Source organism: Microbacterium sp. (genome assembly GCF_017305435.1).
In the GTDB taxonomy this organism is placed as follows: Bacteria; Actinomycetota; Actinomycetes; order Actinomycetales; family Microbacteriaceae; genus Microbacterium.
Genome location: NZ_JAFKIP010000006.1, coordinates 284601 through 340551, shown reverse-complemented (window position 1 = coordinate 340551; position 55951 = coordinate 284601). Strand labels below are relative to the sequence as shown.

The following is a 55951-nucleotide window of genomic DNA, read 5'->3' as shown; positions in this document are numbered from 1 at the left end:
GTCCGCGAAGGGGTGGTAGCCATCATCGCTGAGGGTTCGCTCGACGGCCGTGACAAGTACGCCATCCTGTCGATAGATCGTGCCCCAACCCGCAAGAAGGAACGACTTCTCTTTGACCACATACCCGGTTTCGCAGCCGTTGGCGACGAGCGGAACAACCGTCGAGGACGAGGTGAGGAAACACACGATCCCTGCCAGTGCGGTGGCCGCGATGGCTACCGCGCGCGCCGGGATCATCAGGATGAGCCAAAGCCTGGGCACGGGGATGACGCACAGTCCCGTCGCCAGGGCTGCCAGGGCCGCGATGAGCGCGAGACCAGAGAGCAACTCCGAGTCAACCGTGCCGATCAACACGGAGGTCGCACCGTCCGATGCTGTGGAGACAATGAGCAGTGTCACAAGAACGGTTGTCGAGCAGAACAGGATGGCGCCAGCGAGAAGCAGGGCAATCCGACGCCAGCTCCGTGAAGGAGTGGGCGATTCATCATCGCTCTCGGTCGACACGGGTGCAGTAGACACGTGGCAAGCCTAAGAGGAGCAACCTGGGGCTCCGCCGCACCATCGTCCACGTCCGTCGCGCGCATAAGTGACAAGTGATCGCGACGGCATCCGCCGACTACGGTGGATGCATGCGGCACCGCTCGGCTTTCATACTCAGTTCCGTGCTCGCGCTCGCTCTGACCGGGTGCGCGACGCCCGCGATGGTGGCAGGCGGCGCCGATCCTGCGGGTGAGCCACTGCCTGCGCAGTCCTCCGAGGCGAGCGACTCGTCGGCGATCGCTACGCCGGGGAGCACAGACCCGGAGGCGCAGGCACAAGCGCACGCATGGCTCGATGCCGCAGCACTCCCGCCGGGCGCGATTCCCGCCGACGCGAGTGTCGCAACGTTCAGCTCGTATACGGGGTGGCCCTGTGGTCCCGTAGCGAAGTTGGAGGGGTTCTGGTCGATCCCTGACGCAACCGTGAGCGCGACCGCGAACTGGCTTAGGGATAATCCGACCGCCGATCTCATCTCGACTTCAGTGGGGGCGGTCCCCGATGATCCCGCCATTCAATCGGCCATCGTGGGGTACATTCCGGCAGAGGGCGCGCAGGAGGGAGTCGTTTACACCGTGGAGAAGACGACAGACGGCGTCGCGGTGCGCGCCGAGGTCGCAGCGCAGACCGCCGAGGCATCGTGCCCCGTGTTGCCGGACGGCGGGGGGTACGGTGCACCGGGTCAGGGATGACGTCAGGGCACGATCAGCGACCGGGACTCACGCACCGGACGCGCAAAGCTCCGAGGGTCGCGCGTCCGCGGCAGCTCGACTTCTGACAGCGGGTGCCCCAGATTGAGTTCGACGGTGAACAGGAGAGGATTGCTCGGCGTCACCGTAGGTCTCGCTGTCCTGCTCGCAGGGTGCACCGCAGCGCCGGCGCTCCCGGACGCTCAGCCGACGCGCAGTAGCCCACCTGTTTCATCAGTGCCGACGCCGACTGCGACGGTCACGCCAGAAGCTGAACCGGTGAGCGATCCTGGTCCCTGTGAGGCGGCCACGCCCGCCTATCCCATCGCCGACGACACCGAGGTGGAACAGCTCGGCGGAGTGACGTTAGCGGTTCCCTTTGATCGGGGTTCCATGCCGCACGCGACGGGACAACCCGTTCTCGATGTAAATGGCGTTCCGGTCGCCTACAAGGTGGCCGACAATGATGTCATCTCAACAATCGGCGCGCGATTCTGCGTCGGGGAGCAGTGGCTCTACTGGGTGAATTACGTCCGCCGTGATGGCGACACACTGTACTCCGGTGACACCCTCAACCTCGACGCGCACACCATCTTCAGCGTGGGCGACCAGAACGGCATCGTTCACAATAATGCTCTACCCGAGGGCTTCGTGATCCCGCCTCAGCGGTGACGGGGCGGTCAGTTCGCGTCCACTGTCACTTCTGACTGCAGACCGGTCTCGGTGTCGTAGGTCGTTATCCGCCACGCCGGCCGCCCGTCCTGCATGATCAGCGCCAACTCGATGAGGCGCGGACTGGGGTAGACCTCGCCGGACAGTTGGGCGGCGGCGTACGCACTGACCCCGAGGTCAGCCAGTTCGGCCTCCGTGAGCGTCACGTGGCGTTTCTGCTTCACGGCGAGGGTGCTGGCATCGTAGAGCGCCTCCTGGCCTCGGTCGGGTTCGGTGACGGACTCGCCCCACTCGTCACGACCGGGATCGAGACTCCGTACCCGCCAGACCCACTGGTCGTCGACATACTCCAGCCGCAGCCCGACAAGAGGGCCAGGAGGAGAGTTCGCCTCCCCGAAGAATCCCTCCAACCAATCTGACGGCCACGCCACGCTGACAGGGACACCGCTGGTGGGGTACTCCTCGCCGACAGAATCCGGAGCGTCCGGGAACGACGCGTCGGCAGAATCCGGAGCGTCCGGGAACGACGCGCCGCACCCGGACAGGACAAGCGTTCCGGCGATCACGATCGCCCCGACGAACATCGTCATCATCCGCTTCATCGGATCACTCCATTCCCGAGGACCAGCCTAGACAAGGCCGTCGCGCATGAGTTGGCTCAGTTCCGCCTCAGGTGGGCGATGATGGGCCGGTGGTCGCTGCCTCTGTCATCGAACGAGCTGTCCACGGTGACCTCGTGCACAGCCCACGCAGACCCGACCAGTACATGGTCGATCGGCGACGCGAGCCACACCGGCAGTGACGTCGGCCAACTGCCTGCTGCCGCAGAACCCGACTCGCTCGCCGCGTCTCGGCAATCCCCCATCAGCGACTCTCCGCGACCGAATGCCGACAGGTGATCGATCGTCGCGTTCAAGTCCCCGGCCACGATCACGTCGGGCTCGCCGCATTGGGTGGCGACCCACTCCAACCCCGCCCGCCAGCCAGCCATGTCTTCCAACAACGGCGGCAGCGGGTGTGCGGCGACAATCGTCGGCCTGATCCCATTGACGGGGCGCCAGACCCCACTCGGCAACCCGGGCGTCGAACCGGCTGCCTCGTCAACGCGGTACTCGCCGAGATCGGCTGCGATGAGCACGGACGTCGGGATCCACGAGTCACCCGCTTCGCCGTACGCGGTATCGGCCCACATTTCACGGCCCGACAGCGAAACGATCCGCGCAGTCTCTGCCGCGGCAACGGCGTCCGTCTCCGGCAGCGTGACGATGTCGGCATCGGTCTCGACAATGAGCTCCGCGATGCTCTCAGGCGATACCGCACCGCCGAGAGTGTTCCACGAAACAACCACAAGATCACCGTCAGGCACGGCCTCACCGGCACCGCGCGAGGAGAGAATGGCGCCGCTTGTGAGGGATGTAGCACCGAGGATGATGGCGACTCCGGCGGCAACACCCCAGCGCCGCCGGAGCACGGCGACAACTGCGGCGCCGCCGGCGAGAACAAGGAGGACGATTGCGACCAGTCCGCGGAACGCAAGAAGCTGAGCGATGATCGGAGTCAATTCTGCGCCGAATGCTTGCGGCCACGCGATAAGTACCCCGACAGGCGCACCCGCGAGTAGCGTCGCGAAGAGCGGGATTCTGCGGGAACGTCGAGTCGGCATCAACCTCAGTCAACCGTTCCTGAAGCTAGAGTCAAACCCGTGGTGACGGACGAGCTCGCGAACCTTCTGCAACGCGCATACGGCCCCGATCAGGAACCGCTGACGCAAGTCGAGTTGTATCAGCTGCGAGGACTCCAGACCTTCCCGCAAGACGGGCGCGGAATCGACCAGATTGAAGACGTGCCGCGAACGCGTGCCTCACGGCGCTGGGGCTGGCCGGTCGCGGTGGTCGTCATCGGAGTCGTGGCCGGGTTCACCGGGCACGCGTACGGCGAGGGAGGGTTCGACCCGGCAGCGCCCGCACAAACGGATAACGAGCAGGTGTCGGGGATCCCGCTCCCCGATGGACGGTGGGGCTCGCTCTCAGACGCTGACTGTGCGGTGAATCTGAGCGCGACCAGCGGCGCACGCGAGTCAGTTACATGCACGTGGAGCGAACACGGTGGTGACACGCGTCGCTGACGAGCTTCCTGGAGAGAATGTGCGCGGAGTGATCCAGGTCAACCGCTCGGGCGACGGGATAGGGCTACGAGCGGCGCAGGGCATCGATCAAGTGATCGCGATTCATTCTTGCTGGCAACGGATCGCCCGGGGCGATGGGGGCCCATCCCCATGTAGTCCGTTCGATTTGGATTCGAGACATCTGTCGTGAGACCGATCGGATTGCCGGTGCGATAGTTCGGTCGAGAAAAGCCCTGGTCGGACAGCCGCGACCGAACAACTCTCGTGAGATCCGACAGCATCCATAGGTTTGCTGTCGCCACCCGGACATGCGAATGCCCCCGTCCTGAGGAAACGGGGGCATTCGCGAGGGAAGCGGGTGGCTTACTTGAAGGCATCCTTCACGTCTTCGCCCGCCTTCTTGACGTGGGCCTTCGCCTGGTCGGCCTTGCCCTCGGCTTCGAGCTTGTCGTTGTGGGTGACCTTGCCGACACCCTCCTTGACCTTGCCGCCGAGGTCTTCCGCGGCGTTCTTGATCTTGTCGTCGAGTCCCATGGGGTCCCCTTTCTCTGACGGATGCCTCGAACCTACGAAGCCCGACGTGCCGTGCACAGGGGGTTGACGTGACGTCGTTGCCGCTCTAGTCCCGATCGAGCTCGTCTGGGGTGGAGGTGTCGCGCTCGAGGATCGCGGTGGGTGCGGGGAACCACGTGGGCAGCGGATCGGCCCACGATGCCCACACCTCCGGGCCGGCGGCGAGCTCTGTCGCCGTCAGGAGGGCGTCGTCGAGCACGCGAGAGACCGCTCCGGGCATCAGATCGATGCCCGTGAAGACGAGTTCCTGCGCGGTGAGACTGCTCTCCATCGTGGAGTCGAGGGGGTCGATCCAGATCGCCGACCCGACCTGATCCCATCGCGCGAGGGTCTGCGCCCGCGACGCGACTCGGCAGAACCCCGCCGAACGGACGACGCGACCGGCGCGTCCCGCGTCGAGCATGTCGAGAGCGGTCACGAGTCGCTCCGGGTGGAAGGGCAGCAGGCGCTCGTAACGCTCCGTCGTGACGCGCGGGTCCGTGAGGTACGGATCGTGCTCGTCATTCAGCATCCGAACCCAGCCCGCTCGTTCGAGCACGTTGTCGACGATGGCCGGGCCGCCGCCCGCCCGGAGCGCGCGCAGGTCGTCCGCCGCCCCTCGGGAGAGCCGAGCCCGTGCGGTCGGTCCGAGATGCGCCACGAGTGACATGAGGACGGAGAGGCTCGCGGTGTCCATTCGCTCCCAGTTGACGATGCATACGTGGGATGCCGACTCGAGCTGCGACACTGCGCGACGGGCGCGAGCGCCGACATCCCCCCGATCGTCGTCCGCTGCGGTGGGTTCGGCGAGGGGAGCATCGTCGAAGAGGTCGTCGAGGAGGTCGACCGCATCGACGACGCAGATGATCTCGGCGGCGGGGGAGCGAAGACACGGCTCCAGGTGCAGAGCGTCGACGGTGGCATCCACATCGAGGATGACCCGCTCGCTCTCGTCGCGCGAGCGGGCGAGCGGCACCCGGGTGGACGGGGACGAAGAGACGCGGACGACGGGCCTTCCGGTCGCTGCGCCCAGAGCGTGAGCGTAGCGCCGGCGTTCCGGCGAGCAGATGCCGACGACGACGAGGGGAGAGGAGGACACGGTCATTCCGCTTTCGCTTTGACGACGAGACCTCTCCACCCTAACCTGTTACTGAGAAGAATTATCAACAAGGAGTCATCATGAAAGTGCGCGCTTCGCTGAAGTCGCTCAAAGCGCAGCCCGGGGCGCAGGTCGTTCGTCGGCGCGGCCGGGTCTTCGTCATCAACAAGCAGAACCCGCGATTCAAGGGGCGCCAGGGCTGACGTGACGAACGGCTCCGATCGGTCGCTGCCATGCGACGGATCGGAGCCGTTCGTCATCGTCCCCGCGGGGACGGCGGATCAATACCAGCCGCTGGACTCCGAGTGGTCCCACGCGCCGCACGGCGAGCCGTAGCGACCCGCGATGTAGCCGAGACCCCAGGCGATCTGCGTCGCGGGGTTCGTCTGCCAGTCGGCGCCGGCCGAGGCCATCTTGCTGCCGGGCAGAGCCTGGGGGATACCGTAGGCGCCGCTCGAGTTGGCGGCGTTGACGCGCCAGCCCGACTCGCGGTTCCACAGCGACAGGAGGCACGCGAACTGGTCGTCGCCCCAGCCGTAGTTGGCGGCGGCCATGGAGCGGCCGATGCCCTGAGCGGACGCGGGATCGACGTTCACGTCGACGGACGGCACGGAGGAGCCTCCGGTCGACGACGAGGACGCGGCGGCCTCGGCGGCAGCAGCGGCTTCGGCGGCGGCCTGCGCGGCGGCGGCTTCCGCGGCGGCCTGAGCGGCCGCGGCGGCTTCGGCAGCGGCCTTCGCCGCGGCTTCTTCCTCCGCCTTCTTCGCGACGGCGGCGTCGAGGCGTCCGCGCAGCATCGCGGCCTGCTCGCGCACCGACTGGGTCGCGGTCGCCGCCTCAGCGGTGAGCGAGGGGATCAGCAGCGCGGGCGTCACGTCGAGGTCCTCGAGCTTGTCGATCACCATTCCGAGCGGCGCGGTGTTCACGACGGTCGATGTCGTGCCGACGTCGAGGCCCGACGTGCGGATGTCGACGGTCACCTGGCGCGCCTCGTCGATCGCGGCGCGGGCGTCGAGGAGCGCTGCCTGGCCCTGCGAGGTGATCTGGGCCAGCGGCGCCGAGACGGCCTCGGAACGTGCCGTGGCGGTCGACTCCGACGCGGATGCCGCGTGCGGGAGCGCCGCTCCGGTCGTGGCGATCATGCCGGCGACGAGGCCCGCGCAGACGAGGACGGGCGTAGCGGAGCGGAGAGAGAAACGGGGCATAGAGGTACTTCCGGTGGATCTGAACCGCACGATGTCGGGGCATCGATCGCGGTCTGCGTCCTCGGGTGGGCGCGAAGGTCACAGGTTGGCAACGCTTTCTGGGCAGAACCGGCACGCTTCCTGAGTGAAAGCTGGGAGCGAAGGTGCGCGATGGCCTCGGCCGCGAGCGATATTTCGCACGGTCGAAGGCCCCTACCGGCCCGCCAGCGCCCGGTATAGAGTCGCGATCAGAGGCCAGAACTCAGGTGTCACATACGGCGATTTCACACGCTATTTCGGGGAGCGAAAGAACATGGCATCCAATTCCGCAGCAGAGATCATCGACGCGGTCGGGGGTCCGGGCAACGTCGCCAGCCTGACGCACTGCGCGACGCGCCTGCGTTTCCAACTTCACGACGGAACCAAGGCGAACAAGGATGCCGCGGAGAAGATCCCCGGCGTCATGGGAGCCGTTCCGCAGGCCGGCGACCGCTTCCAGGTCGTGATCGGCGGGGGCGTGCAGAACGTCTACAACGACATCATGGCGCTGCCGGTGATGGCCGGCGTCGGCGCGGGCGACGGTGCTGCGGCCGGCGGAGGCGGTGACAGCGACGCCGACGTCAAGGCGCGCGAACGCGCGAAGGGCCCCCGTGGCACCAATGCGTGGCTCGACACCCTGTTCGAGTTCCTGTCCGATTCGTTCCGGCCGATCCTCGGTGCGCTTCTCGGGGCATCCCTGTTCATCACGTTCATGGCGCTCATGGCGACCCTCGGGGTCATCCCCGCGTGGAACTCGCCGGGTGTCACCCTCGAGCCGTCGTGGGCGTTCGTCAACCTGATGTGGCAGTGCGTGTTCGTCTTCCTGCCGCTCATGGTCGCCTACAACGCGTCTGCGAAGATCGGTGCCGACCCCTGGGTCGGCTTCGCGATCATGGCGGTGCTGATGCTGCCCGGCTTCTCGGGGCTCGCCGCCGGGGTGGACAAGACGCCCCTGTTCGGGTTCGAGCAGGCGCAGGTCGCAATCGTCCAGATCTGGGGCCTGCCCATGCCGATCGCCGACTATTCGTCTCAGGTGTTCCCGCCGCTCCTCATGGCGGCCGTCCTCGGCCCGCTCTACAAGGGCCTCAAGAAGATCATCCCGGCGAACCTGCAGCTGATCTTCGTGCCGTTCCTCGCGATGCTCATCATGATCCCGCTGACGGCCTTCCTCATCGGCCCGATCGGCGTCTACGTCGGTGCCGGCCTCGCGAGCCTGCTGGCGGCGATCAACACGTTCTCACCGTTCATCTTCGCGATCGTCATCCCTCTCGCGTACCCGTTCATGGTGCCGCTGGGCCTGCACTGGCCGATCAACGCGATCATGCTGCTGAATATCCAGACGCTCGGCTACGACTTCATCCAGGGCCCCATGGGCGCGTGGAACTTCGCGTGCTTCGGAGCGACGGCCGGTGTCCTCTTCCTCGCCTGGCGCGAGAAGGACAAGGACATGCGCCAGACCGCGACGGGTGCGCTGGCCGCGGGTCTGCTCGGCGGCATCTCGGAGCCCTCGCTCTACGGCATCCATCTCCGGTACAAGCGCATCTATCCACGGATGCTGGTCGGATGCCTCACCGGCGGCCTCATCATCGGCATCGGCTCTCTCATCCTGGGCCTGAAGAACGGCATCACCACGCAGGCGTTCGTCTTCACGTCGCTGCTCACGATCCCGGCCTTCGATCCGATCGGGCTGTACCTGATCGCCGTGCTGGGTGCGTTCGCCGTCGCGATGATCCTCGTGATCGTGTCGGGCTACAAGAACCCCGATCAGGCCGGTACGGTCGCCGTCGCCGCAGCGACCGCGGGCGCGGGCACGGCCATCCGGGACGCCGACGAGGCGGCATCCGTGTCGAACGTCGCCGGCGGAGGCGAGTTGCTCTCGGGCGGCGTCGCCGCGGGTGCGGCGGGAGCGGCGACCGCGCTCGCGACCAAGGCGGAAGGCGAGACGACCGAGGTCGGGGCGCTCCTCCAGCTGGCCGCTCCGATCGACGGCACCGCCGTCGCCCTCGACCAGGTGCCCGACCCCGTCTTCGCGGGCGGAGTCATGGGCCCGGGTGTCGCCATCGAGCCGACCGGCGACACGGTCTACGCGCCCGGTGCGGGCGTCGTCGCGGCGGCGCAGCCGACCGGCCACGCGTTCGGCCTGCAGCTGGACAACGGCATCGAGGTGCTCATCCACGTCGGCATCGACACGGTGAACCTCAAGGGCGAAGGTTTCGACGTCAAGGTCAAGAACGGCGACCGCATCGAGGAGGGGACGCCGCTCGTCACGTTCGACCGCGCCGTGATCGAGAAGGCCGGCTACCCGCTCGTCACCCCGGTGATCGTGTTGAACGCGGATGCCTTCGACACGGTCGACCCCGTGAAGCTCGGACCCGTGTCGCACGGCGACCCGCTCCTCGACGTGCAGAAGAAGGCCTGACCGGGCGGCGGGACCGGGGTCAGGGGCGCCGCGCGATCACGGCGTCCCAGACGGCGTCGGCGACGGTGCGCTTGGAACCGGATGCTTCGGCGAGGATCTCGCCGTCGGCATCCATGATGAGGATGTCGTTGTCCACGCCCTCGAACCCGCGATCCCAGTCGACGCGGTTGACGACGAGGAGGTCGGCGCCCTTACGCGCCGCCTTCCGTCGGCCGCGTTCGACGAGCTCCGCATCCGTGGAGGCGGTCTCAGCGGCGAAGCCGACGACGATCTGCCCAGGGCGCCGGGAGGCGACGAGCCCGGCGAGGATGTCGGGGTTGGGGACGAGGTCGAGCGACGGCACCCCGTCCTCCTTGCGCAGCTTCGTCGGAGCGACGGCGGAGACGCGGTAGTCCGCGACGGCTGCAACCATCACGACGACGTCAGCGCGCGCCGCGGCATCCGTCATCCCTTCCTGCAGCTCGGCGGCGGTCGAGACGCGCGCGACCGTGATGCGTGGATGCCGTAGCGCCGCGTCGAGCACGCCGTCATCGACGTGTGCGGCGACGAGCGTGACCTCCGCCCCGCGATCGGCGGCGGCGAGGGCGAGGGCGGTGCCCTGACGCCCGCTCGACCGGTTGCCGAGGTACCGCACGGGATCGATGGGCTCGCGCGTTCCACCGGTCGAGACCGCGACCGTGAGCCCGGAGAGATCGCCGGATGCCGTGGCATCCACGATTCCCCGCACCGCGACGTCTGAAATGCGAAGCGCCGCCGAGAGGATCTCGTCGGGCTCGGTCATGCGGCCGGGTCCGGCGTCGCCGCCCGTGAGCGGGCCGTCGACGGGACCGACGACGTGCACGCCGCGCGCTCGGAGGGCCGCGATGTTCGCCTGCGTCGCCGCGTGCTCCCACATCGCGGTGTGCATCGCGGGTGCGACGACGACGGGCGCGGCCGTCGCGAGAAGCGTCACGCCCAGGAGGTCGTCGGCGATGCCGGCGGCCATCTTCGCGAGCGTGTTCGCCGTCGCGGGGGCGATGATGACGAGGTCGGCTGACGTGCCGAGCGCGACGTGCCGCACCTCGGAGACGTCGTCGTGCACGCTCGTCGTGACAGGATGGCGCGAGACGGCCTCCCACGTGGTCGCGCCGACGAAGCGCAACGCGTTCTCGGTGGGAACAACGTGCACCTCGTGCCCGTTGGTGACGAGTGCGCGCACGAGGTGCACCGTCTTGTACGCGGCGATGCCGCCCGTCACGCCCACGACAACGAACATGGTCCGATCCTGCCACGCGGGGTCGGCGGAGAGGTCACGAGCACTGTGTGCACCGTCATCGTCCACGTTCCCGAGCCGGCCCCGGGAGGCGCGGCCGGAGAGCCCGGCACGCCCGCACCGCCCGTGCGCCTGCTCGCCGTGCGCGACGAGGACCCATCGCGCGCCTGGGACCCGCTCGGCGCGTGGTGGCCCGATCGGCCGAACGTCGTCGGGGTGCGCGACCGGCGGGCCGGGGGCGCGTGGCTCGCAGCCGATCCAGACGCAGGACGGCTCGCGGTGATCCTGAACCGCGCTGACGTCGTCGTCGAGGACGCCGTGCCGCTGGAATCGCGCGGGCGCATCGTGCTGGATGCCGTGGACGGACGCACGCCCGCGACGCCGCCGCACACGCACGGGTTCAACCTCGTCGAGGTGACCGCCGGCGGCGCCGCCGTCACGATGTGGGACGGCGGGTCGCTCCGGCGCGTGGATCTCGACCCGGGCATCCACATGATCGCGCATGACGACGTCGACGATCCCGCCACGGCGCGCATCGCCGCGTGGCGGGGCGCGTTCGACGAGCCGGCCGCGAGCGACGACGGCTGGCGGGAGCGGTGGCTCGACACCCTCGAGCGCACGAGCGCGCTCGGACCCGTCGACGACCGCGCCATCGTGCGCGACAATCGCCCCTTCGGCTACCCGACGCTGTCGTTGCTCGTGTGCACGGCATCCGTCGGCGCGTCCGGGGTCGATGTGCGCTACGGCGAGTTCGCCGAACCCGGTTCCTGGAACCGCCCCGCGCTGCGCTGACGCCGCACCGCAGGTGGCGCGACGCTAGGCGGAGCGGCGGATCGCGGCGACGATCGGGGTGGTCGCCCGCACCGACAGCCACACGATGAGGATGCCGACCGCGAACGTCCCCGCGATGATGACGAGCGACACCGGCGCGAAGAGCACCGCCGCACCGACGAACGGGAACGCCAGCACGCCGCCGACCGCGGCGCCACCGAGCGCTGCCCACCGCAGCGGGACCATGACCGTGAGCGACCGCGCCTTCTGCAGCTGATCGGCGGGCATGCCGAGACGGTCGAGCCCGATGATGAGCTCGCGGTCCTCCAGGACGGATGCCGCCTGCGTGAGGCCCACCGAGCACGCCAGCAGCACGAACCCGGCGCCGAGGGTCACGAGGACGCCGGTGCGCATATCGGCGAACAGCGTCGCGTCCGCGGCCGCGCCGGCGCCCGCGTCGTCGCCGAGGATCGTCGCGAGGCTCGCGCCCGCCCCGCCGACGACGGCGATGAAGGAGATCATCGCGATGCCGGAGACGCGCCGCCAGGCCACCGCGGCATGGGCGGCGAGCTCGCGCCCCGCGATGAGTCGTGACGCCGACGATGCGGACCTCGCCATCGCACGGCCGCGCGCCGCGACGAGCGGGGCGCCCATCGCGTTCACGAGGAGGAGCGAGACCGCGAACAGCCCGAAGAGGAAGCCGATGATCGCGATCGGGCCGAGGACGCTGCCGAGGGCGTTCCCGATCGCTCCGAACTGGCTCGCCGCGAGGGCCACCACGACGATGAGAATGCCGCATCCCACGAGCAGGGCGGTGCGGCGCGGAGGCGGATCGGTGCGTCGGCGCACCCCGAGCGGAGTCAACCGCACCCGCCTGAGGCTGACGGCGGCGCTTGCAGTGGCCAGGACGACGACGGCGCCGACGGCGGACGCCGCGATCGCCGGGCCCGTCCACAGCGCCGCCGCACCGACTGAGCCGCCGAAGAACGGCAGCAGTCCGACGGCGGGCAGCAGTGCGATGAACAGGACGACTCCGCACAGGGCCCCGATGGCCGCTGTCGCCGCAGCTTCGAGCACGGTCATCACGCCGACCTCACCGCTCGTCGCTCCGAGGAGGCGGAGCGTCGCGAGCCGGTCGTTGCGCCGCCGGGCGGACAGCCGCGCAGCGGCGGCGCCGAGCGTCGCGATCGGCACCGCGAGGAGCACCAGGGCGAAGATGCTCAGCGGGGCGTACATCTCCGCATTCGTGGCTGCGCGCGGGTCGGTGAGGAACATCCGCACCCCGCCTGCGACGATCAGCAGCAACGCCGTGGTCACGGCGAACGCGACGACGGGGAGCACGAGGGCGGCCCGGCCCTGCCGTGACGGCCGGGCGAGCAGGCGCGTGAGCGTCACGACCCGTGCGGCGCTGGCCGCGGTGGCGCGCGGCGCCGCGGCAGGCGCGGAGAAGGCGGGCGCGGTCATCGGCTCGTCACCTCTGCGCTCAGTCGTCCGTCGCGCATCCGGAGCACGCGACCGCATCGCGACGCGACGCCCGGGTCGTGCGTGACCACGACGAGACTCCGCCCCTGCCCGACGGTCGCGTCGAGCAGGGCCGTCATCACGTCGGCCGACGTGTGCGAATCGAGCGCGCCGGTCGGCTCGTCGGCGAAGACGAGCGGGGCGCCGGTGACCTGGGCGCGGGCGATCGCGACCCGTTGGGCCTGGCCGCCCGAGAGCTGCCCGATCCGGCGCTCCTCCATTCCGGCGAGGCCCAGTGCGCGCAGCCACGCGGCGGCGTGCGCTTCGGCATCCGCCCGCGGCACGCCCTGTACGAGCAGCGGCAGCGCGGTGTTCTCGACCGCCGTGAGCTCGGGCAGCAGCAGGTGCTCTTGGAAGACGAAGCCGAGCAGCGACCGGCGCGCGGCCGACCGCTCGTTCTCGCTCATGCCGACGAGCTCGATCGGCGGCGCGGCGGGTGGGGCGATCCGCACCGAGCCGGCGTCGGGCGCGATGATCGCGGCGAGGCAGTGCAGCAGCGTCGTCTTGCCCGAGCCGGACGCGCCCATGATCGCGACTGCCTCGCCCGCGGCGATCTCGAGGTCGACGCCTCCGAGGGCGACGAGGTTGCCGTAGCGTTTGACGAGGCCATGAGCGGACAGTACGGGGGTGGTCATGTGCCCAGTCTCCGGCTTCGTGTGCGGGCATGTCGTCGACCGTCGGATGTAATCCGGGTCCGCCTCGCGATGGATCCCGAGCGATGTCGGATCCCCCTGGTAGCGTCACGCACGTGAGCGAGGTCGAGCCCGACGTGGTGTTCTTCGAGGATGCCGCGGCCTTCCGCGCGTGGCTCGAAGCCCACCACGCCTCCGCCCCGGAGATCTGGGTCGAGCGTCGCCCCAAGGCGCACCCCGCGCAGGGCCTGACGTGGGAGGACGCCGTGGTCGAGGCGCTGTGCTTCGGGTGGATCGACTCGGCGACCCGTCGCATCGGAGATGTCCGCACCCAGCGCTTCAGTCCGCGCAAGCCCTCGTCGAACTGGAGCGCCATCAACATCGCGCACGTCGAGCGGCTCACGGCCGCGGGGCTCATGCACCCCGCGGGGATCGCCGCCTACGAGCGGCGAACGCCCGAGCGCACCGCCGTGTACTCGTACGAGACGCGTGAAGAGCTCGACGAGGCGGAGTTGGCCGCACTGGCCGCAGTCCCCGCCGCGCACGCCTTCTGGAGCGTCGCGACGCCGGGGTACCGCCGCCTCTGCGCCAACTGGCTGCACGGCGCGAAGCGCGCGCAGACGCGAGCCGATCGCCTCACCGCGCTCGTCGCGCACTGCGCGGCGGGCGAGTTGATCCCTTCGCAGCGGTACGGCACGCCGCCCGCCTGGCTCGCCCGCGCGGCCGCGGCGGCAGCGTCGCGCGGTTAGCGCGTTGCCCCCTACCGGCGGCGCACGAGCAGCACACCGTCGTCGATGACGGCGGGCGTTCCGTCCGGACCGTGGAGGTCACGGGCGCGCAGCTCGGCGAGTTCGATCACCCAGTCGTCCGCGTCGAGACCCAGCAGCGCGAGCTCCTCCGTCGGCGTGCGCAGGAGCGGGAGGTGTTCGGGTGCATCCTGTTTCCAGGGCGGCAGCGCGGCGTGCGAGACCGCCAGCATCCGGCCGCCCGGCGCGACGCGGGTCAGCGCGTCGCGCAGGATCGCGATCCTCGGAAAGTCGGGCTCCCACGAGTGCAGGAAGCTCGAGACGACCAGGTCGAACGGCCCGGTCGGGAGGTCGCCAGCGGCATCCACGGACGCGAAGTCGATCTGAATCCCGCGCTCTCGTGCGGCCGCGCGGGCGCGGTCGACGGCGGTGCGCGACACGTCGACCGCCGTCACAGTCCATCCGCGCTCGGCCATCCACACGGCATCCGCGCCTTCGCCGCAGCCGATCTCGAGGACCGATCCGCCGACGTGCCCCGCCGTGAGTTCGGTGACGACGGCCGCAGTGGTCTTGTTCACACGTCCCGACCAGACGCGGTCGATGTCGGCGTAGCGCTGCTCCCATCGTGCGTTCCGCTCGGCGCTCCGGTCAGCCACAGCGCGGGCAGTGTCGTCGGCGACGAGTCTCGCGTTGGCGCCGGCTCCGGCCATCGAGCCCGAGCCCATCGCCATCGGCACGTTGCCGTGGGGCGCGGTGAGGTTGCCCGCGGCCCACACCCGGGGGTGGCTGGTTGCTCCTGACCCGTCGACCGCGAGCGGCGATCCGGGTGAATCGCTCCGGGCGAGCCCGAGCGCCTCGGCGAATCCGAGGGAGAGGCGGGGGAGGGGGGCCGTGAACAGCGCGTCGATCTCGTGGCGACGCCCGTCGGCGGTGACGACAGCGGCCAGCGCGTCGTCGACGACCTCGAGGCGCTCGACGAGGGCATCCACGATCCGAATGCCTCGGGCCACCAGCCGCGCGCGCACGTCCTCCTCGAGAGGCTCGGCCGCAGCCGTGAACGCCGTCACATCATCGCTCCACTGCCGCGCGAGTTCGATCTGGTGCAGGCTCGCGGGTGAGGTCGCGAGAACGCCGAGGCGCGAATCCACGACTTCGAATCCGTGGCAGTACGGGCAGTGCAGGACATCGCGACCCCACCGCTGTGCGAGTCCGGGCACGTCGGGCAGCTCGTCGATCACGCCGGCAGCGAGGACGACGGCGCGGGTCGTGTCGATCGTGCCGTCGGCGCGCGTGATCCGCAGCTGAGAACCCAGATCGACGATGCTCGTCACAGCTCCGTTCTCGATCGTCACGCCGTAGCGGCGGGCCTCGGTGCGTCCCTTCTCGAGGAGCTCTCCAGGATCGATGCCGTCGTGGCCGAGCACGCCGTGCATGTGTGCGGAGAAACGATTCCGCGGCTGCGCGGCGTCGATGACGAGCGTGCGTCGGCGAGCCCTCCCGAGCATCTGCGCGGCACTCAGCCCTGCCACCCCGCCGCCCACGATGACGGCATCCCACTTCGGTGAATCCATGCCCACAGCATCCGCCGTCAAAGCACAGTATTGCAAGTTGTTTTGCGCAAATGGCAAGATGGAATCATGTCGGCAACGGATCGCGTGGGAGAACGGCTGCGGGCCGCCCGTCAGGACAAAGGCTGGACTCTCGAGGAGCTCGCCGGGCAGGCGGGCGCCTCCGTCAGCACTCTGTCGCGTTTGGAGTCGGGGAAACGCCAGGCCAGTCTCGAGCTGCTCGTGCCGCTGACGCGGCTGCTCGGCATCCGCCTCGACGATCTCGTCGCCGAACCCGCCGACCCGCGCGTGCGCAGACCTGCGACGAATCGCGACGGCCACATCGTCGCTCCCCTCACCCGTGAGGACTCGCCGGTGCAGACCTTCAAAGTCACCTTCCCACCGCGCGTCGCGCCGCCCGAGCCGCGCGTGCACGAAGGATTCGAATGGTTCTATGTGCTCAGTGGTCGGGTGCGCCTCGTGCTCGACGACAGCGAGCTGGTGCTGGTCCCGGGTGAAGCCGCCGAGTTCGACACCCGCACACCGCATTCGATCAGCGCCGTCGGGCCCCGACCTGCCGAGGTCGTCTCGATCTTCAGCCCCGACGGGGCACGACTGCACACGCGTACGACCGTCTAGCTGAACGTGGCGCCGTCCGCGGCCTCGCCCGCGCGTCAGTGCACGAAGATGTCCGGAAGCGCGTCGATGTACGCGACCTCGTCGAAGTCGTCGAGCATCGCGCGCTGCAGGACGAATCCCGGAGCGGCGGACAGGACGACGGGGGCCATGCGCGCACCCCACGCCGACGGATCGGCGCCCGTCCGGTCGGGATGTGCCGCCGCCCACTCGGTGAGCCGATCGGCGACGGTCTGACGCAGATCGCGGAACACGGCCGAGACGAGGGTGCGGATCTCGGCGTCGATCGAGGCCTCCCCCCACAGCTGAGGGAGGACCGACCCCACGTTCTCGGCGCGGATTCCGCGGATGAGCGTCGCCATGACCTCGCCGGGGCTGAGTGGGCGGTCCGCGCCGGCTCCTGCTGCGAGCTCGTCGCGGCGCGACTTCAGAATGCGCGACGCAGCTGCCACGAAGAGCTCCTGCTTGCCGCCGGGAAAGTTGCCGTAGATGGCTCCGGCGGAGAGCCCGGAGGCGGTGACGAGATCGGCGATCGAGGTGCGCGCGTAGCCGTGCTCGGCGAACTGCGAGATCGCGACCTCGATGATCTCGCCGCGGCGGGCATTGCGGTACTCGTCGGTGACCTTCGGCATGATCCTCCTCGCGTTGACAGCCTAGTCCGAGACGAGTATAAAGAACGAGCATTCGTTTTTTATACTTTCTTTCCGCTGGAGTTCAGATGTCCGCACCCACCGCCACCGCGCCGCACACGCCGCACACCCCGATCGGCCGGGTCCTCGGCGTGTCGATCGCGCTCGCCGCGCTCGTCGCCGTCGTCGTGCTCGCCTTCGCGTGGCCGAGCGTCACGGCCGAACCGCACAACCTGCCCGTCGCGATCGCCGGTCCCGAGCAGGCCGTCACGGCGGTCACGGCCGCCCTCGACGAGAAGCAGCCCGACGTCCTGGCGTTCGACGAGGTCGACGATCGGGATGCCGCGGTCGCCGCGATCGAGAAGCGCGAGGTCTACGGGGCGATCATCCTGTCCGGGACGCCCGGCACCGCACCCGAGGTCCTCACCTCGTCGGCGGCGAACCTCGCCGTCAGTCAGCTGCTGACGGGTATCGGGAGCGCGCTCGAGGCGCAGGTGAACGCACAGGCGGCAGCCGCGGCATCCGCCGCCGGAGCACCCGCGCCGGCGCACATCGCGGTCACGGTCACCGACGTCGTTCCGCTTGCGGCGAGCGACCCGCGCGGCACCGGCCTCACTGCGGCCATGTTCCCGCTCGTCATGGGCGGCATGATCGGCGGCATCGCGATCTCGATCGCCGTGATCGGGGCGCTGCGGCGCGTGCTCGCCGTCGTGGTCTACTCGGCCGTCGGCGGACTCGTGCTCACCGGCATCCTCGCGGGATGGTTCGGCGTGCTCGAGGGCGACTTCTGGGCGGAGGCGGCCGTCATCGCGCTGGCGCTCGCCGCGATCGCGGCGCCGATCACGGGGGCCGTCGCGCTCCTCGGTCGCGCGGGCATCGCGGTCGGACCGATCGTCATGATGCTCTTCGCCAACCCGATCTCGGGCGCCGCGATGCCGCGCGAGTTCCTGCCGGGGGTCTGGGGTCAGATCGGGCAGTGGTTCCCGCCGGGCGCCGCGGCGAACCTGCTGCGCGACGTCTCGTACTTCCCGCAGGCGGACGCCTCGTTCTCATGGCTCGTCCTCGGCGCGTGGACGGTCGGCGGTCTGCTCCTGTCGGTGCTCGGCCACTTCCGCACGGCGGGCGGGGCGGAGTCGGATGAGCTCGCCGCCCACGAGGACGACCGCGAGCCGGCATCCCTCCCCGCCTGACGCCGCACCCACCACCGCGAGAGAACAACGCGTCGCCGAGAGGGCGGGTGTCACCCGTTCTCTCGGCGCCCGGGTGTTCTCTCGCGGAACGTCGCCGCGGGGCGGGGCGGGGCGGCGCGCCGCGGCCGGCCTCAGCCGCGGCGCGCGCGGTAGTAGTCCAGGAGGGCCTTCGTCGAGGCATCCTGCGCGTCGTAGGCGGCCTGGTCTCCTTCGACGGCGGGTGCGATCTGCAGCGCGAGCTGCTTGCCGAGCTCGACGCCCCACTGGTCGAACGAGTTGATGCCCCAGATCGCGCCCTGTGTGAACGTGATGTGCTCGTAGAGCGCGATCAGCTCGCCGAGCACACGTGGCGTGAGGGCGGGCGCGAAGATCGACGTCGTCGGTCGGTTGCCGGGGAAGGTCCGCGCGGCGACGAGGGCGCCCGTGGTGCCCTCTGCCTCGACCTCCTCGGCGGTCTTGCCGAACGCGAGCGCCTTCGTCTGCGCGAGGAAGTTCGCGAGGAAGAGCCCGTGCACGTCGCGCCCGTCGTCGGTGAGCGCGTAGGCGGGGTTCACGAAGGCGATGAAGTCGGCCGGGATGAGGCGCGTCCCCTGGTGGATCAGCTGGTAGAACGCGTGCTGGCCGTTCGTTCCCGGCTCGCCCCAGAAGATCTCGCCGGTTTCGGTCGTGACGGGCGATCCGTCCCAGCGCACGCGCTTGCCGTTGGACTCCATCGTGAGCTGCTGCAGGTACGCGGCGAAGCGCGACAGCTGCTGCGCGTACGGCAGCACGGCGTGCGACTGCGCTCCGAGGAAGTTCGTGTACCAGACGTTCAGGAGGCCCATGAGGACGGGCACGTTGGATGTCAGGGGAGTGGATGCCATGTGCTCGTCGATCGCGTGGAAGCCCGCGAGGAACTCGCGGAACGCGTCCGGCCCGAGCTCGACCATGAGCGACAGTCCGATCGCCGCGTCCACCGAGTAGCGTCCGCCGACCCAGTCCCAGAACCCGAACGCGTTCGCCGGGTCGATGCCGAAGGCCTCGACCTTGTCGAGCGCGGTCGAGACGGCGACGAAGTGGTGCGCGACGGCATCCTTCCTGCTCGCGTCCGATCCATCGATCGCGCCGGCGGCTTCGAGCCCCGCCCAGAGCCAATCGCGCGCGAGGCGTGCGTTGGTCAGGGTCTCGAGCGTCGTGAAGGTCTTGGATGCCACGACGACGAGGGTCGTCTCGGGGTCGAGGTCCTTCGTCTTGTGCGCGAGGTCGAACGGGTCGATGTTCGAGACGAAGCGCGCCGAGATCCCGGCGTCGGCGTAGGGCTCGAGGGCGGCGGAGACCATCGCGGGGCCGAGGTCCGATCCGCCGATCCCGATGTCCACGACCGTCTCGACCTTCTTGCCGGTGATCCCCGTCCACTCGCCGGAGCGCACGCGCTCGGCGAACGCGGCCATGGCGTCCAGGACGGCGTGAACGTCCGCGTCGATGTCCTGCCCGTCGACGACGAGCGCGGGGGCCTCGCCCGCGACCGGCGCGGGGCGGCGCAGAGCGGTGTGGAGGACGGCGCGGTCCTCGGTCGTGTTGATGTGCTCACCGCGGAGCATCGCGGCGTACCGCTCCGCGACGCCGGTCTCCTCCGCGAGCTGAACGAGGGCGGCGAGGATCCGGTCGTCGACGAGGTTCTTCGACAGGTCGACGTGGAGGTCCCCCGCCTCGAAGCTGAGGCGCCCGACGCGCCCGGGGTCGTCGGCGAACCACCCGCGGAGGTCGGGCTCGAGGGCCTCGGCGAGCGTTGCGAGCTCGGTCCAAGCGGTGGTCGTGGTGGGATCGATCGGCGTGGTCACGCCCCCACGCTAGCGCGCGGGGCACAGTGGAGCCATCCCGTGCCCCCGCTTCGGGTCGACCCCCGGTAGCGTGTGGGCATGACCGCTCCGGAGACGCCCCGCCGCCGTGCGTGGTCGCTCGGCACGGCGCTGGACTGGTTCTTCTTCGCGTTCGCCGGTCTCGCCTCCATCTGGCTCGCCTACCTCAACCTCACCGAGACGTTCCATCTGGGGTGGTGGGGCATCGCCGCGGGCATCGCCTTCTGGGTGCTGCTGGCCTACCTCGTGCTGCCGCGGCTGCACCGCATCCTGACGACGATCTACGTGCCCGACTACTTCATCGGGCGGGCCCGGACGAGCGACGGGCTCCTGGGCGACCCGGTGAACCTCGCGCTCATGGGCGACGCGGAGCAGCTCATCGCCGCGATGGAGCGCTCCGGGTGGCGGCGCGCCGACCCCGTCACGCTCCGCTCGTCGTGGCGGATCGTGACGTCGACCCTCACCCGTCGCAGCTACGACGAGGCACCCGTGAGTCCGCTGTTCCTCTTCGGGCGGCAGCAGGATCTCGCCTACCAGCAGGAGGTCGACGGCAACCCCGCCCAACGCCACCACGTGCGCTTCTGGCGCTGCCCCGACGGGTGGCTGCTCCCCGGCGGCCGCCGGGTCGACTGGCTCGCCGCGGCGACCTTCGACACGTCGGTCGGTCTCTCGCTGTTCACGCTGCAGATCACGCACCGCATCGACGCCGACACCGACATCGAGCGCGACCACGTCGTGCGGACGGTGTCGGGCGCGGAATCCGCGATCACGGTGGAGGTCCTGAAGGACTTCTCCACCGGGTACCACGCACGCAACGGCGGCGGCGACTCGATCCGCACCGACGGCGATCTGCCGATCCTCGACCTCCGCGCCGTGGATGCCGGGCACGCCGTGCCCACCGCGGATGCCGCCCAGGCGGACGGAGGTGCCTTATGAGCGATCCGCACGAGCGACGCCCGGCGTTCGAACCGGCGACGCGGCTCCTCCGCCCCACGGGCTACGACCCGACGATGCCGCGCCCCGCGGCGGTCATGGCAGCCGTGCTCCTCCTGGCGCTGCGCATCTTCTCCGGCACCGTCGTCCTCATCGCGGCGGCGTTCGCGCCCGAGGCGGTCGCGGACATCGACACGCTCACGGACGACGAGCGCAGCGCAGCGGTCGTCGTCGTGGTCGTGACCGCCGTCATCGTCCTCGCCGTCGACACCGTGCTGCTGCGTCTCATCTGGACCGGCCGCAACTGGGCGCGGGTGGTCGTGATGAGCGTGACGACCCTGTCCATCTGCGCGGCGTTCGCGGGCTGGTGGGATCAGGGGCAGGAGATCACGATCGACGTCGGGCTCGTTCCGCTCGGACTCGACGTCCTGATCCTTCTCGCGCTCTCCAGCCGCGACGCGGCGGCGTACGCGAGACGCCGTGAGAAGCGCTGAAAGGATGGAGGGGTGACTCCTCGCGACATCCGCCTGATCGCCGTCGACATGGACGGCACCCTCCTGCTGCCGGACGGGTCGATCCCCGAAGGGATCTGGCCGCTGCTGGGCGAGATGGCCGCGCGCGGCATCGCCTTCGCCCCCGCGAGCGGGAGGCAGCTCGCGACGCTGCAGCAGATGTTCGCCCGCGTTCCCGGAGAGCTCGACTACATCGCCGAGAACGGTGCGTTCGTGGTCCGCGGTGACGACGAGGTGTCGTCGGATGCCGTGGACGGCGCCGTCGCGGCATCCCTCGTCACGCGCATCCGGGGCCTCGTCGCCGGCGGCGCGCTGCGCGCGGGGCTGGTCGTGTGCGGCAAGCTCTCCGCCTACGTCGAGGACACGACCCCCGAGTTCGTCGCCGAGGTGGAGAAGTACTACGCGAAGCTCGAGATCGTGCCCGACCTCCTCGCCGTCACGGATCAGGTGCTGAAGCTCGCGATCTACGACTTCGACGGGGGAGAGACGCACACCGCTCGCGCGCTCGACGACCTGCGCGCGACGCACCAGGTCGTCGTGTCCGGCCGGCACTGGGTTGACGTCATGAACTCGACCGTGAACAAAGGCGTCGCCCTGCGGGACCTCCAGCGGGCGCTGGGCGTCACCCCGGCGCAGACGGCCGCCTTCGGCGACTACCTCAACGACGTCGAACTGCTCCAGGCGGCCGACTGGTCATACGCGATGGCGGATGCGCACCCCGATGTCGCCGCGGTCGCCCGCCACCGCGCGCCGTCCAACGCCGACGCCGGCGTCGTGACGGTCATCGCAGAGCTGCTCGCCGCGTCCGATCGGTGAGCACTGGCGCCGCACGGCGACCCCGCCCCGACGACGGCGTACCGTAGAGTCCATGGTCACGATTCCCACGGTCTCCCTGAACGACGGCACCGCCTTCCCCCAGCTCGGCTTCGGGACGTACAAGCTGACCGGTGACGACGGCATCGCCGCGATCGGGGCGGCGATCGAGAACGGCTACCGGCTGCTCGACTCGGCCGTCAACTACGGGAACGAGGGCGAGGTCGGCGAGGCGGTGCGGCGCAGCGGCATCCGCGACGAGCTCATCGTCACGACGAAGGTGCCCGGCCGCGAGCACGGCTACGAGGAGACGATCCACTCGGCGCATGCGTCGCTCGACCGGCTCGGCCTCGACCGCATCGACCTGTACCTCATCCACTGGCCGAACCCGAGCGTCGACCGGTACGTGGAGACCTTCCGCGCGATGATCGACCTGCGCGAGAAGGGCCTCGTCGGCTCCGTCGGCGTCTCGAACTTCACCGAGGCGATGCTCACGCGCCTCATCGACGAGACGGGTGTCACGCCGGCCGTCAACCAGGTCGAGATGCACCCGTACTTCCCGCAGGCGAAGCTGCGCGCGTTCCACGCGGCGCACGGCATCCGCACCGAGAGCTGGAGCCCGCTCGCCCGCCGCAGCGAGCTCCTCACCGAGCAGGCGGTCGCGGACGTCGCATCCGCCCACGGCGTCACGCCGACGCAGGCGGTGCTGCGCTGGCACACGCAGCTCGGCTCGACGCCGATCCCGAAGTCGGCGACGCCCGAGCGTCAGATCGAGAACGCCGACGTGTTCGGGTTCACCCTGACGGATGCCGAGGTGCAGGCGATCTCCGCCCTCGAACGCGGGCGGCTGTGGGACGGCGACCCGGACACCCACGAAGAGATGTGACATCCCCGCTGAGCACGGGCGTCCGGGTGGGTCAAGCCCCCTGACGCGCGGCGCACGCGTGCCTAGGCTCGCGGCATGAGCGACGACAACAGCACCCAGAACGGCACGCACGGCACCGGCGAACCGGCCGACGACGACGTGACGACCAAGCCGGGCGGCCTCGGCGAGGACGGGACGATCCCGCCCGACCCGGACGGTGTCGCGGCGGGCCACAGCGACGAGGCATCCCACTTCAATCCCGAAGAGGACGAGGACGCTCCGGCCTGATCAGCGGGCGGTGCGCCCGGGCTGCGCCGCGAACCGGCTCGCGCGCCAGAAAGCTGCGCGGGCGCCAGAAAGATGTGGCGCGCGCGCAGCTTCATGGCGCCCGAGCGGATGCCGCCGCCGCAGGTCAGTGCGGCGCGTGGTACTCGCTCTCGCCGCTCTTCCAGTAGCCCTTGACGACGATGCGATCGGCATCGAGGCCCCAGCGCTCGAGCAGCAGGGCGCGGCCGGTCTTCACGATGGCCTGTTCCGCCGCGACGAACGCGAACACGTCGCCGGTCGGGCGGTCGGCCCCACCGAGCTCGTCGAGGCGTGCCGCGAGCGCGGTCCCCGGGCGACGGATGCCGCGGTGCACCTGCTCGACGACGACACCCGTGGGGGCCTCGATGGGCAGCTCACGGTCGGGATCGGGCACCTCCACGAGGATGCGTCCGACGGCGGCGGCATCCATCAGGCGGGCGAAGCGACGCATCGCGGGGACGGCGGTCTCATCACCCGCGAGGAACCAAGCGTCCGGCCGCCCCGAGAGGATGAGCGACCCGCGCGGCCCGCCCACGCCGGCGGGCGCGCCGATCTCGGCCGTCGCGGCCCACGGCGCCGCGACACCCTCGCCCACGTCATCGCCGGCATCGCCGGCACCGCCGTGGATGGCGAACTCGAGATCGAGCCATCCTGCGGCGCCGTCACCGCCTCCCCAGGCGAGCGGTGTGTACTCGCGGCTGGGGGCGGCGCGCAGCTCCTCGACCGACGAGGTCTCACCTGCGGGGAAGAAGATCCGGATGTGATCGTCCGACCCGGGAGAGTCGAAGCCGCGCAGCTCCTCGCCTTCGAGGCGCACGCGCACGTACTCGGAGGTCACCCACTCGCGTGCGGCGAGACGGACGGAGCGGAAGCGCAGCTCCTGTCCGCGGCGATCCAGCTGAAAGGAGGTAGGGGAAGTCGACGAGGTCACATTACTTAGGATAGCCTCACCTTGCTTGGAGCGGCTGCACATCGCGCCGCACCCCCGGCATCCCTGCACACAACCGGAGAGATACGTCACGCATGCCCATCACACGTCGTACCCGCACGCTCACGCTCGCCTCGGCCACGCTCGCGGCCGCGCTCGGACTCACCGGCTGCGCCGGCTCCGCCGCGCCCGCCGAGACGACCGCTGATGCCGCCGCCACCTCGGTCACCGTCACCGACAACCACGGCGAACAGACCGTCGCCCTCCCGCCGCAGCGGGTCGTCGCGACCGACAACCGCACGATCTCGGTGCTCGACAGCTGGGGCATCGACGTCGTCGCCGCTCCGCTCGACATCTTCCCGGCCGGTCTGTCCTACAAGGAGGACGGCTCGTCGACGATCAACCTCGGCAACCACGGCGAGCCGAACCTCGAGGCCGTCGTTGCCGCGAACCCCGACCTCATCGTCAACGGTCAGCGCTTCGCGTCGTACTACGGCGACTTCCAGACCCTCGTCCCGGATGCCACGATCGTCGAGCTCGACCCGCGCGAGGGCGAGCCCTTCGACGCGGAGCTCAAGCGTCAGGTCACGGTCCTCGGCGAGATCTTCGCCAAGAAGGACGAGGCCGCGAAGCTCGTGGCCGACTTCGAGAAGTCGATCGAGCGCGTGAAGAAGGCGTACGACGGCCAGGCGTCGGTCATGGCGGTCATCACCTCGGGCGGGGAGATCAACTACGCCGCCCCGACGACCGGCCGCACGCTCGGCCCGGTGTTCGACATCCTCGGACTCACGCCGGCACTCGCCTCCGACGGCTCCACCGACCACCAGGGCGACGACATCTCGGTCGAGGCGATCGCCGCGTCGAACCCCGAGTGGATCCTCGTGATGGACCGGGATGCCGGGGTCAGCGAGAACACCCACGAGGCGTACAAGCCGGCGAACGACCTCATCTCCTCGTCCGAGGCGCTGCAGAACGTGCCCGCCGTGAAGAACAGCCGGGTCGTGTACATGCCCGCCGGCACCTATCTCAACGAGGGCATCGTCACGTACACGACGTTCTTCAACGCGCTGGCTGACGCGCTCGAGAGCTGAGCAGCCCGTGCAGACGGCGCAGCGCGCCCGGCAGCGGCTCTTCACCTGGCCGCTGCTGGGCGGGCTCGCCGTCGTCACGGCGCTCGTCGTGACGTCGCTGTTCGTCGGCGTCTATGACGTGTGGGGAGCGGATGACGGGGGCGAGATGTTCCTCATCACCCGCGTCCCCCGCACGGTGGGGCTCGTCCTCGCCGGAGCGGCGATGGCGATGTGCGGGCTCGTCATGCAGATGCTGACGCAGAATCGGTTCGTCGAACCCACCACGACGGGTACGACGGAGTGGGCGGGGCTCGGGCTCCTCCTCGTCATGCTCCTCTTCCCCGAGGCTCCCCTCATGGCGCGCATGGTCGGCGCGGTCCTCGCGGCCTTCTTCGGCACGATGCTCTTCTTCCTGTTCCTGCGCCGAGTGATGCTCACGTCGTCGATCATCGTGCCGATCGTCGGCATGATGCTCGGCGCAGTCGTCGGCGCCGTCTCGACCTTCATCGCCCTGTCGACCAACATGCTGCAGAGCATGGCGATCTGGTTCACGGGGTCGTTCACCTCGGTGCTGCGCGGCCAGTACGAGCCGCTGTGGATCGTGCTGCTCGTCGTCGCCGTGATCTTCGTCGCGGCCGACCGCTTCACGATCGCGGGCCTCGGCAAGGACGTCGCCACGGGGGTCGGAGTCGACTACGACCGCGTCATCCTCATCGGCACGGGGCTCATCGCCCTCGCCGCCGGTGTCGTCACCGTCGTCGTCGGAAACCTCCCGTTCCTCGGCCTCATCGTGCCGAACGTCGTCTCGCTCGTCCGCGGCGACGACCTGCGCTCGAACCTGCCCTGGGTGGCCCTGGGCGGCATCGCGCTCATCACAGCGTGCGACATTGTCGCGCGCGTCATCAACATGCCCTTCGAGGTGCCGGTGTCGCTCATCCTCGCGATGGTCGGGTCGGTCGTGTTCATCCTCCTGCTCCTGAGGCAGCGTCGCCGTGCCTGAGACCACCCCCTTTCTCGCCCGACCGGCTGCAGCGGCCGTCGCTGCGCGTCCCCGCCGCACCGGCGCCTTCGCCTCCCGCGCTCGCGAGCGCCGCTACAGCGTCACCATGGTCGCGCTGGGCGTTCTCGCCGCGGCGATCGCCCTCGGCATCCTCGCGTGGGAGAATCCCCTGCCCTTCGGCACCGACGGGTTCTGGCGCATCGCGCAGCTGCGCGTGACGAGTCTCATCGTGATCGTCGTCGTCGCGTTCTGTCAGGGCATCGCGACGATCGCGTTCCAGACCGTCACCGCCAACCGCATCGTGACCCCGTCGCTCATGGGGTTCGAATCGCTCTACACCGCGATCTCGACCGCCGCGATCTTCTTCTTCGGCGTCGCCGGCGCGCTCGCCGTGCAGGGGGTCGGCGCCTACCTCGCGCAGATCCTCGTGATGCTCGTGTTCTCCGGCGCCCTCTACGGCTGGCTGCTGTCGGGGCGCTACGCCAACGTGCAGATCATGCTGCTCGTCGGGATCATCCTGGGCGGCGCCCTCGCGGCGTTCTCGACGTTCCTGCAGCGCCTTCTCACCCCGACCGAGTTCGACCTGCTCACCGCGCGGCTCATCGGCTCCGTCGCCAACGCGGATGCCACGTACCTCCCCATCGCGATCCCTCTGGCCGCGCTCGCCGTCACGGCGCTGTGGTGGGGCGCCGGGCGCCTCGATCTGCTCGGTCTCGGGCGCCCGGTCGCCGTGAGCCTCGGCTCGCCGGGGCGCCGCGATCCGATCCTGGCCCTCCTGTGCGTGTCGGTGCTCATGGCCGTGTCGACCTCGCTCATCGGACCGATGACGTTCTTCGGGTTCCTCGTCGCGATGCTGACCTACCAGCTCTCTGACACGTATTCCCATCGCCGCATGTTCGCGATGGCGTGGCTCGTCGGGTTCGTCGTGCTCGGCGGTGCCTACGTCGTCATGAAGCACGTCTTCTACGCCGCGGGGTCGGTCGGCATCATCGTCGAGATCGTCGGCGGCACGTTCTTCCTCGTCCACCTGCTGCGAAAGGGGCGCCTGTGATCTCGCTCACCGCCGTCGAGAAGCGCTACAGCACCGACGTCTCGATCGGTCCCATCGACCTCGATCTGCCCGCGGGCGGCATCACCGCCCTCATCGGGCCGAACGGGGCCGGCAAGTCGACGCTCCTCACGATGATCGGGCGGCTGCTCGAAGCGGATGCCGGGACGATCTCGATCGCGGGGCACGACGTGGCATCCACCCGCTCGCGCGATCTCGCGAAGGTCGTCGCGATCCTCCGGCAGGAGAACCACTTCGTGACTCGACTCACGGTGCGCCAGCTCGTCGGATTCGGTCGCTACCCGTACTCCCGGGGGCGCCTGACGGAGGGTGATGAGGAGATCATCGACCGCTCGATCGACTTCCTCGGGCTCGAAGGGCTCGAAGGGCGCTACCTCGACGAGCTGTCGGGCGGACAGCGTCAGCGCGCGTACGTCGCGATGGTGCTCGCGCAGGACACCGACTACGTCCTGCTCGACGAGCCGCTCAACAACCTCGACATCCAGCATGCCGTGCAGATGATGCGCCACCTCCACCGCGCGGCGACCGAGCTCGGCCGCACGATCGTCGTGGTCCTCCACGACATCAACTTCGCGGGGCATTACGCCGACCGGGTCGTCGCGATGAAGAACGGTCAGGTCGTCGCGTTCGGGACCCCCGACGAGATCGTGCGCGGCGATGTGCTGAGCGAGATCTTCGATACCCCGGTCGAGGTCGTCGACGGCCCTCGCGGGCGCCTCGCCGTGTACTACTGAGCCGGGCGATTGTGGTGCGGGTGCGGCTCAGAGCTGCGCGCCGTCATCCCAGGGGTCTCCTCGGTGCGGCATGCGCCCGCGCCAGGACTCGTAGGCGATCAGCCAGCCGATCGAGACGATGACCGCGAGGGTCAGCCCGAGCCAGACGCTGCCGAGGATCAGCCCGATCACGACGCCGAGCACGAGGAGCACGACGGTCCCTGCGAGCCAGCCCCAGCGGCCGCGAGGCCAGCCGGTCTTCGCACTGCCGTCGTCGGCGCCGGTGAAGGTCATGACTCCACTGTAGGGGTGTCGTCTCCGCCCGCGCCCTCGTCGTCGCACATGATCATCCACTCGACGCCGAACCGGTCGGTGAGCATGCCGAACGTGCCACCCCATGGCGGCGTCGTGTACGGCGCGGTGACGGTGCCGCCGTCGGCCAAGGCATCCCACACGCGCTGCAGACGTTCGGCCTCGTCGCCGCTCACCGACACGGAGAAGCCGGCGGGCGCGGCATACTCCATCGTCGACGGGACGTCCGAGACCATCAGTACGAGCCCGTCGGGCGTCGTCAGCTGCCCGTGCATGACGAGGTGTTCTTCACCGGGCGGGGCCATCTCGGGGAAATCCGAGAACGTGGTGACCCGTAGGTCCCCACCCAGCACCGATCGGTAGAACTCGAGCGCCTCCCGGGCGGTGCCGCGGAGGTTGATGTAGGGGTTCAGCTGCAGTGTCATTCCGCCAGTGTGACGGGGGCATCCGACACCCACAAGAGTCAGCGAGCGCGGTGATCCTCGGGCGCCAGACGCGGACCCCGCCGGGGCTCCAGAACCCCGCTCAGCGCGAGGAGGCGCAGGACCCGCTGTCGGTGGCCACGCCACGGTTCGAGGAGCGCGACCATGCCGTCGTCGTCGACCCGCGTGCCGATGAGCGCGTAGCCGACCTGATGGGCGAGGTGGTAGTCGCCCACGCTCACGGCATCCGGGTCGCCGAAGGCGCGGATGCGCGCCTCCGCGCTCGTCCAGACGCCGACGCCCGGCAGACTCGTGAAGACGGCGTCGCGTTCGGCGCCCGTGGATGCCGCCCCCGCTGCCTGTTCGATCGACGCGCGGCGCGCGGCGGCCGCCACGATCGTGCGCGACTGCGGCGGCTCGAGCCCCGCGCGATGCCAGGTCCAGCTGGGGACGAGGTGCCAGTCGGCGGGCGGTGCGAACATCGGGCGCGGGGTCGGGCCGGGCGCGCGCTCGCCGCACCAGGTCAGGATCATGCGCCACGCGCCGAACGCCTGCAGGCCCGTGACCTTCTGCTCGAAGACGGCACTCGCGAGGGCATCGAAGACGAGGTCGGTGCGACCGAGGCGCAGGTCGGCGTGGCGCCGGTGCACTTCGGCGACGAGCGCGTGACGGTGCGGGTCGAACCCGATCGGATCGTCGTCGGCGCCGCACAGACGAGGTAGCTGATCGAGCGCCCACTCGGCGCCCGGCCCCCATGCCGCAGCGCGCACGCGCGCGCGCTCGACGCGGATCGCGAGGGTCGCGACGCCCGCGGGGGTACGGCTCGCGCGCCAGATGACGCCCGCGGTGCTCGTCTGGGCGGGGTCGTGCGTCCCGCGTTGCTGCAGCGCGATCGCGCGGTGCGCGTCGATCGGAGTGCGGGGACGGTACTCCGTCTCGATCGGGCGTTCGGGTGCCGGGCGAGGGTCACGAGCGGGCGCGGCGGCAGGCCTCGGCATCCTCACCCGCGTCGTCATGCCGTCACTGTACGTCACTCACCGGACACCGACGCACCCGCGGCGTCGTCCTCGCGCGTCGTCAGAATCGGTCGGGAGAGGGCGTGCCGTGGCCGAAGCGGATCACGACGTCCGCGTGCCGGTCGAACCGGTAGCCGATGCCGCGCACGGTGCGCACGATGTCCTCGTAGCGGCCGAGCTTGGCGCGCAGGCGACGCACGTGCACGTCGATCGTGCGCTCACCGGGAGCCTCGCCGTCGTCGGCGTGGCTCCACAGCGAGGAGACGAGCTCGGTGCGCTCGATCGTGCGGCCCTCGCGCAGGACGAGGTACTGCAGCAGCTCGAACTCCTTGAAGGTGAGCGCGGCGCCCTCGCCGTCGATGTGCACGCGGCGGCGCGAGATGTCGATCGTGACGCCCCCGGGCACGTGGTCCTGGTCGGGCTCCTCGGTCTTCGTGCGGGCGACGGCGCTCGGCTCGTGCAGAGCGAGGCGCACGACATCGACGTCGCGGCCACCGGCGGAGGCGGGGGCGAGCGCGACGGTCGCGTAGCTCTCCGCCTGCGGAGCGAGCTCGGCGAGGGTCTGACGGAGCGCCGTGACGATCGTCGAGAGCGAGACGCCGTCGGCGGCGGCCTTCAGCTCATCGAGCCCGACGTACAGGGCGAAGCCGCGCGGGGCGGTGCCCACCGGGATCGCGCCGGTCGTGGGAGCGGAGGCGGGGACGGATGCCGGGGCCGCATCGACGGCGTGCAGGTGACGCGGCGTCGTGGCGGGAGCGAGGGGAGCGGCGGGCGAGTCGAGAAGGGCGGTGGTCGACATGAGGAGAAGTCCTTCGGGGCGGAACCCGGGCGGTGCGCCGTGCGCGTGTCCGTCGGATTCGGGTGTGTGCTGCGAGAGCGGCCCCTTTGTCACCGACGTCAGGCGACGATGAAGGGGGAGGGGCCGGTGTGCGAGGCATCCGTCAGCCGCGTTGTGGGCGGAGACATCCGGTGACTCGGGGGTCTGCCGTCTCGTCGTTCAGAAGACGAGGGCGGACCCGGCGGGGATGACCGTCAGAGACACATTCGGCAACACATGGCAACGCGCGGCATCATGATGCCGGCAGATCCGTTCGCCTCCCGGGCGGACAGAGTGCGTGCGTTGTCAGTCATGAGCCTGATTATGACGAACGGTTGCGGACTGTGTCAAACCGCACGTCGCGCGCCCGGGTTTCGTGACGGAATGTGACAGAGTGCACAATCGGCGCCGGGAGCGGCTCGGCGGCGTAGCGTGGAGACATGACGGGCTTTCGGTTTTCCGACGAGAAGGACGCCTCGCGCTTCACCCTGCACCGCGGCGATGACCTCGTGAGCGTCCTCGATTACCGCGATGACGGGCGGACGCTCGCTCTGACTCGGGCCTATACGGTGCCCGCGTTCCGCGGACGCGGCTACGCAGCGGACGTGGTCGAGCGCGCCGTCGCCGACATCGAGCAGCGTGCGGACCGCACCGTCCGGCCGGTCTGCTGGTACGTCGCGGACTGGTTCGACGCGCACCCCGACCACGCGGGGCTCCTCGAACAGCGCTCCGTCGGCTGAGCGCTGCCAGCCGGTACCCCGCTCATCCCCGGTCGTCAAGCCCCTGCCGATCCGGCGGGCGCCGGGCGACGATGGCGTCATCGAGGCATGAGCGAGGGGGACCCCATGGCCGAAGACACGCAGGACGAGCCGGTGCTCGAGCAGAACACCGCGTCCGAGCAGGAGCGACTCGACGGCCTCGTCGCGCAGATGCGCGCCGATGTGCAGGGGGAGGATGCCGCGACCGTCGAGCAGGCGCTCCGGCACCGCCTCACCGACATCGGGATGACGCTCGACGAGTCCGAGATCGCGCAGCTCGTGGCCGACCTCACCGCGCCCTGATCTTCTCGCCTACCGCGCGCCGTCGTCCGCGGCGTCGTGTAGCGCGCGCAGCCAGCGGCGGATCTCTGCGCCCGCCGGCTCTGCGTCACGGATGAGGGTCTCGTGGTGGTGTCCTTCGACGACGAACGACGACGCATCGGGGATCGCGGCGACGACCTCGTCGAACCACTCCTGTGGCACGACGACGTCGAGCTCACCGCGGATCACGAGCGTCGGCACGTCGATCGCGGGGTAGGAGCGCTCGGGGCGATGGACGAGCATCGCGCGCATCTTGCGGCGCAGATTCGGGCCGGCGCGCAGGTACTCCCGCGTACCGAGGAGCAGCACCTTCGCGCTCTCACCCAGAAGGTCTCGGCCGAGGCGGAAGAGCTGTGTGAGTGCGCGGCGGTGGTGCCGGTCGACGGTGGGGGCGACGAGCACGAGGTGCGAGACGGCGCCGGGATGCCGCACGGCGACCTCCGTGACGACCTGCGTCCCCATCGAGTGCCCGAGGAGGATCACCGGCCCTCGACCGAGATGACGCAGGTAGGCGGCGACGAGGTCCGCCATGCGCTCGATCGTGGGGGTGCGCGCCGGCTCCGGGGCATCGCCGTAGCCGGGCAGATCGACCGCGACGACGAGCGCATCGTCCTCGGCGCGCAGCGACAGGTCGGCGAAGACCTTGCGACCCATCCCGATCCCGTGGACGAGGACGAGGGTGCGGGATGCCGCGGCATCCCCCCGCCGTTCCGCGATGAGGCTCGCGCCATCGTGGGTGAACGTCTCGATCTCGCCGTCGTCTGTGGGCACGCCGGTGGCCTCGTCGATCGCCCGATCGACCGCCTCGACCGCGGCATCCACGGCCTCGTCGACCTTCTCCTGCGCGGCACGCGTCGCGGCCTCGACCGCCGAGTCGTCGTCCTTCCCCATCGTTCGAGCGTAGCCGCGACGCACGGCGCTCCCGTTGCTGCGCCTGTGGATCGCCTACGATGACCGCAGCGAGGAAGAGGGGACGAATGTCCGAAGACGCGCACCGGGGCTGGCAGAAGCCCAGCATCTACGACGTGGCGCGGGCCGCCGGAGTGTCGCACATGACGGTGTCGCGCGTGCTCAACGGACACCCGAACATCCGCGAGTCGACGCGAGCGCGGGTCGTCAAGGCGATCGACGAGATGCAGTACACCCGCAGCTCGATCGCCCGCGCGCTCGCGACGAGCCGGACGATGCGCATCGGCGTCCTCGTCGACAGTCCCGTGCAGTGGGGCCCCAACAGCACGCTGCGGGCGATCGAGAGCGCCGCCCGCGCGCAGCAGTACTCGGTGAGCGCCTTCGCCACCTCGGACGAGGACGCCGAGACCATCTCGGCCGGGATCGCCGACCTCGTCGCGCAGGGGATCGATGCCCTGTGCGTCATCGCCCCCCGATCGTCGGCGCTGGAGCTGTTCCGCGAGCACAGCTCGAACATGCCGACCCTCGTGATCAAGTCCGAGCCCGACGCACACCTGCACACCGCCGGCGTCGATCAATACGCCGGCGCGCGGATGGCGGTCGCGCACCTCGTCGAGCAGGGGCATCGGGAGATCGCGCACGTCGCCGGCCCCCTGGACTGGTATGACGCCCGCGCCCGCTGGCAGGGGTGGCGCGACGAGCTGCGCGACCGCGGCCTGTCCGAGGGGCGGGTCGCGCAGGGCGACTGGACCTCGGACTCCGGGTACCGGATCGGCACATCGAGGGAGCTCGGCGGATCGACCGCCGTGTTCGCGGGGAACGACCAGATGGCGCTGGGTCTCATCCACGGATTCGTCGATCGAGGGATGCGCGTGCCGGGGGATGTGAGCGTCGCCGGTTTCGACGACCTTCCCGACGCGCGGCACTTCCTGCCTCCGCTCACGACGGTGCGTCAGGATTTCACCGCGCTGGGCTCCCTCGCGCTGCGTCTGCTCATCGCCGCGATCGACGGCGACGACACCGCGATACACGAACTCATCGCCCCCGAGCTCGTCGTCCGCGCCTCGACTGCGCCTCCTGCGAGCTGATCTTCGGCCGGACGTGTTCGCGGTAACAGAACCGTAACGAATATGCCGAAACGACTTGCGCTGACGGGTTGTTAGCGCGCACAATCTTCTTCGAAGGCACCCGATGCCTCCATGCACCCGCACTGTCCCGCGCCCGTCGGCGCAGCCTACGCCCCGCGCTCGCGGGGCTTCTCAAGGAGGAGAAAGAATGCACATCACCAAGCGCGGATTCCGCGGACTGCTCACGCTCGCAGCGACCGGAGCCCTGGTCGCCGGCCTCAGCGCCTGCTCCGGCGGTGCGGACGCCGGCAGCACGGGCGACGCCGCCGGTGGCGACGACGTCGTCACGGTCGGCTTCGTCGCGGTCGGCCCCGAGGGCGGCTGGCGCAACGCGAACGAGCAGGCGATCAAGGACGCCTTCACGAAGGATGCCGGCTTCGACCTCAAGTACGCCCCCGCCGCGAGCCCGAGCGACCAGAAGTCGCAGCTCGATGCCTTCTCGACCTTCGTCAACGACGAGGTGGATGTCATCCTCCTCACCGCGACCGAGGCATCCGGCTGGGAGGACGAGCTGAAGAAGGCCAAGGAGGCGGAGATCCCCGTCATCCTGCTCGACCGCGGCGTCGACGCTCCGAGCGACCTCTACGTCACCCGGATCGCGCCCGACAACACGCAGGTCGCGAAGTCCGTCGGCGAGTGGGCGGTCACCGCCTTCCCGCAGGGCGCGAACTACTTCGTGCTCGAGGGCGTTCCCGGTCTGTCGGTCGTCAACGAGCGCAACGAGGGCTTCGACTCGGCGATCGCCGGCAAGTCGGGCTGGAACAAGGTCGGCGCGCAGACCGCCAACTGGAAGACCGATGAGGGCAAGTCCGTCATCGAGACGGTCCTCAAGGCCAACAACAACGACATCCAGTTCATCTTCGCTCAGAACGACGAGATGGGCATCGGCGCGGCGCAGGCCGTCACGGCGGCGGGCCTCAAGCCCGGCACCGACGTCAAGATCGCCACGATCGACGGCACGAAGGGTGCGCTCGAGGCGCTCGCGAAGGGCGACCTGAGCTTCGTCGCGCAGTACAACCCGTTCTTCGGCACCGACGCGGTGGATGCCGTGAAGAAGGCCCTCGCGGGTGAGAGCGTCGACTCGACCATCATCGTCAAGAGCGCGACGTTCGACTCGCCCGAGGCGGGCCAGAAGGCGCTCGACGAGGGTCTCGGCTTCTAAGCCGGCCCCGCGCCCCGCACAAATACCGGGGTGGGGATCGCCGTCCCCGCGGCGGTCCCCACCCCACCACCCTCCACCACTCCCAGCGGTGACACGCATACTCAATGAGGAAGTCTCAACGTGGTGACTGAACCCCTCCCGATCGTCGAGGTCCGCGGCGCGTCCATCACCTTCCCGGGTGTCAAGGCGCTCGACGACGTGGACTTCCGTCTCCTGCCCGGCGAGGTGCACACCCTCATGGGTGAGAACGGCGCCGGCAAGTCGACGCTCATCAAGGCGCTGACGGGTGTCTACCAGATCGACTCCGGGTCGATCCTCGTCTTCGGTGAGGAGCGCCGCTTCTCCGGGACCGCCTCGGCGCAGGCCGCCGGCATCTCCACCGTGTATCAAGAGGTCAACCTCTGCACGAACCTCTCGATCGGTGAGAACGTCATGCTCGGCCACGAGGTGCGCTCCCTCTTCGGCATCGACTGGCGCAAGACTCACGCGCGGGCACACGAGGCGCTGATCGAGATGGGACTCGGCCACCTCGACCCGAAGGCGCCGCTGTCCTCGATCTCGATCGCGCTCCAGCAGCTCGTCGCGATCAGCCGCGCGATGGTGACGCGCTCGAAGGTCCTCATCCTCGACGAGCCGACGTCGAGCCTCGACACCGCCGAGGTCGACATGCTCTTCCGCGTCATCCGGCGCCTGCGCGACCAGGGCGTCGCCATCCTCTTCGTCTCGCACTTCCTCGACCAGGTCTACGCGATCAGCGACCGGATCACGGTGCTGCGCAACGGACGGTTCGTCGGCGAGTACCTGACGCGCGACCTCGACCGCACTGCGCTCATCTCGAAGATGATCGGCAAGGACCTCGGCGCGCTGCGAGCGCTCGGCTCCAACCGCCAGGTCGACGAGCGCGACCGCTCCGCCACCCCGGTGTACGCGGCGACGGGCCTGGCCCGCAGCGGCGCGCTCGCGGCGACCGACATCGACATCCACCGCGGCGAGGTCGTCGGCTTCGCGGGTCTCCTCGGATCCGGCCGCACGGAGCTCGCCCGTCTCATCGTGGGTGCCGACAAGGCGGATGCCGGTGACGTGCGCGTGAACGGCTCGCCCGCGAGCATCTCGACGCCGGTGTCCGGGCTCGCCCACCGCATCGCCTACTCGACCGAGAACCGTCGCGAGGACGGCATCGTCGGCGACCTCAGCATCCGCGAGAACATCATGCTGGCCGTACAGGCGCAGCGCGGCTGGCTGCGCCGTGTGCCGGCGCGCGAGGTCGATCGCCTCGTCACGACGTACATGGAGCGCTTCAGTGTGCGCCCCAACGACCCCGACCGGCCCATCCGCCTGCTCTCCGGAGGCAACCAGCAGAAGGTCCTGCTCGGGCGGTGGCTCGCGACCGAGCCCGAGCTGCTGCTCCTCGACGAGCCCACGCGCGGTATCGACGTCGGCGCCAAGGCCGACATCCAGGAGACCGTCGCGGAGCTCGCCGAAGGCGGGATGAGCGTCGTGTTCATCTCCTCCGAGCTCGAGGAGGTCGTGCGCCTCTCCGAGCGCATCGTGATCATGAAGGACCACCAGAAGGTCGGCGAGGTCGTGAACGGCCCCGATGTGACGGCCGAGCGGATCGTCTCGATCATCGCCGCCGACTCGGAGGAGGCGGCCGAGGCCCGCGCCGACCGACTCGCCGAGACCGTCGAAGGAGAATCGGCATGAACCGCGTGAGAGCGCTCGTTCGCACCCCCTGGTTCTGGGGCATCGTGGGCATCGCCCTGTTGCTCGCACTGAACACCCTGAAGGACCCCGGCTACCTCGCGATCGGGATCAACCCGACGACGGGCCAGGTCGCAGGCAACGTGCTCGACATCCTGCGCGTATCCGCGCCCATCGTCATGATCGCGCTCGGCATGACCTTCGTCATCGCCACGAGCGGCATCGACCTCTCGGTCGGTTCGGTCATGGCGGTCGGCGGGGCGATCGCGATGGTGACGCTGAGCAGCCTCGACCAGCCGGCATCCGTCGGAGCCATGTTCGCCGCCATCGGGCTGGCCGTCCTCCTCGGCGCCGTGCTCGGAGCGGTCAACGGCTTCCTCGTCGCCGTCGTCGGCCTCCAGCCGTTCATCAGCACGCTCGTGATGATGCTCGCTGGGCGCGGCATCGCACGCGTCATCACCGGAGGCCAGAACACGAACGCCGAGAACGCGCCGTTCCGCGCCCTCGCCAACGGGCAGTTCCTCGGGCTCCCGCTGAGCTTCGTCCTCGCGATCGCGATCGTCGTGATCGTGTCGCTCGTCATGCGGCGCACAGCCCTCGGGCTCATGATCGAGTCGATCGGCATCAACCCGCACGCGAGCCGGCTCGCCGGCATCCGTCCGCGCCCCATCCTCATCGCCGTCTACGTGCTCTCCGCCGCGCTCGCGGCCGTCGGCGGGCTCTTCACGGTCTCCGAGGTCATGACCGTCGACGTGTCGGGCACCGGTTACCAGATGGAGCTCGACGCGATCCTCGCGGTCGTCATCGGCGGCACGTCCCTCGCCGGCGGCAAGTTCTCCATCGTCGGCTCGACGGTCGGCGCGCTCCTGATCGCGACCCTGAACAAGACCGTCCTCTTCCTCGGAGTGTCCGCCGCCGCGACCCCCGCGTTCAAAGCGATCGTGATCGTCGCCCTCGTGCTGCTGCAGTCCGAGCGGGTCCGTTCGCTCGTCCTGCGCCGCCGCGTCGGACCGCGCACCCCCGACGCCGGTCCGCCGACGGCGCAGCCCGGAGCCGCAGCGGAGCCCGAAACCACGCAGTCGAAGGAGGCCGTCGCATGAGCGGCGCACCCACCACACGGGAACGCTCCGCCGGAGGCGCAGGAGCAGCCGCGGCGTCCACGCCGGGTCGCGGCGCCGCCTGGGCGCGCGTCTGGGGACGCAGCCAGTCGCTCATCCCGACCCTCGCGGCCGTCGTCCTGTTCGTCGGCATGCTCGTCTACGCCGAGATCGCCTATGGCCGCGTCTTCCACCTGGGCACGATGTCGAGCCTGCTCGTCAGCTTCGCGCCGACGATCATCCTCGCCGTCGCCATGACCGTCGTCATCCTCTCCGGCGGCATCGACCTGTCGGTCGGCGCCGTGGTCGCCTTCACGTCCGTCGCCGGGGTCATGCTCATGGACATCGGGGTCAACGGCTGGGTCGCGATCGTCCTGATGGTCGTGTTCGGAGCCCTGTTCGGACTCGTTTCGGGCGTCCTCGTCCAGTACTTCAACGTGCAGCCGTTCATCGCGACGCTCGCGATGATGTTCCTCGCCCGCGGGCTCGCCTCGATCCTGTCGACGGTGCCGGTGCACGCCCCCGACGACGCGCCGATCCACCTGCTGGCGACCGACTTCAAGCTGATCGACGGGCCGAAGGTGAACGACCTCGTCCTCACTCCCGGCTTCTTCATCGCGGTGATCGTCGTCATCGCAGCGGTGTTCTTCCTGCACCGCACCCGCACCGGCCGTACGATCTACGCGATCGGCGGGGCGGAGTCGTCGGCTCAGCTCATGGGCCTCCGTGTCGCCCGCACGCGTGTGTGGATCTACGTCATCAGCGGCGCGCTCGCCGGTGTCGCCGCGGTCGTCTACACCGCCGAGGTCGGCGGCAAGGCGCAGAACGTGACGGGCATCGGCTGGGAGCTCGATGCGATCGCCGCCGTCGTCATCGGCGGCACGCTGCTCACCGGAGGAGTGGGGTACGTGCTCGGCTCCGTCGTCGGCTCGCTCGTCCTGGCGGCGCTGTGGATGATCATCACGAAGGACGGCTCGATCAAGCCGGAGTACCTGACGATCATCACCGGCGGCATCCTGCTGGTGTTCGTGCTCCTGCAGCGCGCTCTCACGAAGCGGAGAGCACGATGACCGCGGCCGGCGTCACGGCGGGCGCCGAACTGCAGGCGCGCATCGACGCGGTGCGCGCGGACGTCGCGGCCCTGCACGGCGAGCTCGTGCGCTACGGGCTGGTCGTCTGGACGGGCGGCAACGTGTCGGGGCGCGTGCCCGGCAGCGACCTCTTCGTGATCAAGCCGTCCGGCGTCTCCTACGACGACCTCGCGCCGGACAACATGATCCTCTGCGACCTCGACGGCGCGGTCGTCCCGGGCACGCCGGGCAGCGACCGTTCGCCGTCGTCGGACACGGCGGCGCACGCCTATGTGTACCGGAACATGCCCGAGGTGGGCGGGGTCGTGCACACGCACTCCGACTACGCCGTCGCGTGGGCGGCGCGCGGTGAGGAGATCCCGTGCGTGATCACGGCGATGGCGGACGAGTTCGGCGGCCCGATCCCGGTGGGCCCGTTCGCGATCATCGGTGACGACTCGATCGGTCGCGGCATCGTCGACACGCTCCGTGGCCACCGCTCGCGTGCGGTGCTCATGCAGAACCACGGACCGTTCACGATCGGCGCGACCGCGAAGGACGCCGTGAAGGCCGCCGTCATGTGCGAGGACGTCGCGCGTACGGTCCACCTCGCCCGACAGGCGGGGGAGCTGATCCCCCTTCCGCAGGACGCGATCGACGCCCTCTACTCGCGCTATCAGAACGTGTACGGCCAGAGCACGGACGACCGCCGATGAGCGGAGCGGAAGCGATCCGGTCAGGGCGGACGGCCCTCGGCATCGAGTTCGGATCGACGCGCATCAAGGCGTGCCTCGTCGACGCCGACGACCCTGCTCAGGTCCTCGCGGTCGGGTCGCACGAGTGGGAGAACCGGCTCGAAGACGGCGTCTGGACCTACGCGCTGGATGCCGTGTGGTCGGGCCTGCAGTCTGCGTACGCGGCCCTCGCCCGCGACGTCCAGGTCCGGCATGACGTTGCTCTTCAGACGGTCGGATCGATCGGCGTCTCGGCGATGATGCACGGCTACCTCGCCTTCGACGCGGCCGGCGAGCTCCTCGTGCCGTTCCGGACCTGGCGCAACACCAGCACGGGCCCGGCCGCCGAAGAGCTCTCCGAGTTCTTCGGCGTCAACATCCCGCTCCGCTGGTCGATCGCCCACCTGCGCCAGGCCGTCCTCGACCACGAGCCGCACGTCGCGCGCCTCGCCTCCGTCACGACGCTCGCCGGCTACGTGCACGAGCGTCTCACCAGCCGGCGGGTGCTGGGTGTCGGGGATGCGTCGGGGATGTTCCCGATCGCCGCCGAAGGGGTCGACTACGACGAACGGCTCATCGCGCTCTTCGACGGTCTCGCACCCGGGGAGCTCCCCCCGCTGCGCTCCCTCCTGCCGGCGTCGCTGCCCGCGGGTGCCGACGCGGGGTCGCTGACCGCGGCAGGCGCCGCGCTCCTCGATCCGTCGGGCTCCCTCGGCCCCGGCATCCCGTTCTGTCCGCCCGAAGGCGACGCGGGCACCGGCATGGTCGCCACCCACGCGGTCGCGCCGCGCACCGGCAATGTGAGCGCCGGAACGAGCATCTTCGCGATGGTCGTGCTCGATCGCCCGCTCACCGCGCGGCACCACGAGCTCGATCTCGTCGCAACCCCCGCGGGCGACGCCGTCGCGATGGTGCACTGCAACAACGGTGCGAGCGAGCTGGCGGCGTGGGCGGGGCTGTTCCGGCGCTTCGCCGCGGCCTCGGGCGCCCCCGCCGACTCCGACGCCGTCTTCGACGTCCTCCTGCGCGAAGCCCTCGACGGGGCCTCCGATGCGGGTGGTGTCCTCGCCTACAACCATCTCGCCGGCGAACCCGTCGTCGGGCTCACCGCCGGCAGGCCGCTCGTCGTGCGCACACCGGATGCCGAGTTCACGCTCGGCAACCTCATGCGCGCGCACCTGTACGGGATGTTCGGGACCCTCGCGCTCGGCATGCGCGTCCTCGCGCGCGAGGGCGTGGACATCGACCGCCTGTTCGCGCACGGCGGGGTGTTCCGCACGGCCGGCGTCGCGCAGCGGTTCCTCGCCGCGGCGCTCGATGCGCCGGTCGCGGTGGGCGACACGGCGTCGGAGGGCGGGGCGTGGGGGATCGCCGTGCTCGCGGCCTACCGCCGCGCCGTCGCCCGCAGTGCGCAGCCGACCGCCGACGCGACTCTTGCCGACTACCTCTCTCAGGTCGTCTTCGCGGATGCCGTGGCATCCGTCGCCGACCCCGACCCCGCGGATGTCGCGGGGTTCTCCGCCTACCTCGACCGTTATCGCGCGGGGCTTGCCGTCGAGGCATCCGCCGTCGCCCATCTGTAGAACCGAAGGACCCGAAATGCCCCTCTCCTCCTCGCTCGAGACCGCGACCGTCTGGTTCGTCACCGGAAGCCAGGGCCTGTACGGCGAAGAGACCCTGCGTCAGGTCGCCGAGCAGTCGCAGCGCGTCGCCGCGGGCCTGTCCGGGCTGCCGGTGAAGGTCGAATGGAAGCCGGTCCTCACCGACTCCGACGCGATCCGGCGGCTCGCGCTGGACGCGAACAGCGACGACTCCGTGATCGGGATCATCGCCTGGATGCACACGTTCAGCCCCGCCAAGATGTGGATCTCGGGCCTCGACGCGCTGCGCAAGCCGCTGCTGCACCTGCACACGCAGGCGAACGTCGAACTGCCGTGGGCGGAGATCGACTTCGACTTCATGAACCTGAATCAGGCCGCGCACGGTGACCGCGAGTTCGGGTACATCCAGACGCGCCTGGGCGTCGCGCGTAAGACGGTCGTCGGGCACGTCTCGAACCCGGCCGTTCGGCAGCAGGTCGAGGACTGGCAGCGTGCCGCGGCGGGATGGCAGGCGGCGCGCACCCTCAAGCTCGCCCGGTTCGGCGACAACATGCGGTACGTCGCCGTCACGGAGGGCGACAAGACCGAGGCGGAGCTCCGGTTCGGCGTGCAGGTCAACACGTGGGGGGTGAACGAGCTGGCGGATGCCGTGGCTGCGGCATCCGATGCCGACATCGACGCGCTCGTCCAGGTCTACCTCGACGAGTACGACGTCGCCGACGAGCTCCTCCCCGGCGCAGACCGCCACCAGTCGCTGCGCGACGGTGCGGCGATCGAGCTGGGCCTGCGGTCCTTCCTCGAGGCGGGGGGCTTCGGTGCGTTCACGACCTCGTTCGAGGACCTCGGTGCGCTGACGCAGCTCCCGGGCCTCGCCGTGCAGCGGCTCATGGCCGACGGGTACGGCTTCGGCGCGGAGGGCGACTGGAAGACCGCGATCCTCGTTCGTGTCGCGAACGTCATGGGGGCGGGGCTTCCGGGCGGTGCGAGCCTCATGGAGGACTACACGTACGACCTCGTCGCGGGCGACGAGAAGATCCTCGGCGCGCACATGCTCGAGGTCTCCCCGACGCTGTCCTCGCGGAAGGCGCGGCTGGAGATCCACCCGCTCGGGATCGGCGGCAAGGACGACCCCGTGCGCCTCGTCTTCACGGCCGACCCGGGCCCGGCGCTCGTCGTCGCGATGAGCGACCTGCGCGACCGCTTCCGGCTCGTCGCGAACGTCGTCGAGAACGTCGACGCCCCCGACCTGCCGAAGCTGCCCGTCGGCCGCGCCGTCTGGAAGCCCGCCCCCGACTTCGCGACGAGCGCCGCCTGCTGGCTGACCGCCGGCGCCGCGCACCACACCGTCATGACGACGGCGGTCGGCATCGAGGTGTTCCGCGACTTCGCGGAGATCGCCGGTGTCGAGCTCGCCGTCATCGAGGAGGGCACCACGGTCCGCGGCTTCCAGCAGGAGCTGCGCTGGAACCAGGCCTACTACCGCCTCGCGCAGGGCCTCTGAGCTCGACACCTCGCCCCCCACGCCATCCCACCCTAATCACGAGGAAGCCTCTCGACGATGAGATCACCCATGCTCTCGCGCCCCTCCGGGCACGCACGTTCCCCGCGCCGGCTGATCGCCGCGACCATCGCCGGCGTCGTCGCCGTCACCGGCATCGGGCTGGCGGCCCCGATCGCGGCCTCGGCCGCCGATGCGCCGCCGCCGACCGCGCACTACGACATGTCGCACAGCGGCACGACGCTGCTCGATGTGTCGGGCAACGGCCGCAACGCGACGCTGAACGGCCTGACCGACGCCTCGTTCGCGGATGCCGGCGGTGACGACGTGCTGCGCTTCCGCGCGGACGGCTACGCCACCCTGCCGTCCGGGTCGATCACCGGATCGGACAATGACTTCACCGTCGAGTACACGGTCTCCACGCAGACGTCGGCGAATCACTTCGGGTGGGTCATCGGCGACGGCGTCGGGCCGTGGAACACGACGCAGCTGGGCAACCACATCTTCCTCAGCCCGCGGTCGGCGCAGGGCGGATACACCGATCAGGTGCTCGCCGCGATCCGCGTCAAGAACGGCAACAGCAACGGCGAGAGCAGGATGCCGGCGGGCGGAGGCCTCAACCCGGGCTTCACGACGCTGACGATGGTCGGCTCCGGCAGCACCTTGACGCTGTACCGCGACGGCCAGCAGATCTCCACCCTCGCCCACTCGCTCTCCCTCAGCTCGATCATCCCGACGGGCGCCGTGCTGGGCTACCTCGGACGCTCGCTCTACCAGGGCGACCCGCTGCTGCGTGCCGACGTCTCCGACGTCAAGCTCTGGGACGTGGCGCTCACGGCCGATGAGGTCGCTGCGAGCATGCCGACGGCCGATCAGAAGAAGGCGACCACCGCCGCGCTCCTGCGCGGCGACGTGATCGCCCAGATGCTCGGGGCCAATTCCGCTCTGACGAACGTCTCGTCGAACCTGACCCTGCCGGCGACCGTCAACGGCGTCGGCCTGACCTGGTCGTCGTCATCGCCGTCGGTCGTGTCGACCACGGGCGTCGTCTCGCGCGCGATCTCGACCGACACCGCGGTCACCCTGACCGCTGCCACTTCTCTCGGGTCGACCCTCACGTTCGATGTGACCGTCGTCGCGCCCGACGTCTCGGCGGACCTCGACGCGATCGTCCTCGCGACCCGCACCACGGAGAACCTCCCCCTCCTGACGACGGGCGTCGTCAACGGCGGGTCCATCACGTGGACCTCCTCCGACCCGGCTCTCGTGACGGCGACGGATGCCGGTTACACGGCTCCCGCGGCGGGTCTCGCCGACCCGTACCGCGGCGGCGGCCTCGTCACCCGACCCGCGTACGGTGCGGGAGACCGCGAGGTGACGCTCACGGCGCACGTCGAGCTCAACGGGGCGAGCGCCGAGCGCACGTTCACCGTCGCGGTCGCCGAGCACGGGCGCACGGCGCCCGACGCGGGCTACGCGGCGGCCTACTTCAAGTCCGACGGCGACGAGAAGATCTACCAGGCGGCGACGTCGGGCAACGACTTCTTCACGTTCTCCCCGGTCAACGGCGGCAACGCGGTCATCACGTCGACGACCGACACGACGGGTCTGCGCGACCCGTACATCCTCCGCTCGAAGGACGGCGACAAGTACTACATGGTCGCGACCGACCTCTGCATCAGCTGCGGCACGGGCTGGGGCCCGGCCCAGTCCGCCGGCAGCCTCAAGATCGAGGTGTGGGAGTCGACCGACCTCGTCACGTGGACACGCACCAACGGCGAGGACACCGGCATCACGGTGAATCAGCCCGCAGCCGGGATGACCTGGGCGCCGGAAGCGTACTGGGACGACGAACTGCAGTCGTATGTCGTGTTCTTCGCGTCGCGGCTGTACTCCGACGCGAGCCACACGAACAGCGACAACCTGTACGCACGCATGTTCGCCGTGCTCACCCGTGACTTCCGCACGTTCACGGCGCCGCCGGCGAGCTGGCAGGACACCGGCTACGCGCGCATCGACTCCACCGTCACGAAGATCGGGGACTACTACTACCGCTTCACGAAGAACGAGGAGGGCGGCGCCGCGGGCCCTCTCGAGGCGGGCAAGGACATCTTCCTCGAGCGCTCGAAGGTGCTCACCGCGCCGACGACGGAATCCAGCTGGACGGCCGACCCGTCCACCACCTGGCAGCTGCTCGACACGCACATGACCTCCGCGGAGACCGGCCAGGCCGGTGAAGGGCCCGAGATCGTCAAGCTCAATGCGGGAGATCCGAACAACACGGGCGACGGCTACGTCTTCCTGGTGGACAACTACGGCGCCGGCGGCTACCGCGCGTTCGTGACCAGCGGCGACGCGATCGCCTCGAGCACCCAGAGCGACCGGCTGTCGCAGCGCAGCGACTGGAACGTGCGCGCCCAGGGCGGCCTGCCCGCCAGCCCGCGTCACGGCGCCTTCGTGAGTGTGCCGCAGGCGGTCCTCACCGCCATGCACGACTGGACCGGTATTACCGCGGTCGCCTCGACGACGTCGCTGAGCGCCGAAGAGCGCACGGTCACCGCGCGCGTCACCGCCGCCGACGAGGGGGACGTGGCCGGAACGGTCACGTTCACGGACGCGACTGCCGTGTCGCCGCTGGCGCGCGCCGCCGGCGGCTGGACGGCGACGGTGCCCCTGTCGGGCGGGACGGCGAGCGTCGCTGTCCCCGCCGCCGTCACGAGCGTGACGGCGCAGTACGACGGCTACCGTGACGGGCTCGTCGACGTCTCGAGCTCCGAAACGGTGCGCCTCGCCGACCCGTCGGCGACGCCCGAGCCGTCGCCGACGTCCTCCTCGACCGCGCTCCCCTCGACCGGCGCGGGCACCGCGGCAGGGCTCGCGGTCACCGGCCAGAGCCCCGCAGCGGTCACCGCGGCGGCGATGCTCGCGGCGATGCTGGTCCTCGGGGGTGCGGTACTGCTGGCGCTGCGTCGTCGCCGTACCCGCCAGGGCTGACGGCCGCAGACACACCGCCACGCACGACGATGGGCGACTCGGGGCTTCCGAGCCGCCCATCGTCGTGCGGGGCCGTCGCCCGGGAAGCCTCCGCCGTCGTCGAGACGCCTCGTCGTCGGGGCAGTAGCGTGGACGGGTGACGGTTCCGGGCACGGCCAGCATCCCCCTCGAGCACGGTCAGCGCTGGCGCGCCTTCTGGGTGTGCGTCTCGGTCGCTGCGCTCACCATCCTCGACCTCAGCAAGGTCAACGTGGCGCTGCCGTCGATCGAGCAGGCGCTGGGCGCGGCATCCACCGAACTGCAGATCGTCGTCTCGGGCTACGTCCTGCTGTTCGGTCTCGCCCTCGTGCCGTTCGGGCGCCTCGGCGATCAGCGGTCGCGCACGCAGCTGTTCATCATCGGCCTGAGCCTGTTCACCGTCACGTCGATCGTGTGCGCGCTCGCCCCCACGACGGAGGTCCTGATCGCGGGACGCCTCGTACAGGGACTCGCCGCCGGCATCCAGATGCCGCAGGTCATCGGGACGATCCAGCAGCTGTTCACCGGTAAGGAGCGCGGCCGCGCGTTCGGGCTGTTCGGCGCGACGATCGGCATCGCGACGGCGTTCGGGCCGACGCTCGGCGGTCTCATGATCGCCCTCGGCGGGGCACAGGACGGCTGGCGGTTCATCTTTTGGATCAACGTGCCGCTGTGCCTCGCGGTGCTCGCCGGCGTCATCTGGCTGCTGCCGAAGACGCGGATGCCGAGTGCCTCCCGGCTCGAACTGGATCCGGTCGGGCTGATCCTCTTCGCCGTCGTGATCGTGACCCTGATGTGGCCCTTCCTGTTCACGACCGGGTCGCCGGACGACGATCCGCGCCGGTGGTGGACCCTCGTCCTGTTCGCCGTTTTCGCCGTCCTCTTCTTCTGGTGGGAGCACCGGTACGGGGCCTCCGGACGAGCGCCGCTCATCCCGCTCGGCCTGTTCAGCGTCGCGTCGTTCCGCAACGGCACGCTCATCGCGGCGACGTACTTCACCGCGATCCCGGCGATGTTCCTGCTGACGACGCTGTTCCTGCAGCTCGGCGTGGGGCTCGAGCCCGTGTACGCCGGAATGGTGTCGATCGGGTTCGCCCTGGCGAGCGCCGTGAGCGCGTGGTACGGCGGCAACCTCGTCGGCCGCTTCGGCCGCCCGCTCGTCGTCTGGGGCCTCGGCGTCGTGCTCGTGGCGGTGGTCGCCCTCACGATCGTCGCGTTCACGGTGCCCGTCGGGGTCGTCGCCTACGTGATGGCGGCCGTCATGCTCGTCGCGGGCGCCGGCGCCGGCCTCGTCGTCGCGCCCAATCAGACCCTCACCCTCGCCGAGATCCCGACGCGCTCGGGCGGCCTCGCCGGGTCGGTGGGGCAGCTCGGCCAGCGGATCGGGACGGCCATCGGGACGGCGGTCGCCCTGTCGCTCTTCTACTCCGCGATCTACCGCGATGAGGGCTCCGGGCGGCACGGCATCGACGTCTTCCACGACGCGTACGCCTTCGGCATGATCTCGGTCGCGGCGTTCCTCGTGGTCGCGTTCGGTCTCGGCCTGTTCGACCTCGTCGCGCGCCGCCGCGCGCGCGGCTGACGGCGGGCCGCGCGGGCGATGTCGGAGGCCGCGCTTAGCGTGGAGACATGCGCATCCTGCACACCTCCGACTGGCACATCGGGCGGACCTTCCACGGTCACTCCACGCTCGACGCGCTGCGCGGCGTGCTCGACGCGCTCGTCGTGCAGGTGCGCGCGCACGCCGTCGACGTCGTGATCGTCGCGGGCGACGTCTTCGACTCGGCCACCCCCGCCGCCGCATGCTACGGGCTGCTCTCCGACACGCTCGCCGCCCTCGCGGACACCGGCGCGGAGGTGATCGTCACGAGCGGCAACCACGATTCCGCCGCCCGGCTGGGATTCCAGGCGGCGCTCCTGCGCCCCGGCATCCATGTCCTGACCGATCCGGCCGAAGTCGGCACGCCGATCACCGTGCGCGACGAGCACGGCCCGGTGCACATCTACGGCATCCCCTTCCTCGAACCCGCGCTCCTGCGCCACGAATGGCCGGGTGCCACCTCGCAGGCGGGCGTCCTCGCCCACGCGATGGGCCTCGTCCGCGCCGACCTCGCGGCACGACGTGGTGCGGACGCCGGGGTGGGCGGCTCTCTGCGTGCGGTCGCCGTCGCGCACTGCTTCGCGGCGGGCGTCGAGCCGACGCCGCACCTCGAGCGCGACATCCAGCAGGGCGGCCTCGACGTCGTGCCGCTCCAGACGTTCGACGGCGTCGACTACATGGCGCTCGGCCACATCCACGGGCGGCAGCAGCTCTCCGACCGGGTGCGGTACGCGGGGGCGCCGCTGCACTACAGCTTCGGCGAGGGGGACAAGCCCCGCGGGTCGTGGCTCGTCGAGCTGGATGCCGCGGGCTTCGCCGGAGCGCGCTGGCTCGATCTGCCGGTCCCGCGCCCGCTGCGGACGCTCCGCGGCGCGTTCGACGAGATCCTGCAGGGCGACGCGTACGCCGACGCGGAGGATGCCTGGGTGTCGGTCGAGTACACCGACGCCGTTCCGCAGGCCGATCCGCTGCGCCGGCTGCAGCAGCGTTTCCCCCACTGCGCCGCCGTCGCGCACACACCGCCGGCGCGCAATTCCGAGGACACCCGCAGCTATACGCAGCGGGTGCGGGCGGCGCAGAGCGACGCCGAGCTCGTCGAAGCGTTCCTCGTGCACGTACGCGCCGGCGAGGGCGCGTCGGATCGCGAGGCGGAACTCGTCCGCGACGTCCTCGGCGCGCGCGAGCGCGCGGAGCGTGACGGGGACGTGCGCACGGGCGGCCGCGTCGCGCGGAGCACGGCGCCGGTGGCGACGTGAAGCTGCACGCGCTCGAGCTGACCGGGTTCGGGCCGTTCCGCGAGATGCAGCGGGTCGACTTCGACGCGTTCGACCGCGATGGCGTCTTCCTCATCTCGGGGCGGACGGGCACGGGCAAGTCGAGCATCCTCGACGGGGTGAGCTTCGCTCTCTACGGCACCGTGCCGCGCTACGAGGGCGGCGAGAAGCGCCTGCGCAGCGACCATAGCTTCCTCACCGATCCGACCGAGGTGCGCCTCGAGTTCACGGCCGGCGACGCCCGGTGGCGTGTGACGCGCGCCCCCGAATACGACCGCCCCGCCAAACGCGGCGGCGGGCTCACCACCGAGCCGGCGCGGGCCGAGCTCGAGGAGCTGCGCGACGGCGTCTGGATCGGGCGTGCGGCGAAACCGCGCGATGTGGGTCTCGCGCTCGGCGAAATCCTCGGCCTCGGCGCTCAGCAGTTCCAGCAGGTGATCCTGCTCGCGCAGAACAAGTTCTCGCGCTTCCTGCTCGCTCCCGGGGACGAGCGGCAGATACTCCTGCGCACGCTTTTCGGGACACGCCGGTTCGAGCAGTATCAGGCCGACCTCGACGAGCGCCGCCGCGAGGCGCAGAAGCGCCTGGACTCCGCGGGCGAGCACGCGCGCACCCTTCTCGGTCTCGCCGAGCGCCTCATCGCCGAGCGCGCGCTCGGGTCGGACGGCGACGACGACGCGATGCCCGCGACGGAGTCCGGCGGGGGTGATCTCGCCGCACGGTCCGCCGCGGTGCTGGCGGCCGTCGGCCGGGCGGCGTATCGCGTCGATCAGGCGACGACCTCGCGTGCGCGCGCCGAAGAGGAGCACCGGGCGCGATCCGCCGCGCACGTCGAGCTCGTCGAGCGCGCGCGCCGCAGCCGCGAGCGCGCCGAGGCGCGTACGCGGCTCACGCAGCTGGAGCACAACGCCCCTCGGATCGAAGCGCAGCGCGCCCTCCTCTCCGCCGCGCGGGCCGCGGATGCGCTGCGCGCACCCCTGGATGCCGCCGATCGCGCCGCTCGCGAACTCGACGACGCGCGCGCCGAAGAGCGTCGCGCGCACGAGGCGTGGGCGGGCGGGGTCGAGCTCGCGCGCGAAGTCGATCCTGCCGGCGATGTCGACGTCGATCTCGAGGCCGCCGAGATCGCCGTGCGGGAGATCACGGCCGATCTCGCCCGCTGGGAGGATGCCGCCGAAGCCGAGCTCGCCCTCGCACCGGTGCGGGAGCGCGCCGCCGCCTACGCCGCCGCGCTCGCCGAGACGGACGCCGCGCTCGCCGCGCTCGGCGAGCAGCTCGCGGAGGTCCCGGTCCGTCGCCTCGCGCTGGAGGAACGCCTCACCTCGGCGCGCGCCGTCGCGGCGCGCGCCGAGGACCTCCGCGCGCGCTGCACGCGGCTCGAAGCCCACGTCGAGGCGGCGCGCGCCGCCGAGCGGCACGCGCCGGTCGCGGCCGCGGCGGAGCGTGCCTATCTCGAGGCGAGCGCCGCCGCCGCCGCGGCCGGCCTCGCCGTCACCGATCTGCTGCAGCGCCGTCTCGCCGGCTACGCGGGTGAGCTCTCCGCCGCGCTCGCTCCCGGCGAGCCCTGCGCCGTGTGCGGATCCCGCGAGCACCCCCACCCCGCCGCCCCCGCGTCGGCACCGGTCACCGACGAGGATCTCGCCGCCGCGGAGGCCACACGCGACGCCGCCCACGCGCGCGCGAACAGTGCTGCCGCGACCGCACGTGCCGCGCGCGACGAGCTCGCCGCCGCCCAGGCGGATGCCGGGGGCCGTGACCGCGCCGACCTGGAGGCCGAACTCGATCTCGTGCGCACGGATCTCGACGCTGCGTCGGCCGGGGCGCGCGACGTCGACCTTCTCTCCGCGGAGCGGGCGGATCTCGACCGGATCGCCGATGCGGCTGAAGCCGAACGTGACGCCCTCACCGTGCGCCGGCTCGCCGACCGCGAGGAGCAGGCGGCGGCGAACGCGGAGATCGCGCGCCTGGAGGAGGCGGTCGCCCGCGCGCGCGGTCAGTTCGAGAGCGTCGCGGCGCGCATCGCGGACGGCGAAGCGCGCCGCACGCGGGCGGCGGCCCTCGTCGCCGCGCGGGCGACGATGGCGGAGCGGCAGCGTGCGTGGGAGGCCGCGACCGTCGACGTGGAGCGCCTCCTCGTCGACAGCCCGTTCGATGCCCCGGGTGCGGTGCGCGCAGCGCTCCGCACCCCCGCCGAGATCGCGGCGGCCGAGGGGGAATCGGCCGCTCATGCGGCCGAGATCACCGCCACGCGCGAGCGCCTCCTGGAGTTGGAGCTCGCCCTCGTCGGCGCCGAGGTCACGGGCGACGAGGTGGAGGAGGCGGCGTCGCTCGTCGCGGCCGCCGATACCGCGCGCTCGGCCGCGATCGCGGCTGAGCGCGATGCCCAGAACGTGTGGTCGCAGCTGCGCGACCTGTCCGAACGGGCCGACGACGCCTATGCCGACGTCGCCGAGCTCGCCGCTGATGCGGCATCCGTCACGCGCCTGGCCGACACCGTCGCCGGACGCGCCCCGAACACGATGAAGATGGACCTCGAGACGTTCGTGCTCGCCGCCGAGCTCGAGGAGATCGTCGCGGCGGCGAACGTCCGCCTCGCGGAGATGTCCGCCGGTCGGTACACGCTGCACCACAGTGACGCGCGCGCCGCGCGCGGGCGCGCGTCGGGACTCGGCATCGACGTGCTCGACGCGCACACCGGACGGCTGCGCACGCCGCAGTCGCTCTCCGGCGGCGAGACGTTCCTCGCGTCCCTCGCCCTCGCCCTCGGGCTCGGTGAAGTCGTGACGGCGCGCGCCGGCGGCATCCGGCTCGACACGCTCTTCGTCGACGAGGGGTTCGGCTCGCTCGACCCCGAGACGCTCGAACTCGCCATGCGCACGCTCGACGACCTGCGCGTCGGCGGACGGACGGTCGGGGTGATCAGCCACGTCGAGGCGATGAAGGAGCAGCTGCCGGCCCAGCTCGTGGTCGAGGCGACACCGCAGGGGCCGAGCATCATCCGCCAGGAGGCGGCGGTGCGGAGCTGAGCCGGGCAGACCGGCCGTGCCTCACTCCCGTGCTGCCAGCGCGTCGTGGATGCGGCGCATGTCGACCATCAGTGAGCCGATGAGCACCCAGTGCTGCGGGGGAGCGGTCCGCAGTTCGAGGGGGCGGGTGAGAGCCGGCGGCTCATCCGTGAGCGCTCCCGGGGCGCCCAGGCGCAGGTCGTGCGCTGCGCGATGGAGCTGCTCGGCGATCGCGGCGACATCGGCATCCGTCGCCGTCGACACGTCGTAGTCGTCGACGAAGGCGCGGGTCATGCCCGTGACCTGCGTGGTGATGGCAGACAATCGGGTGACCGCATCGACGAGCTCGCGCACCTCCTCGCGGGAGCGGCGCCCCCGCGGATTCAACGCGAGCGAATCCCGCGCCTCGCCGAGCGCCTGCTCCGCCGCCGCGACCGCGCCGCGCACCTCTCGCGCCTCGGCGAGGAGCGCCGCGAGCGACGCCGTGTTCTGCGGGGCGAGGAGCGCGTCGCCGAGCCGGTCGAGCGCCGCCGCGGTGTCGGCCGTCAGCTCCGCCACGCGCCCGCGCGCGGGGTCGAGGGCGAGCGGGGGCACGATCGCGAGGTTCACGACGAGCCCGATCGCGGCGCCGAGGAGCGTCTCGAGAACGCGGTCGAGGGCGTACCCGGGCGTCGCCGTGCCGAGCGCGAGGACGAGCATCGCGCTGATCGCGACCTGGTTCGCGGTGCCCGGCGTCGCCCGCAGCGCCCACGTCATGAGCAGTGCGCACACGATCGAGAGGGCGACCGCGCCGAAGCCGCCGCCCCACACGATGCCGATGAGCGAGGCCACGACGACGCCGGCGACGACCCCGACGGTGCGCTCGACGCCGCGCCCGAACGACTGCGTGATGCTCGGCTGCACCGTCAGCAGCGCCGCGATCGCCGCGAAGACGGGCGGCGGGCCGGCGATCAGCCATCCCGCGAGGAGCCACGCCGCGAGCGTCGCGACGGCGGACTTCACCACTTGCAGCAGGGGCGAGCGACGCGGAGCGCGCAGCGACCAGTTCATGCCCTTCACGTTACGCACGTCCCCGGGCCCGGCGTGCGTCGGCGTGTCTCGGCGTACACGGCCGGGCCGGCGTCAGACGCCGTAGCGGGAGCGGACCTCGTCACGCAGCACCGCGCTGCAGGCCGCCACGGCGGCACGCCAGTCGGTGATCGCGTCGTCCTGCGCGTTGTCGGAGACGGCCTTGAGGACCGTGATCGGCACGCCGAACTGCCCGGCGACCCAGATGTAGGCGTACGTCTCCATGTCGACGAGGGTCGCGCCCAGAGTGCGGATGGATGCCACGGCATCCGCGTCGTCGACGAAGTGATCGCCGGTCGCGATCGTCGCCGTCCCGCGCCCCGTCGACACGAGCGGCGGCAGCGAGACGTGCTGGCCTGCGATCCCGTCGACGTCGCTCACGTCGTGCTGGATCGCCGCGGCGATGTCGTGCACGCCCACGATCTCCGGATCGAGTGCGCCCGCCGTTCCGACGACGACGATCTCGTCGATGCCCCCGGCATCCAGGCGCCGCGTCAGCGCGTAGGTCGCCTGCAGCTTTCCGGGGCCCGTGACGAGGCGCTCGAATCCGTCGAGCTCGTCCTCGAAGGCGACGAGTTCGGAGGAGAGGGCGGCGACGAGGAGCTTCATCCCTCCAGTCTCACATGCGCCGCAGCGAGTACTCACGGCCTCCGGCTCTGCCGTCCGGCCCCGGAGGTGCGCAAAGATGAGCTATCGGACACGTCCCACCGCGGACACGGCGATCGGAGCGAGATGACTTTGCAGACGGTTCTTCTTCCGGCACCTGCGGGTGTCACGGCGCGACTCGGCTGGGACCCGGGGACGACGGTCCACGACCGCCGCCGGATCATCGCGAAGGAGCTCATCGCCGCGAGGCTCGGCTGCGAGCCGACCGACGTGAAGATCGAACGCGAAGCGCCCCGCGGATTCGGCTACCACACGCGGCTCATCGCGTCGCGCGATGGTGCCGACCTTCCGATCGCGATCGTGACCGCGAGCTTCCGCGCCGCGACCGTCGTCGCCATCTGCGACCCCGGTCTGCCGCTCGGCATCGACATCCGCGACGCGCACCCCGAGCCGGCCGACCTGCGCCTCATGCGCAAGCACTCGCACCTGTTCGACGAGAACGACATCGACGATCTGCTGCACCACTGGACGAGCGTGCAGGCCGTCATCGAGGCCGATGGCCGGGGGGTGCGGATGTCACCCGAGCGCGTACGACTCGACTCGACGCGCCAGCACGGCTGGTTCCGCGACCGGAACATGCAGTACGCCCTGACGGATGCCTCGCAGGACGGCTGGATCATCACGATCGCCGTGGGGCTGCTCCCCGCCGCCTGACGCGCCGCCGTCAGCGGCCCGCGTCGCGCAGGGCGGCGTCGAGTTCGGCCAGCCACGCGTCGGCGTTGCCGTCGGAAGGCGCCCGCCAGTCCCCGCGCGGCGACAGCGACCCGGCGGGCAGCACCTTCGGCCCGTTCGGGATCGCGGTGCGCTTGAACTGCGCGAAGCCGAAGTACCGCTTCAGGAACACCCGCAGCCACCGCACGATCGCGTCGCGGTCGTAGGCGTAGCGGTCCGCGTCGGGGAACCCCGGCGGCCAGGCGCCCGCCGTGGCATCCGCCCACGTCTGCTCGGCGAGGAAGGCGATCTTCGACGGCCGCAGTCCGTAGCGCAGGATGTGGAACAACGCGAAGTCGTGGAGCGCGTAGGGTCCGATCGTGTCCTCGGTGGACTGCACCTTGCCGTCCTGGCCGGCGGGCACGAGCTCCGGGCTGATCTCGGTGTCGAGCACCGACTGCAGCACATCCTTCGCCTCCTGCGACAGCGCGGCGCCGTCGTCGGGGTGTGCGATGACCCACCGGATGAGATGCTGGATGAGCGTCTTCGGCACACCCGCGTTGACGGCGTAGTGGCTCATCTGATCGCCGACGCCATAGGTCGCCCAGCCGAGGGCGAGCTCGGAGAGGTCGGAGGTCCCGACGACGAAGCCGCCGTTCTGATTCGCCAGGCGGAAGAGGAAGTCGGTGCGCGCTCCCGCCTGCACGTTCTCGAACGTGACGTCGTACACCGGCTCGCCGTCGGCGTACGGGTGCTGGATGCCGCGCAGCAGCTCGGTCGCCATGGGGCGGATGTCGATCGTCGAGGTCGTCGCGCCGATCGCCTCGGCGAGGGCGATCGCGTTCGATCTCGTGTGGTCGCTCGTCGCGAACCCGGGCATCGTGTACGCGAGGATGTCGCTGCGCGGCCGGCCCATCCGGTCCATCGCGCGCGCCACGACGAGCAGGGCGTGCGTGGAGTCCAGGCCGCCGGAGACCCCGATGACGGGCTTGGGGGAGCCGATCGCGCGCATGCGCTGCTCGAGCCCGGAGACCTGGATGTTGAACGCCTCGTAGCAGTCCTGGTCGAGGCGCGCCGGGTCGTCCGGCACGAACGGGAAGCGGTCGAGCGGGCGCCGCAGCGTCGTGGTGGATGCCGCTGCCGACGCGATGTCGACCGTGAACGGGATCGTCCGCCGGTGGGTTCCGCTGAGGACGCGGTTGTCGTCGAACGTGCCCTGGCGAAGCCGGTCCTGACGCAGCCGGTCGAGGTCGATGTCGGCGATGGCCGTGCGCGGGCCATCGGGGAAGCGCTCGGTCTCGGCGAGGAGCGCCCCCGCCTCGTAGATCATGGTCTGCCCATCCCACGACACGTCGTTCGTCGACTCGCCCTGGCCCGCCGCGGCGTAGACGTACGCGGCGTTGCAGCGGAAGGACTGCGACTTCGCGAGGAGGTGCCGGTCGTCGGCGCGCGCGACCGTGATCGGGCTGCCGGAGAGGTTCAGCAGCACCGTCGCGCCCGCGAGGGCCGCGAGCGAGGAGGGTGGCACCGGCACCCACAGGTCTTCGCAGACCTCGGCGTGCACGACGAGACCGGGAATGTCGGATGCCGCGAACAGCAGGTCCGTGCCGACCGGGACCTCGGCATCCCCGATCACGGCGACATCGGGCGCGTCGGCGCCGCTCGCATACCAGCGCGCCTCGTAGAACTCGCGGTACGTCGGCAGATAGGTCTTCGGGACGATGCCGAGCACTCGCCCGCGGTGGATGACGACGGCGCAGTTGTACAGACGCGACCCGAGCAGGAGCGGGGCGCCCACGACGAGGAGGGGCCGGAGATCCGCCGATGCGGCGGCGATGTCGGC

54 protein-coding genes (2 of these 54 only partly in view) are annotated in these 55951 nt (G+C 70.6%); 33 read left to right on the top strand and 21 right to left on the bottom strand.

What is annotated here, in order from left to right:
• A protein-coding gene (locus J0I43_RS12345; protein ID WP_137878511.1) for a hypothetical protein crosses the window boundary here: on the bottom strand, positions 1–519 show its 5' end (the start). 567 nt of this gene lie to the left of the window's left edge; only the first 519 of its 1086 coding nucleotides appear in the window; the start codon lies at positions 517–519; its stop codon lies off the left edge, out of view.
• A 143-nt stretch (positions 520–662) separates the two neighbouring features.
• On the opposite strand from J0I43_RS12345, the gene J0I43_RS12340 reads away from it, so the two are divergent.
• Positions 663–1229, top strand: coding sequence for a hypothetical protein (locus tag J0I43_RS12340; RefSeq protein ID WP_156456221.1), 567 nt, complete (start codon positions 663–665; stop codon positions 1227–1229).
• Positions 1230–1505: 276 nt separating this feature from the next.
• Entirely contained in the window at positions 1506–1898 is a 393-nt protein-coding gene (locus tag J0I43_RS12335) for a hypothetical protein (protein WP_137878510.1), read from the top strand.
• Between the two features lie 8 nt (positions 1899–1906).
• Here the strand turns inward: J0I43_RS12335 and J0I43_RS12330 are convergent, their stop codons facing one another.
• Positions 1907–2488 carry a hypothetical protein gene (locus J0I43_RS12330; RefSeq protein WP_212742818.1) on the bottom strand — a complete coding sequence of 194 codons (582 nt, stop codon included), beginning with the start codon at positions 2486–2488 and terminating at the stop codon, positions 1907–1909.
• 68 nt (positions 2489–2556) lie between these two features.
• Positions 2557–3459 (bottom strand): endonuclease/exonuclease/phosphatase family protein, encoded by a 903-nt coding sequence (locus tag J0I43_RS12325; RefSeq protein ID WP_056519013.1) that lies wholly within the window; start codon positions 3457–3459, stop codon positions 2557–2559.
• Between the two features lie 141 nt (positions 3460–3600).
• On the opposite strand from J0I43_RS12325, the gene J0I43_RS12320 reads away from it, so the two are divergent.
• Entirely contained in the window at positions 3601–4023 is a 423-nt protein-coding gene (locus J0I43_RS12320; RefSeq protein ID WP_137878509.1) for a hypothetical protein, read from the top strand.
• A 363-nt stretch (positions 4024–4386) separates the two neighbouring features.
• On the opposite strand, the gene J0I43_RS12315 is transcribed toward J0I43_RS12320, so the two are convergent.
• Complete coding sequence (locus tag J0I43_RS12315) at positions 4387–4557, bottom strand: CsbD family protein (RefSeq protein WP_292864142.1); 171 nt, start codon at positions 4555–4557, stop codon at positions 4387–4389.
• 85 nt (positions 4558–4642) lie between these two features.
• Positions 4643–5674: a GTP-binding protein gene (locus tag J0I43_RS12310; RefSeq protein ID WP_292864139.1), complete on the bottom strand. Its 1032-nt coding sequence runs from the start codon at positions 5672–5674 to the stop codon at positions 4643–4645.
• 80 nt (positions 5675–5754) lie between these two features.
• Here J0I43_RS12310 and ykgO point away from each other — a divergent pair, with 80 nt between their 5' ends.
• Positions 5755–5877 carry a type B 50S ribosomal protein L36 gene (gene ykgO / locus J0I43_RS12305; protein WP_292864136.1) on the top strand — a complete coding sequence of 41 codons (123 nt, stop codon included), beginning with the start codon at positions 5755–5757 and terminating at the stop codon, positions 5875–5877.
• A 78-nt stretch (positions 5878–5955) separates the two neighbouring features.
• Here the strand turns inward: ykgO and J0I43_RS12300 are convergent, their stop codons facing one another.
• Complete coding sequence (locus tag J0I43_RS12300) at positions 5956–6879, bottom strand: lytic transglycosylase domain-containing protein (protein WP_292864133.1); 924 nt, start codon at positions 6877–6879, stop codon at positions 5956–5958.
• Between the two features lie 292 nt (positions 6880–7171).
• On the opposite strand from J0I43_RS12300, the gene J0I43_RS12295 reads away from it, so the two are divergent.
• Positions 7172–9316, top strand: coding sequence for a glucose PTS transporter subunit IIA (locus J0I43_RS12295; RefSeq protein WP_292864130.1), 2145 nt, complete (start codon positions 7172–7174; stop codon positions 9314–9316).
• Positions 9317–9335: 19 nt separating this feature from the next.
• On the opposite strand, the gene coaBC is transcribed toward J0I43_RS12295, so the two are convergent.
• Complete coding sequence (coaBC, locus tag J0I43_RS12290; protein ID WP_292864128.1) at positions 9336–10571, bottom strand: bifunctional phosphopantothenoylcysteine decarboxylase/phosphopantothenate--cysteine ligase CoaBC; 1236 nt, start codon at positions 10569–10571, stop codon at positions 9336–9338.
• Between the two features lie 123 nt (positions 10572–10694).
• Here coaBC and J0I43_RS12285 point away from each other — a divergent pair, with 123 nt between their 5' ends.
• Entirely contained in the window at positions 10695–11360 is a 666-nt protein-coding gene (locus tag J0I43_RS12285; protein ID WP_292864457.1) for an NRDE family protein, read from the top strand.
• A gap of 24 nt (positions 11361–11384) precedes the next feature.
• Here the strand turns inward: J0I43_RS12285 and J0I43_RS12280 are convergent, their stop codons facing one another.
• Complete coding sequence (locus J0I43_RS12280) at positions 11385–12803, bottom strand: FtsX-like permease family protein (protein WP_292864126.1); 1419 nt, start codon at positions 12801–12803, stop codon at positions 11385–11387.
• Entirely contained in the window at positions 12800–13495 is a 696-nt protein-coding gene (locus J0I43_RS12275; protein WP_292864123.1) for an ABC transporter ATP-binding protein, read from the bottom strand. Before J0I43_RS12275 ends, J0I43_RS12280 begins: the two co-directional genes overlap by 4 nt.
• A 113-nt stretch (positions 13496–13608) precedes the next feature.
• Here J0I43_RS12275 and J0I43_RS12270 point away from each other — a divergent pair, with 113 nt between their 5' ends.
• The gene (locus J0I43_RS12270; protein ID WP_292864120.1) at positions 13609–14241 is read left to right on the top strand and encodes a YdeI family protein; all 633 of its coding nucleotides are present in this window, start codon (positions 13609–13611) and stop codon (positions 14239–14241) included.
• A gap of 11 nt (positions 14242–14252) precedes the next feature.
• On the opposite strand, the gene J0I43_RS12265 is transcribed toward J0I43_RS12270, so the two are convergent.
• The gene (locus J0I43_RS12265) at positions 14253–15809 is read right to left on the bottom strand and encodes a methyltransferase domain-containing protein (RefSeq protein ID WP_292864117.1); all 1557 of its coding nucleotides are present in this window, start codon (positions 15807–15809) and stop codon (positions 14253–14255) included.
• Positions 15810–15875: 66 nt separating this feature from the next.
• On the opposite strand from J0I43_RS12265, the gene J0I43_RS12260 reads away from it, so the two are divergent.
• Complete coding sequence (locus tag J0I43_RS12260; protein WP_292864114.1) at positions 15876–16424, top strand: helix-turn-helix domain-containing protein; 549 nt, start codon at positions 15876–15878, stop codon at positions 16422–16424.
• Between the two features lie 35 nt (positions 16425–16459).
• On the opposite strand, the gene J0I43_RS12255 is transcribed toward J0I43_RS12260, so the two are convergent.
• Positions 16460–17053 carry a TetR/AcrR family transcriptional regulator gene (locus J0I43_RS12255; RefSeq protein WP_292864111.1) on the bottom strand — a complete coding sequence of 198 codons (594 nt, stop codon included), beginning with the start codon at positions 17051–17053 and terminating at the stop codon, positions 16460–16462.
• An 86-nt stretch (positions 17054–17139) separates the two neighbouring features.
• Here J0I43_RS12255 and J0I43_RS12250 point away from each other — a divergent pair, with 86 nt between their 5' ends.
• Positions 17140–18240, top strand: coding sequence for a hypothetical protein (locus J0I43_RS12250; RefSeq protein WP_292864109.1), 1101 nt, complete (start codon positions 17140–17142; stop codon positions 18238–18240).
• A gap of 131 nt (positions 18241–18371) precedes the next feature.
• Here the strand turns inward: J0I43_RS12250 and pgi are convergent, their stop codons facing one another.
• Positions 18372–20060 (bottom strand): glucose-6-phosphate isomerase, encoded by a 1689-nt coding sequence (gene pgi / locus J0I43_RS12245; protein ID WP_292864105.1) that lies wholly within the window; start codon positions 20058–20060, stop codon positions 18372–18374.
• 78 nt (positions 20061–20138) lie between these two features.
• Between pgi and J0I43_RS12240 the strand changes: the two genes are divergently transcribed.
• From J0I43_RS12240 to J0I43_RS12220, 5 genes are all read left to right on the top strand, one after another.
• Positions 20139–21014: an LssY C-terminal domain-containing protein gene (locus tag J0I43_RS12240; protein ID WP_292864103.1), complete on the top strand. Its 876-nt coding sequence runs from the start codon at positions 20139–20141 to the stop codon at positions 21012–21014.
• The gene (locus J0I43_RS12235; protein WP_292864100.1) at positions 21011–21505 is read left to right on the top strand and encodes a hypothetical protein; all 495 of its coding nucleotides are present in this window, start codon (positions 21011–21013) and stop codon (positions 21503–21505) included. Before J0I43_RS12240 ends, J0I43_RS12235 begins: the two co-directional genes overlap by 4 nt.
• Positions 21506–21517: 12 nt before the next feature.
• On the top strand, positions 21518–22339 hold the full coding sequence (locus J0I43_RS12230; RefSeq protein ID WP_292864097.1) for a Cof-type HAD-IIB family hydrolase: 822 nt from the start codon (positions 21518–21520) through the stop codon (positions 22337–22339).
• Between the two features lie 52 nt (positions 22340–22391).
• On the top strand, positions 22392–23222 hold the full coding sequence (locus J0I43_RS12225) for an aldo/keto reductase (protein WP_292864095.1): 831 nt from the start codon (positions 22392–22394) through the stop codon (positions 23220–23222).
• Positions 23223–23297: 75 nt separating this feature from the next.
• The gene (locus tag J0I43_RS12220; RefSeq protein ID WP_292864093.1) at positions 23298–23489 is read left to right on the top strand and encodes a hypothetical protein; all 192 of its coding nucleotides are present in this window, start codon (positions 23298–23300) and stop codon (positions 23487–23489) included.
• 124 nt (positions 23490–23613) lie between these two features.
• Here the strand turns inward: J0I43_RS12220 and J0I43_RS12215 are convergent, their stop codons facing one another.
• Positions 23614–24438 carry a siderophore-interacting protein gene (locus J0I43_RS12215; RefSeq protein WP_292864091.1) on the bottom strand — a complete coding sequence of 275 codons (825 nt, stop codon included), beginning with the start codon at positions 24436–24438 and terminating at the stop codon, positions 23614–23616.
• Positions 24439–24530: 92 nt separating this feature from the next.
• On the opposite strand from J0I43_RS12215, the gene J0I43_RS12210 reads away from it, so the two are divergent.
• Genes J0I43_RS12210 through J0I43_RS12195 form a run of 4 tightly spaced genes read left to right on the top strand, consistent with a single transcriptional unit; the run spans position 24531 to position 28308 of the window.
• On the top strand, positions 24531–25526 hold the full coding sequence (locus J0I43_RS12210) for a siderophore ABC transporter substrate-binding protein (protein WP_292864088.1): 996 nt from the start codon (positions 24531–24533) through the stop codon (positions 25524–25526).
• Positions 25527–25533: 7 nt separating this feature from the next.
• Entirely contained in the window at positions 25534–26505 is a 972-nt protein-coding gene (locus J0I43_RS12205) for an ABC transporter permease (RefSeq protein ID WP_367267555.1), read from the top strand.
• Complete coding sequence (locus tag J0I43_RS12200) at positions 26498–27556, top strand: iron chelate uptake ABC transporter family permease subunit (protein ID WP_292864085.1); 1059 nt, start codon at positions 26498–26500, stop codon at positions 27554–27556. The genes J0I43_RS12205 and J0I43_RS12200 overlap by 8 nt, the downstream gene beginning before the upstream one ends.
• Entirely contained in the window at positions 27553–28308 is a 756-nt protein-coding gene (locus J0I43_RS12195; protein WP_292864082.1) for an ABC transporter ATP-binding protein, read from the top strand. The genes J0I43_RS12200 and J0I43_RS12195 overlap by 4 nt, the downstream gene beginning before the upstream one ends.
• 27 nt (positions 28309–28335) lie before the next feature.
• On the opposite strand, the gene J0I43_RS12190 is transcribed toward J0I43_RS12195, so the two are convergent.
• The 4 genes from J0I43_RS12190 to J0I43_RS12175 all read right to left on the bottom strand — a co-directional run bounded on the left by J0I43_RS12190 (position 28336) and on the right by J0I43_RS12175 (position 30836).
• Entirely contained in the window at positions 28336–28581 is a 246-nt protein-coding gene (locus tag J0I43_RS12190; RefSeq protein WP_292864080.1) for a hypothetical protein, read from the bottom strand.
• Positions 28578–29024, bottom strand: coding sequence for a VOC family protein (locus J0I43_RS12185; protein ID WP_292864076.1), 447 nt, complete (start codon positions 29022–29024; stop codon positions 28578–28580). The genes J0I43_RS12190 and J0I43_RS12185 overlap by 4 nt, the downstream gene beginning before the upstream one ends.
• Positions 29025–29062: 38 nt before the next feature.
• Positions 29063–30037, bottom strand: coding sequence for a DNA-3-methyladenine glycosylase 2 family protein (locus J0I43_RS12180; protein ID WP_292864073.1), 975 nt, complete (start codon positions 30035–30037; stop codon positions 29063–29065).
• A 61-nt stretch (positions 30038–30098) separates the two neighbouring features.
• Positions 30099–30836, bottom strand: a complete 738-nt coding sequence (locus J0I43_RS12175) for a winged helix-turn-helix domain-containing protein (RefSeq protein WP_292864070.1) — start codon at positions 30834–30836, stop codon at positions 30099–30101.
• Positions 30837–31294: 458 nt separating this feature from the next.
• On the opposite strand from J0I43_RS12175, the gene J0I43_RS12170 reads away from it, so the two are divergent.
• Both J0I43_RS12170 and J0I43_RS12165 read left to right on the top strand, forming a co-directional pair.
• Entirely contained in the window at positions 31295–31594 is a 300-nt protein-coding gene (locus tag J0I43_RS12170; protein ID WP_292864067.1) for a GNAT family N-acetyltransferase, read from the top strand.
• Between the two features lie 105 nt (positions 31595–31699).
• The gene (locus J0I43_RS12165; protein ID WP_292864064.1) at positions 31700–31915 is read left to right on the top strand and encodes a hypothetical protein; all 216 of its coding nucleotides are present in this window, start codon (positions 31700–31702) and stop codon (positions 31913–31915) included.
• 9 nt (positions 31916–31924) lie between these two features.
• Here the strand turns inward: J0I43_RS12165 and J0I43_RS12160 are convergent, their stop codons facing one another.
• On the bottom strand, positions 31925–32824 hold the full coding sequence (locus J0I43_RS12160; RefSeq protein ID WP_292864061.1) for an alpha/beta fold hydrolase: 900 nt from the start codon (positions 32822–32824) through the stop codon (positions 31925–31927).
• Positions 32825–32910: 86 nt separating this feature from the next.
• Between J0I43_RS12160 and J0I43_RS12155 the strand changes: the two genes are divergently transcribed.
• The 12 genes from J0I43_RS12155 (at position 32911) to J0I43_RS12100 (ending at position 51744) form a co-directional block, all read left to right on the top strand.
• Positions 32911–33930: a LacI family DNA-binding transcriptional regulator gene (locus J0I43_RS12155; protein ID WP_292864058.1), complete on the top strand. Its 1020-nt coding sequence runs from the start codon at positions 32911–32913 to the stop codon at positions 33928–33930.
• 187 nt (positions 33931–34117) lie between these two features.
• Positions 34118–35131, top strand: coding sequence for an ABC transporter substrate-binding protein (locus tag J0I43_RS12150; protein WP_292864054.1), 1014 nt, complete (start codon positions 34118–34120; stop codon positions 35129–35131).
• Between the two features lie 120 nt (positions 35132–35251).
• The gene (locus J0I43_RS12145; RefSeq protein ID WP_292864051.1) at positions 35252–36835 is read left to right on the top strand and encodes a sugar ABC transporter ATP-binding protein; all 1584 of its coding nucleotides are present in this window, start codon (positions 35252–35254) and stop codon (positions 36833–36835) included.
• Positions 36832–37932, top strand: coding sequence for an ABC transporter permease (locus tag J0I43_RS12140; protein ID WP_292864049.1), 1101 nt, complete (start codon positions 36832–36834; stop codon positions 37930–37932). Before J0I43_RS12145 ends, J0I43_RS12140 begins: the two co-directional genes overlap by 4 nt.
• On the top strand, positions 37929–38999 hold the full coding sequence (locus J0I43_RS12135; protein ID WP_292864046.1) for a sugar ABC transporter permease: 1071 nt from the start codon (positions 37929–37931) through the stop codon (positions 38997–38999). The genes J0I43_RS12140 and J0I43_RS12135 overlap by 4 nt, the downstream gene beginning before the upstream one ends.
• Positions 38996–39715 (top strand): L-ribulose-5-phosphate 4-epimerase, encoded by a 720-nt coding sequence (locus J0I43_RS12130; protein WP_292864043.1) that lies wholly within the window; start codon positions 38996–38998, stop codon positions 39713–39715. The genes J0I43_RS12135 and J0I43_RS12130 overlap by 4 nt, the downstream gene beginning before the upstream one ends.
• A complete protein-coding gene (locus J0I43_RS12125; RefSeq protein WP_292864040.1) occupies positions 39712–41316 on the top strand; it encodes a xylulokinase in 1605 nt (534 codons plus the stop codon). Before J0I43_RS12130 ends, J0I43_RS12125 begins: the two co-directional genes overlap by 4 nt.
• A gap of 16 nt (positions 41317–41332) precedes the next feature.
• Positions 41333–42835, top strand: coding sequence for an L-arabinose isomerase (gene araA / locus J0I43_RS12120; protein ID WP_292864037.1), 1503 nt, complete (start codon positions 41333–41335; stop codon positions 42833–42835).
• Positions 42836–42904: 69 nt separating this feature from the next.
• Positions 42905–45826: an immunoglobulin-like domain-containing protein gene (locus J0I43_RS12115; protein ID WP_292864034.1), complete on the top strand. Its 2922-nt coding sequence runs from the start codon at positions 42905–42907 to the stop codon at positions 45824–45826.
• Positions 45827–45962: 136 nt separating this feature from the next.
• On the top strand, positions 45963–47426 hold the full coding sequence (locus J0I43_RS12110) for an MFS transporter (RefSeq protein WP_292864031.1): 1464 nt from the start codon (positions 45963–45965) through the stop codon (positions 47424–47426).
• Between the two features lie 47 nt (positions 47427–47473).
• Positions 47474–48700 carry an exonuclease SbcCD subunit D gene (locus J0I43_RS12105; RefSeq protein WP_292864028.1) on the top strand — a complete coding sequence of 409 codons (1227 nt, stop codon included), beginning with the start codon at positions 47474–47476 and terminating at the stop codon, positions 48698–48700.
• Entirely contained in the window at positions 48697–51744 is a 3048-nt protein-coding gene (locus tag J0I43_RS12100) for an SMC family ATPase (protein WP_292864026.1), read from the top strand. Before J0I43_RS12105 ends, J0I43_RS12100 begins: the two co-directional genes overlap by 4 nt.
• A gap of 21 nt (positions 51745–51765) precedes the next feature.
• Here the strand turns inward: J0I43_RS12100 and J0I43_RS12095 are convergent, their stop codons facing one another.
• Together J0I43_RS12095 and J0I43_RS12090 are read right to left on the bottom strand one after the other, a co-directional pair.
• The gene (locus J0I43_RS12095; protein ID WP_292864023.1) at positions 51766–52773 is read right to left on the bottom strand and encodes an aromatic acid exporter family protein; all 1008 of its coding nucleotides are present in this window, start codon (positions 52771–52773) and stop codon (positions 51766–51768) included.
• Positions 52774–52845: 72 nt separating this feature from the next.
• A complete protein-coding gene (locus tag J0I43_RS12090) occupies positions 52846–53400 on the bottom strand; it encodes a nucleoside phosphorylase (RefSeq protein WP_292864020.1) in 555 nt (184 codons plus the stop codon).
• A gap of 123 nt (positions 53401–53523) precedes the next feature.
• Between J0I43_RS12090 and J0I43_RS12085 the strand changes: the two genes are divergently transcribed.
• On the top strand, positions 53524–54111 hold the full coding sequence (locus J0I43_RS12085; protein ID WP_292864017.1) for a hypothetical protein: 588 nt from the start codon (positions 53524–53526) through the stop codon (positions 54109–54111).
• A gap of 10 nt (positions 54112–54121) precedes the next feature.
• Here J0I43_RS12085 and J0I43_RS12080 read toward each other — a convergent pair whose 3' ends face one another.
• Positions 54122–55951, bottom strand: the 3' portion of a protein-coding gene (locus J0I43_RS12080; RefSeq protein WP_292864014.1) for an NAD(+) synthase. Its footprint extends 243 nt past the window's final position; 1830 of the gene's 2073 nt are visible here — the last part of the coding sequence; the start codon falls outside the window, past its right edge — the gene reads right to left on this strand; it ends in the stop codon at positions 54122–54124.

What these genes read in the sequence shown, in the direction of transcription:
- J0I43_RS12330 (WP_212742818.1), bottom strand. Translation starts at nt 2,488, where the DNA reads ATGACGATGTTCGTCGGGGCGATCGTGATCGCCGGAACGCTTGTCCTG.
- J0I43_RS12315 (WP_292864142.1), bottom strand. Translation starts at nt 4,557, where the DNA reads ATGGGACTCGACGACAAGATCAAGAACGCCGCGGAAGACCTCGGCGGC.
- ykgO (WP_292864136.1), top strand. Translation starts at nt 5,755, where the DNA reads ATGAAAGTGCGCGCTTCGCTGAAGTCGCTCAAAGCGCAGCCCGGGGCG.
- J0I43_RS12300 (WP_292864133.1), bottom strand. Translation starts at nt 6,879, where the DNA reads ATGCCCCGTTTCTCTCTCCGCTCCGCTACGCCCGTCCTCGTCTGCGCG.
- J0I43_RS12295 (WP_292864130.1), top strand. Translation starts at nt 7,172, where the DNA reads ATGGCATCCAATTCCGCAGCAGAGATCATCGACGCGGTCGGGGGTCCG.
- coaBC (WP_292864128.1), bottom strand. Translation starts at nt 10,571, where the DNA reads ATGTTCGTTGTCGTGGGCGTGACGGGCGGCATCGCCGCGTACAAGACG.
- J0I43_RS12280 (WP_292864126.1), bottom strand. Translation starts at nt 12,803, where the DNA reads ATGACCGCGCCCGCCTTCTCCGCGCCTGCCGCGGCGCCGCGCGCCACC.
- J0I43_RS12275 (WP_292864123.1), bottom strand. Translation starts at nt 13,495, where the DNA reads ATGACCACCCCCGTACTGTCCGCTCATGGCCTCGTCAAACGCTACGGC.
- J0I43_RS12265 (WP_292864117.1), bottom strand. Translation starts at nt 15,809, where the DNA reads ATGGATTCACCGAAGTGGGATGCCGTCATCGTGGGCGGCGGGGTGGCA.
- J0I43_RS12260 (WP_292864114.1), top strand. Translation starts at nt 15,876, where the DNA reads ATGTCGGCAACGGATCGCGTGGGAGAACGGCTGCGGGCCGCCCGTCAG.
- J0I43_RS12255 (WP_292864111.1), bottom strand. Translation starts at nt 17,053, where the DNA reads ATGCCGAAGGTCACCGACGAGTACCGCAATGCCCGCCGCGGCGAGATC.
- J0I43_RS12250 (WP_292864109.1), top strand. Translation starts at nt 17,140, where the DNA reads ATGTCCGCACCCACCGCCACCGCGCCGCACACGCCGCACACCCCGATC.
- J0I43_RS12240 (WP_292864103.1), top strand. Translation starts at nt 20,139, where the DNA reads ATGACCGCTCCGGAGACGCCCCGCCGCCGTGCGTGGTCGCTCGGCACG.
- J0I43_RS12235 (WP_292864100.1), top strand. Translation starts at nt 21,011, where the DNA reads ATGAGCGATCCGCACGAGCGACGCCCGGCGTTCGAACCGGCGACGCGG.
- J0I43_RS12225 (WP_292864095.1), top strand. Translation starts at nt 22,392, where the DNA reads ATGGTCACGATTCCCACGGTCTCCCTGAACGACGGCACCGCCTTCCCC.
- J0I43_RS12220 (WP_292864093.1), top strand. Translation starts at nt 23,298, where the DNA reads ATGAGCGACGACAACAGCACCCAGAACGGCACGCACGGCACCGGCGAA.
- J0I43_RS12210 (WP_292864088.1), top strand. Translation starts at nt 24,531, where the DNA reads ATGCCCATCACACGTCGTACCCGCACGCTCACGCTCGCCTCGGCCACG.
- J0I43_RS12190 (WP_292864080.1), bottom strand. Translation starts at nt 28,581, where the DNA reads ATGACCTTCACCGGCGCCGACGACGGCAGTGCGAAGACCGGCTGGCCT.
- J0I43_RS12185 (WP_292864076.1), bottom strand. Translation starts at nt 29,024, where the DNA reads ATGACACTGCAGCTGAACCCCTACATCAACCTCCGCGGCACCGCCCGG.
- J0I43_RS12180 (WP_292864073.1), bottom strand. Translation starts at nt 30,037, where the DNA reads ATGACGACGCGGGTGAGGATGCCGAGGCCTGCCGCCGCGCCCGCTCGT.
- J0I43_RS12175 (WP_292864070.1), bottom strand. Translation starts at nt 30,836, where the DNA reads ATGTCGACCACCGCCCTTCTCGACTCGCCCGCCGCTCCCCTCGCTCCC.
- J0I43_RS12170 (WP_292864067.1), top strand. Translation starts at nt 31,295, where the DNA reads ATGACGGGCTTTCGGTTTTCCGACGAGAAGGACGCCTCGCGCTTCACC.
- J0I43_RS12165 (WP_292864064.1), top strand. Translation starts at nt 31,700, where the DNA reads ATGGCCGAAGACACGCAGGACGAGCCGGTGCTCGAGCAGAACACCGCG.
- J0I43_RS12160 (WP_292864061.1), bottom strand. Translation starts at nt 32,824, where the DNA reads ATGGGGAAGGACGACGACTCGGCGGTCGAGGCCGCGACGCGTGCCGCG.
- J0I43_RS12155 (WP_292864058.1), top strand. Translation starts at nt 32,911, where the DNA reads ATGTCCGAAGACGCGCACCGGGGCTGGCAGAAGCCCAGCATCTACGAC.
- J0I43_RS12150 (WP_292864054.1), top strand. Translation starts at nt 34,118, where the DNA reads ATGCACATCACCAAGCGCGGATTCCGCGGACTGCTCACGCTCGCAGCG.
- J0I43_RS12140 (WP_292864049.1), top strand. Translation starts at nt 36,832, where the DNA reads ATGAACCGCGTGAGAGCGCTCGTTCGCACCCCCTGGTTCTGGGGCATC.
- J0I43_RS12135 (WP_292864046.1), top strand. Translation starts at nt 37,929, where the DNA reads ATGAGCGGCGCACCCACCACACGGGAACGCTCCGCCGGAGGCGCAGGA.
- J0I43_RS12130 (WP_292864043.1), top strand. Translation starts at nt 38,996, where the DNA reads ATGACCGCGGCCGGCGTCACGGCGGGCGCCGAACTGCAGGCGCGCATC.
- J0I43_RS12125 (WP_292864040.1), top strand. Translation starts at nt 39,712, where the DNA reads ATGAGCGGAGCGGAAGCGATCCGGTCAGGGCGGACGGCCCTCGGCATC.
- araA (WP_292864037.1), top strand. Translation starts at nt 41,333, where the DNA reads ATGCCCCTCTCCTCCTCGCTCGAGACCGCGACCGTCTGGTTCGTCACC.
- J0I43_RS12115 (WP_292864034.1), top strand. Translation starts at nt 42,905, where the DNA reads ATGCTCTCGCGCCCCTCCGGGCACGCACGTTCCCCGCGCCGGCTGATC.
- J0I43_RS12105 (WP_292864028.1), top strand. Translation starts at nt 47,474, where the DNA reads ATGCGCATCCTGCACACCTCCGACTGGCACATCGGGCGGACCTTCCAC.
- J0I43_RS12095 (WP_292864023.1), bottom strand. Translation starts at nt 52,773, where the DNA reads ATGAACTGGTCGCTGCGCGCTCCGCGTCGCTCGCCCCTGCTGCAAGTG.
- J0I43_RS12090 (WP_292864020.1), bottom strand. Translation starts at nt 53,400, where the DNA reads ATGAAGCTCCTCGTCGCCGCCCTCTCCTCCGAACTCGTCGCCTTCGAG.
- J0I43_RS12085 (WP_292864017.1), top strand. Translation starts at nt 53,524, where the DNA reads ATGACTTTGCAGACGGTTCTTCTTCCGGCACCTGCGGGTGTCACGGCG.